The following is a 55008-nucleotide window of genomic DNA, read 5'->3' as shown; positions in this document are numbered from 1 at the left end:
ACCCAGGCCTTGACCAGCAGGTCACTGGAGGCCTTGGTCGCCGAATAGGGACTGGATGGCTTGTACGGCGTGGTTTCGGTGAAGCGCTGCGGATCATCCAGCTCCAAATCCCCATAGACCTCGTCGGTGGAGATGTGGTGCAGGCGCACGCCATGGTTGCGTACCGCTTCCAGGAGTTCAAAAGTCCCCAAGACATTTGAATTCACGAAACTGCGAGCATCATGCAAGGAATTGTCGTTGTGCGTCTCGGCCGCGAAGTGGACCACAGCATCATGCTGCGGCACCAGTTCGTTGACCAGGACGTAGTCGCAAATGTCGCCCACAACGAGGTTGAAGCGATTGCTGTCAAGGCCTTCCAGCGACTGCCGGTTTGCCGCGTAGGTCATCTTGTCCAGTACGGTGATTTCACTGTCGGAGTGCGCGATCATGTGGTGCACGAAGTTTGCCCCAATGAATCCTGCTCCCCCAGTTACAAGGATTCTTTTCATCTCACTAATGTAGCCAGAGGGCTACGCAGCGGGGCAGCATCCTAGCAATTCTCGAGTATGACTACTCTGACGCGACTACTTCACGTTTCATTAGGCTCGATAGCCATGAGGGGAATAATTCTAGCTGGGGGAACCGGGTCGCGTTTGCACCCAATCACGCGGGGAATATCCAAGCAGTTGGTGCCTGTCTACGATAAGCCGATGATCTACTACCCGCTGTCAACGCTGATGCTTGCCGGGATCCGTGAGATCCTGGTTATCACCACACCACAAGATGAACCGCAGTTCCGCAATCTGCTGGGCGACGGTTCGCAGTTCGGCATCGAGCTCACCTACACGGTCCAGCCCAAGCCCGAGGGCCTGGCCCAGGCATTCGTGCTTGGGGCCGAGCACATAGGCGACGAGTCAGTTGCCCTGGTGCTAGGCGATAACATCTTCCATGGTCCGGGATTCGGCACGCAGCTTGGCAGGTACTCGGATCAACCCGGGGCGACTATTTTCGGCTACTGGGTCAAGGATCCCAGCGCTTACGGAGTGGTCGAGTTCGACGAGTCAGGATGTGCCATCTCGCTGGAAGAAAAGCCGCTTGAACCCAAGAGCCATTTCGCAGTTCCCGGTTTGTATTTCTATGACAATTCCGTGGTCGAGAAGGCCCAGGATCTGCAGCCTTCGGCCCGCGGGGAACTGGAGATCACGGATATCAACCGGCTCTACTTGAACGATGGCGCTTTGAATGTCACCGTCTTGGCGCGCGGAACCGCCTGGCTGGATACCGGCACCTTCGATTCGCTCAATGACGCATCGAACTTCGTGCGCACCGTCGAGGCGCGCCAGGGCCTGAAGATCGGCTCGCCCGAAGAAGTCGCGTGGCGCCAAGGCTTCATCGATGACGGCCAGCTGCGGCACCTGTCTCTTGCCCTGGGCAAGAGCGGCTATGGTGACTACCTGCTGCAGCTGGCCGAGCAGGAACTGGTCGATCCGCATCATTCGAAGCTGGAATCGGCCACCCCGGCACTGCCCTGATCCATCGATCCATCCATCGTCTGCCGGGCGTCCAGTTCGGCAGATGTCCACTGCCGCGCACGGAATTCGCAGGCGGGCTGCGACCTATCTTGGCCGGTTGCAGCTCGAGGACGCTGCAACTCAGGAACGCGTGCCGTTCTCGTACCGCTCGGGAATGATCTTTTTGGAAGCATACTTGGAATATGGCGGATCCCAGCCCTGGTAGACGCTGATTCCGGCTTCGAGGAATGCGGTCATCGTCTCACGCAGCGGCCGATGCCAAGAGGTCGGTGATGCGGCCTGTCCTGTGAAGGGCAGTTCATCGGTGTATTGGACCCGCTGGAAATAGTCTTTGCCAGGGTGATTCCACGGGTACTGGATCGGATGGTTCAGCGACAGTAAGAGCCTGCCGCCAGGCTTGAGTACGCGCCGTATTTCTGCCAGCGGCCCTGTCCAGTTCTCCAAGTAGTGCAAGACCAGCGAGGCGATTGCGTCGTCGAAGGAATTCGTCTCGTAGGGCAGTTTCTACCCCAGGTCCGTGACCCGCAGATCAGCACCATACTGGAGCCGAACACGCGTCAAGTCGATTATCACCAGAACCGCAACAGTTGTCGAGGAACCGCCGCCAGGCGACATGACCGGCCATCTGGAGTATTTGCCGGCCGGTCGTAAAAGACAGTGAGAAGGGTCGGCTCGTTCTCGTCCGAAAGAGCCCGCGCAAAGTCCTCGTAGGTGGTTCCAGCGGTCTCTGTTCACCTCTTTTTAATTTCCTTTTTAGGCGACTTATTAGAGCTTTTTCAGGACCCCACGGTATCCGTTTTCCACGAGAAACTTCGCGTTCTCAGCCTTTCCAGCCAACAAATTGATCGTCCTCATCGTTTTATTAATCTTCAGTGTTGACGAAAGTGAAATCCATCCGATACGCTGTCGCCATATCACTCGCCCGGATTTTGGGGGTCCGGCAAAACTTGGGGAAAGCCAGTTGGTCGTGGGGATCAATTGGCTGTAATTTAGGCACTCGTTTATGGAAAACGAGCGTCAAATTCTACGCACCAGTCTGCGTTCTTCAGGTTTAGCATCCCCAATGTCCTCGGATATTGGGGAATTCTTGTGTTTGGCAGACCTGTTGGGGACAGAGTTGCACGACGGAACAACGGTCGTACAGGTAAAAAGTCCTTGCTCGAGGGAGCAAAAAAACATTGCACTTCGCAAAGCGCCTTTTCCAGCGTTGCAATTAGCGCCGGAATTGTCTTCTCTCTGGCATTCGCCGGAACTTTTGTGCCAGCTTCCGCTACTTCGGTGAGCGAATCTTCAGCGGAAGTAAAACTCGCCCCGTCGGCGGCTGAAACCGATTCGGCGGCCACTCTTGTTTCCGCGACGCCCACGAGCCCGGCACCCTCTTCGACTGAAACTTCCGCTGCTGCGGCTTCTTCCGAAACCCCAGCTCCAAAAGCGAAAGCGTCCAAGCCGCCGGTTGAAACCAAGCCAGCGGTAACGCAGTCGCCGAAGGCCGCGCCGGAAACTGAATCCGAGGCGCCGGTTGTTCAAACGCCACGAGCCGAGGAATCGGCAAGCGAAGAGGAAAAAGCCTCCGAGGCACCTACTAGCGCTCCAGCGTCGATAAGCGCGCCAGCAACTGCGCAGTCCTCGGCACCTGCCGAGCAGTCGCCTACCGAAACTGCCAAGAAGCCATCGGAATCACCATTACCGACAGCCTCGCCCAGAGAGGCTGACAACAAACTGCTCGCACCGATGGCATTAGGGGACGTCTGCAGTGCCGCCCAGGCATCAACTCAGATTCTTGGGGGATTTGAGCTTGATGGCAACCTGTGCGCCAACGACGCGGCCCTGGACGATTGGACCACCGTTTTGACGCAACCATCGGGCAACGATGGTTTCGACGACAGTACACAGTTCACCCGTGGTGCCAGCGAAAGGAGCTGGCCGTGGGGTGCGAACCAAGTCAACGGTACGGGCCAAGCCTCCGGCCAGGCAGATATAGGCCGCAACTACGCCTATTCGACAACCAGTGATGGACATGTCTTCGCCTTCTTGGGATTCGAGCGAGGGACAAGCACCGGCACCATCCGCTACATCGTTGAGCTCAACGCCGAGAAGAACGACCCCGTAGTGATTCCCACTCCGATTCGCAGCGACGGCGATCTTCGCCTGAGCATCGAGCAGGATGGCAATAATAATCTCATCTTCACCGGTGCCTACATGTGGAACGCGAGCACGGAAACGTGGGTGCAGCAGCAAACCCTGAGCGGTTTCGTTGGTGCGACGAATACCCAACCCATTACCGGCTTCGACGGAACCAGCACCATCCCGGTACGCGGCTTCGCGGAAATCGGCGTGGACCTGACTGCCCTGTTTGGAGAAGCTACCTGTACCGGCAATTACGGAACGCTGAATCTGCGTTCCTCCTCCTCGATTCCGGAAACATCCAACTTGGGTGACTGGATCGCCCCGATTTCCCTTGCCGTGCCGAGCACCTGCTCCAGCGTGCAGGTCGAAAAGAACTGGGTCATCGACGGCGAGGAATACGAAAACGGCCAGCAGCCCGATGGCATCGCCGCCACGCTGGAACTGACCGGCCAAACCTCGCCGCAGTTCGGTACCGGCTACGCCAAGTACAGCAATGGCACCGACTACGAGGCCAATGATGAAATCATCATCGGCGAGTCGGTGGCCCAGCTGCCCGCAGGGTGCACCAATGCCCCCTCGGGGGATCTGGGTGAACATGTATTGCAACCTGGACTGAACTCCTACACGGTGACCAACACCGTCACCTGCACCACCCTGACCTTGGAAAAGGAAGTCATCGGCGAGGCGGCGGCCACGGAATGGACGCTGTCAGCTGATGGCAGCTCAACGGATCTGTCCGGAGTGACCGGCAGCGAAGGCGTCACCGATGTCCCGGTAGCTGCCGGCCAATACGCCATCTCCGAAACCGGCCCGGAAAACTACCAGCTGACGGACCTGGCTTGCGAGGATGCGGCGGTTGGCGATGGCAACACCATCACCATCACTGCCGGCAGCAAAGCCACTTGCGTGCTCACCAACACCCAGGAAATTGACCTGACGGTCACCAAGACCTGGGTGGTCAACGGCACCGAGTATCCTCACGGCGAGCAGCCGGCAGGAGATGCGGAGCTGAGCATTGATGGACAAGCAGCTGAATTCGGGGCAACCAGTTCCGGGCATCTGATCGGGGACGAGGTGGCCATCGAGGAAACCCTCACCGGCACGCTCGCCGAGCTGTGCCAGGTGACCAGTTCAACCATTGACGGCGTCGAAGGGCTATCCGCCACCCACACCATGGCCGGGACTCCCTCGCCCAATGTGGTGGCAATCGTGAACACCGTGGAATGCGAACAGCTTTTGACGCTGGTCAAGGTGGTGGACAACGAGGACTTCAACGGAACCTCGACCACCGATGACTGGACGCTGAGCGCTTCGGGCACCGCGGGGAGCATCGAAGGAAAGACCGGAGAAACGGCCGTCACCGAAGCATCGGTGGGCGTGGGAACCTACCAATTGGCCGAGGAAGGCACCGCCGCAGGCTACGAACCAGGCACCTGGAGCTGCGTCGGCACCGGAAGCGGCGAAGGAGCGGCGATCACGCTGGAGCTTGGCCAGGAGGCCACCTGCACCATCGTGAACACGGCCCTTCCCGGATCGGCCAGCTGGACCAAGACCACCGTTGACGGCGACCTGCTTGCAGGTGCCGAATGGACCCTGACCGGACCGCTGGGCGATGCATCGGAAGCCATCGCGGTTACCGACTGCATGGCCGAAGGCTGCACCGGACCGGATATGGATCCAGCCAAGGGCAAATTTGCCTTGGCAAACCTGAAGCGGGGCAGCTATACGCTTCAGGAAACCACCGCTCCTCCGGGCTACGTCAAGGACGAGCAGATCCATGAGTTCGAGGTCACCGGCGACGCACTGCAGATCGAGCTTGCTGCCATTACCAATGAGCAGCAGGACGGTCCCGTGCTCCCACTGACCGGTGGCATCGGCCGAGATCAGATTTATCTGATTGGCGGCGCAATCCTGGTACTGGGGCTGGGCATCTGGGGTGCACAGGCCTTCCGTATCCGTCATAGCCGCAACCTCGGCTAGATTCAACCAATTCACCAATCACGCTGAACTTGGGTAGGCGTAAAAATCACTCGCACAAAAGGAGTAATCGTGTTCACGCAACGCAGACTCGGCAAGCTGATTGCCGGAGCAAGTGCCATGGCACTTGCTGGGATGGGGCTATTTGGGGTAGCCGCCGCATCCGCTGACGAAATTTCGGATATTACGCCGGGGACCCCCGGCAGCATCTCGGTCCACAAGTCTTCAGCGGACCCTGTTGAAGGCCTCAACAACGGCTCCCTGCTGGAACCGGACCCCGGCGCGGGCCTGGGCCTGGATGGCGTTGAATTCACCTTGCAGCAGGTGCTGTTCGACGGCGAGCCAATCGACTTGAGCGTGGCCGACGGCTGGGAACTGGCAGAAGCCCTGGCACCAGAATCCGCCGGAGGCGCATTGCCTGCAGGCTACACCCTGGCCGCCGGTGTCCCCCAGGTAACCGTGGGAGGTATCGCTACCTTCAACGGTTTGGACCTGGGACTGTACCTGGTCACCGAAACCGATTCGGGCGACAACCTGATCGATGCCGCGGCCGCACCGTTCTACGTGAGCATTCCTTATCCGAATGCCGACGGCACCTGGAACTACAACGTGCACGTCTATCCGAAGAACACGCTGAACACCATCGAGCAGACCAAGACCGTGGATGATACCGCCGTGTTCCTGGGCGATGAGGTCACTTGGACGCTGGTCACCGATGTCCCTGACTCGGATCTTCCCTACAAGTCCTACACCTTGACCGATAGCCTCTCGGGGAACCTCGATTTCATCTCCTGGGAGTCGGTATCGATTGGCACCGGGGAACTTGTTCCTTTTGATGACTACACCATCTCGGCCGACAATGCGGTGATCACCTTCACCGGGGCGGGCCTCGCCAAACTCGATGCGGCTGGAGCGACTACCGTGACGGCCGTATTGAAGACCAAGGTCAACTCCATCCCTGAAGGCGGAGTCATCGAGAACACCGCGACCGTGAACATCAATGGCACGGAAGCTGATGGCACCACCAACACCAACCTGGGCACCTTGCAGCTGGAAAAGAAGGCTGAAGGCGAGAACGGTGCACTGCTGGACGGCGCGGAATTCGAGCTCTATGGAACTGCACCTGATGCCGAGGGCGAACCCACCAGTTCGCCTCTGGCTACCGGAACCACGGTAGACGGGGTCGTCAAGTGGGAACTGCACCTGGGCATCGAGGACGACATGGAATCAAGCTACTGGGTCAAGGAAACCAAGGCGCCAGCCGGATACGTGCTTCCGGCTGATCCGTGGTCCGGCGAACTGGTTGTGACCAACGGCCAGATCCTGATCGAGACCATCACCAACCACAAGCCGACCGGTCCTGATCTGCCGCTCACCGGCGCCTCGGGCACCGTGCTGTTCACCATTGCAGGTCTTGGCCTGATGGCCGCCGCCGGTGGTGCGGTACTGGTGAAGCGACGCCGCTCGCGCACCCAGGGCTAACCCGAGTACTGCTTGATGCAGCACCAGGGTTGCCAGTAGATGGTGGGAGAACTAAGCATTGCTTGGGACTCCCACCATTTTCTTTCTGAACTTCCTGATTCCCAAGACTTCATAGGCAGAAATCATGAGCTCGACTCCCAGTTCCACGCTTTCCCCTCCCCCGCAGCACAGGAACCGCTGGCGCGTCCCGGTGTCCACGCTGGTGATCGCCGTCGTCTTCCTGGCCGGTACGCTCATGCTGCTGTACCCGCCGGCGGCGAGCTGGTTCTCGCAATACAACCAATCCAAGATCATCAAGGAAATCTCCAGCGACGTGTCCCACGAGGGCAGCTCCACGATTTCCCAGGAGCTGCAGCGGGCCCGGGAGTACAACGAGGAACTGGTTGGCGGCGGCTTGCTGGCTCCGGGCAGCAATATCCCTACCAGCAACGGATCGGTGCGGGAAGATACCGAGTACGATTCCCTGCTCAACGTCAACAGCGAGGGGCTCATCGGCCGGCTGCGTGTCCCGTCGGCGGACATCGACCTGCCGATCTATCACGGTACCGATGACCAGACCTTGCTCAAAGGCGTCGGGCACCTGCAAGGCACCGCACTGCCTGTGGGCGGGCAGTCCATGCATGCGGTGCTGACCGCTCACCGCGGGCTGCCTGAGGCCAACCTGTTCAACGATCTGCCCCAGGTGAAAATCGGCGATACCTTCAGCATCGAGGTCTTCAATGAGGTACTGACGTACCGGGTGGTTGAAACGCAGACGGTAGAGCCGGATGAAACGAAGGCGCTGGCCCCGCAATTCGACAAGGATCTGGCCACCCTGGTCACCTGCACTCCCCTAGGCATCAATACGCATCGCATGCTGGTCACCGGAGAACGCGTGCACCCTACCCCGCGTGCAGATCTGGAAGCCCTCGGCTCCGCTCCTGAGATCCCGGGCTTCCCCTGGTGGAGCGTCTGGCTCGGATCAGCGCTGCTGCTGCTGGGGACCTGGGTGTTTCTTGCAGGTCGCCCTCGTTCTGGCAGGAACATCGGCGGCTAACCCGCAGCGGCAGGTTTGCGCCTCGCCGGCTAGCGCGTCGAGCGCAGCGAGAAGAACAGGAAGCTCAAGAACGCGTCACGTTCGCGCAGCTCTTCTGGAATCACGCCTTCGGGCGCATCCTTGGCATACGGAGGCTCCCAGACACGTTCCACCGCGAACCCTGCGGAGATCAGCGCCGTCATGGTTTCATGCAAAGGCCGATGCCAATAGGTCAATTCGGCAGGCTTCCCCTTGAAAGTCACTTCGTCGGTGTACTGGGTGAGCTGGAAGTAGTCCTTGCCGCGGTGGTTGAACGGGTAGAGAATCGGGTGGTTCACCGACATGATGAGCCGGCCGCCGGGCTTGAGCACCCGGCGGACTTCTTCCAGTGCGTAGTCCCAGTCCGGCAAATAGTGGAACACCAAGGAAGCAATGGCATCGTCAAAACTGTTGTCGGCATACGGGAGCTTCTCCCCCAATGTCGCCACTTTCAGGTCGGCATCTTCGCCCAGCCGCTGGCGTGCCAGGTCCACCATTGCTCGGCTGGTGTCGAAGCCCGAGACGCTCGCTCCACGGCTCATGAGCTGTTCGGACAGAGGACCGGCGCCGCAGCCGATATCCAGGATGTTCCGGCCAGCAACCTCTCCTGCCAGTTCCAAGGTGGCCGGCCGCTCATAGTAGGCGTTCAGCATGCTGAATTCGTTCTCGTCAGCGTAGTCCTGGGCGAAATCGTCGTAGTTGCTTTCCTGTGGCACGGGCGCGCTCCTTTGCATGGTTTTGCCCGAGCCTAGCAAAGGCTTCAACTAATCATTGGGAAAACACTCGACTGATCGAGTAACGCTTTGACTGCATTAGCCGCAATCGATCACAATCGGGTCCAGCAATAGTTTCTATTCCCGTTCCAGATTAGAATCAGCACATGGGACCGATCAGTGCCCATGCTCGTTCGACTTTCCATGGGGAGAAATTGAATAGATTAGTTCAGCGTTCACTCGCTGTCATCGCTTCGGGAGCACTTGTATTCTCCGGTGTCTCCGCGGCCTCGGCCGCTCCGTTGCCCACCAGCATTTCATCTGCCAGCATCGGTGCTGCGAAGAAAAAGGCTCCTGCGGTAACGATCAAGAAAATTGGCACGAAGACTGTCAAGGGTTCAGCCAAGGCAACCATCAAGCCTAGCTATTCCAAGGCAAAGAACGTGAAGATCAAGTCGGCGTTGCTGAAGGTGGTCAAGGGCAAGAAGACCGTCGCCAGCAAGAAGAAGTCCGTCAAGCTCGCAGCGGGCACCTACAAGGTCACCACCACGGTCAAGTACCAGCTCAAGGGCAAGACCTCGACCATTCAGAAGACGCAGACCTTGCTGGTGAAGAAGGCGGCCGCCAAGCGTTCCGTGAAGATGAGCGGGAAGGCGAAGAACTGCCCTGCAGGCTACCCGGTGAAGGGCAACCGCACCGGCAGCCAGAAGGAGTGGAAGTACCATGTCAAGGGACAGCGCTTCTACAACATCACGAAGCCAGAAGAATGCTTCAAGACTGCAGCTGATGCGCGCAAGGCCGGCTACCGGGCTTCGAAGCTCTAAACCTGCCTGGCTGGTATCCGACCCAGCAAACTAAAAAATCGACCTCGGTTGCTTCCCATATGGGAAGGGCGGGTTCTAACGGTCGTCGCAACTCCTGATTGTTCAGGGTGTTGCGACGACCGTTAGAACCCGCCAAGCAACCGAGGTCGATTTATTTTGTTCAGCTTACGAAGCTACTTGTCAACTCGCAATTAGCGGGCTACCGAACCATCTACGTAGTCATCCGAGGATGCATCGGAGATCCAGGAGAACAGCGAGCGCAGTTCGCGGCCGGTGGTCTCGATTGGGTGGGCTTCGCCCTTGGCGCGCAGTTCCTTGAACTCCGGAGCGCCGGCCTTCTGGTCTTCCATGAAGCGGTTGGCGAAAGCACCGGACTGGATATCGGCCAGCACAGCCTTCATGTCTTCCTTCACCTCTGGGGTGATCACGCGTGGGCCGGAGACGTAGTCACCGTACTCAGCAGTGTCGGAGATCGACCAGCGCTGCTTGGCGATGCCGCCTTCCCACATCATCGTGACGAGAGACCAGCCAACATTACCGCAGATAGCGATTTCAAGATAAGAACAGCTGTGCAAGGTTTTGTCTTAGTCCATCGACATCCGGATAGATAGCTGCAGCGTCATAACCGAACCAAGTGTCGAGTTGTGCCCTAAGTGCTGGCTTTTCATTCGCCGGGATTCGAAGCGTATACGTAGATGCGAAGTTTCGAGACGTTGTCTTGTTTTCGACTCCAGGCTCATAAAATTTTAAATACAGAGAACCAGCCGACAGAAGGTCTGCCATTTTCCAATTTCGATTCTGAGGTGCGCCCACGATATGGAAAGAAGACTGAATTTGTTTTCCGCTAATGGGAACTCCATCGATCACAAAAACTGAATTTTGAGCCAGCATTCTACTGTCGTAAATCGGCGGGACCCAGAATCTGCGTAGGGAACCAGTCCCCCAGTCATTGGCGCGGCGCTCATCATCGGACTTCCAGTGGTGCCATTTGGGTTCATAACCTCCCCAATCCGAGTCCAATCGAATGTCCGCCTGTTCTGAGTTAACAACTGGACCTTTCAAAGCAAGACAAAATAAACGGGCATCGACTTCGTCCTGCGAACTATCCGAAACTGCAAACCACAATGCGATCAATGGGTTGAAACTGAAATCAATCAGTCGAGTGGGGCCACCCCGATGTTGAATACGGGCAAAGATTTCCATAGCACTTAGCGAATCGAGACGCCATCCTGTTCTCGACTGCCTCAAAATTTCCGATTCAGCATCTTGAAGATCATTTTCAGAAGGATATCGGTCTTTCAAGTCGATCTTTCGATCTCTTAGTTGGTCATGGACTTCAGCCGAAAACCGACCTCCGTATTTTTGATCCCTGAGGACACGGAAGAGCGAGCTGTGCAGGCCCCACTCGTGATTCGACTGGCCGCGCCATAGAAGCCGACTTTCGTGGACATCCTGAATCTTCTTCATGGAGTTCCAAAGATCCGAAATAGAGGTAACTTCTACTTCATATCCTTTGAAGATAGAAACGGGCGATTCATACTCTTCGGAATGGAGCCATCTAGGAGGCTGATTGCCTTTTCCCAAAACTTTCCCTTCAAAAAATGACAAGGTTCGAAATTGTCTCACATTTTGGAAGGCATTTCTCGGATAAGCAATTATTTATAGATGTACTAACGCGCAACGGGTTGCAGACACTAAAATCTCGCCTGCTAACTGACGCAATCGAACAAACGACCTAGGCGCAGCACCATCTGCTCAAAACACTTCTGATAGACATTTCCAAGCGTATCCTTCATCGTCTCAACACAGTCAGACATACAAACGCCACGCTCTTATTGCACGTGCTTGCAAAACAAATCGTTCGTAGCGGCACCTCAACGTTGGGCATCAAACTGCTCAAAAATTACTGCGACATTCCTCAACAAGGCTGTCTCCGACGAGAATTGCCACCGCTAATTTGAGGTTAAAAACCAGCGACACTCGAATTTGAGATCGAGTGTCACTGGCGTTTTTATTATCGCAGTACCAAACTTGGTGTAGATTAGCGGGCTACCGAACCATCGACGTAGTCATCCGAGGATGCATCAGAGATCCAGGAGAACAGCGAGCGCAGTTCGCGGCCGGTGGTCTCGATTGGGTGGGCTTCGCCCTTGGCGCGCAGTTCCTTGAACTCCGGAGCGCCAGCCTTCTGGTCTTCCATGAAGCGGTTGGCGAAAGCACCGGACTGGATATCGGCCAGCACAGCCTTCATGTTTTCCTTCACCTCTGGGGTGATCACGCGTGGGCCGGAAACGTAGTCGCCGTACTCAGCGGTGTCGGAGATCGACCAGCGCTGCTTGGCGATGCCGCCTTCCCACATCAGGTCGACGATCAGCTTCAGCTCGTGCAGCACCTCGAAGTAGGCGATTTCCGGCTTGTAGCCAGCTTCGGTCAGGACCTCGAAGCCGTACTGGACCAGCTGGGAGGTGCCACCGCAGAGCACAGCCTGCTCGCCGAACAGGTCGGTTTCGGTCTCTTCGGTGAAGGTGGTCTCGATAACGCCGGCACGGGTGCCGCCGATGCCTGCAGCGTAGGACAGTGCCAGTTCCTTGGCGCCGCCGGTGAAGTTCTGCTCCACGGCGATCAGGTCAGGGATGCCACGGCCGGCTTCGAATTCGCGGCGCACGGTGTGCCCTGGTGCCTTGGGAGCAACCAGTGCAACGTCGACGTTGGCTGGTGGCTGGATGAAGCCGAAGCGGATGTTGAAGCCGTGGCCGAAGAACAGCGCGTTGCCCTCTTCGAGGTGCTCGGCGATCGACTCGGTGTAGACCTGGGCCTGGACCTGGTCCGGGGTCAGGATCATGATGACATCTGCCCAAGCCGCTGCCTCGGCAACGGTAGCTACCTTAAGGCCTTCGGCCTCGGCCTTGGCACGGGACTTGGAGCCCTCAGCCAGGCCGACGATAACCTCGACGCCGGAGTCGCGCAGGCTCAATGCGTGGGCGTGGCCCTGGGAGCCGTAGCCAATGACAGCTACCTTCTTGCCCTGGATGATCGAGAGGTCTGCGTCGTCTTCGTAGTACAGATCAGCCACTGTAATTCTCCTTATTTGTGCTTCTGGTAAAGAAGTCTTGTGCTTAGGCACTGTTGCTTTCTTCTAAGCTAGGTGCCAAATACCTAAATTTGTAGTTCGTGTCTCTTGAAGTCGTTGTGCGCTTAGGCGGACAGAGTCTTCAGGGCACGGTCGCTCATCGACTTTGTTCCGCGTCCCACGGCCAGCGTTCCGGCCTGGACGATCTCGCGGATGCCGAATGGCTCAAGTACTGCCAGCAGTGCTTCGATCTTCGCCGCATTGCCGGTGGCCTCAACGACCAGCGAGTCCGTGGATACGTCGATCACCGATGCGCGGAACAGCTCCGCGGCCTGGGTGACCTGCAGTCGCGTCGCCGCATCGGCGCGCACCTTGATCATGATGTGGTCACGCTGCACCGAGGTTTCCGGCAGCAGTTCCACGATCTTGATGACGTTGACCAGCTTGTTCAGCTGCTTGGTGACCTGCTCCAGGGAATCCCCTTCGGCGTCCACCACCACGGTCATGCGGCTGATGCCGGCAATTTCCGTGGGGCCCACGGCCAGCGAGTGAATGTTGAAGGCACGGCGGGCGAAGAGGCTGGCGACGCGGGTGAGCACGCCGGGAACGTCTTCAACCAGTACCGAAAGCGTATGCTTTGCCATGTCCTAGTCCTCCTCTTCCCATTCAGGGGTCATGCCGCGGGCAATCTGGATCTGGTCGTTGCTGACTCCCGATGGGACCATTGGCCACACCATGGAGTCGGCCGAGACCACGAAGTCGATGACCACCGGACGGTCATTGATTTCCAATGCCTTCTGGATGGTCGCGTCGATATCCTCGTCGCGTTCGCAGCGCAGGCCCACGCAGCCGTAGGCGTCGGCCAGCTTCACAAAGTCCGGAATCCGGGCGGTTCCGTGGCCGGTGTTCAAATCGGTGTTGGAGTAGCGGCCATCGTAGAACAGCGTCTGCCACTGGCGGACCATGCCCAGCGACGAGTTGTTGATGATGGCAACCTTGATGGGGATCCGGTTGATCACGCAGGTAGCCAGTTCCTGGTTGGTCATCTGGAAGCAGCCGTCTCCGTCAATGGCCCAGACCACGCGGTCCGGCTGCGCCACCTTGGCGCCCATGGCGGCAGGAACCGAGTAGCCCATGGTGCCCAGGCCGGCGGAGTTCAGCCACGAGCGCGGGCGCTCGTACTTGACGAACTGCGCTGCCCACATCTGGTGCTGGCCCACGCCTGCCACGTAGACGCCTTCCGGACCGGTCAGCTCGCCGATGCGCCCGATGACATTCTGCGGAGCAGAGAGGCCGTCGTGGGTTTCGGTGTAGCCGATCGGGTAGGTTTCGCGCAGGCGGTTGAGCAGTCCCCACCAGCCGGCCAGGTCCTGCTGGGCTTCGTTCTCGAAGCGCGAGGCGCAGGCCTCGTGCAGCTGCGGGATGATTTCATCCAGCGAGCCGACGATCGGCACATCGGCCACGCGGTTCTTGGAGATTTCCGCAGGATCGATATCGGCGTGGATCACCTTCGCGTTCGGCGCGAAGGTGGAGAGCACGCCGGTGACGCGGTCATCGAAGCGGGCGCCGAGGGTAATGAGCAAATCCGACTGCTGCAGTGCCGTGACCGCCGAGACGGCACCGTGCATGCCTGGCATGCCCACGTGCTGTTCATGCGAGTCCGGGAAGGCACCGCGTGCGGTCAGCGTAGTGACCACCGGAGCGTTGATGAATTCCGCGAATTCCTTGAGCTGCTCATGGGCGTTGGCCTTGATCACGCCACCGCCAACATACAGCACCGGGCGGGTTGCCGAAGCGATGAGCTTGGCGGCTTCGCGCAGCTGCTTGTTGTGTCCGCGGGTGACCACGCGGTAGCCCGGCAGGTCGACCTTTGGCGGCCATGAGAAGGTCATGTCGCTCTGCTGGGCATCCTTGGTGATATCTACCAGCACCGGACCGGGACGGCCGGTCTGCGCCAGGTAGAAAGCGCTGGCCAGCGTGCGCGGAATGTCTTCCGCGTTGGTGACCAGGAAAGCGTGCTTGGTAATCGGCATCGTGATGCCGACAATGTCTGCTTCCTGGAATGCGTCAGAGCCAATAAAAGCGCTATTGACCTGACCGGTGATTGCCACCATTGGTACCGAGTCCATATTGGCATCGGCCAGTGCGGTGACGAGGTTGGTTGCGCCTGGTCCGGAAGTAGCGATGCATACGCCCACTTCCCCGCTCACCATGGCGTAACCCTGTGCGGCATGGCCGGCACCCTGTTCGTGGCGGACCAAGATGTGGTTAATCTTGGTCGAATCCATCAGTGGATCATAGGTGGGAAGGATGGCCCCACCTGGTAATCCGAAGACGTCTTTGACGCCCAGTTCTTCCAGCGAGCGGACGATGGCTTGTGAGCCCGTCATCTGTGTGGGAGCAACGATATTATTCGGACCCTGTACCGGGTTCGAAGCCTCCACGACGGAAGAGACAGCGGCGGCGGCATCCTTGGTTCGATTGATTGACTTCGCAACCGACGCCGGATTGGCGGGTGTTGAGTTGCTCATCGGGATCCTTTCCATATCTATCTCTTCGTTTGCGCATAAAAAACGCCCCGCGGCCGTCACTACTGACGAAAGGGGGCTTGCGCGTTACCGACGTACTGTCCGTGGTGTTGGACAGTGTCTCAGGCTCCGCGCCTGATAACTAGTAGTACATCGGTGTTTGTTTGCATGCCTCTAGTTTTCTCCACCTCACGGCAAAGAGCAACTAGACACCCTGTTTATCTCATTATATGAGATGGATGTCCAAGTCTTGGACGCGACACCGCAAACAAGACTTGGTTTTTCGCTTCATAGGCACCAAAAGCGCCTGTCGAAACGGGATTAGCTGGAGACAAGCACCAACTGCCGGGAATGCGCATCGCTCGCGCTGCGCACCCTTGCTCCAAGGAAGTCCCCTGCCATGCAGTTGGTTTCGCTTGCAGCGTTGAGCCGGGAGAGGCATGAATTCCGTCGATGGCCACACGGGCGCATGGCTTGGCGACTCAATCAGCATCCTGGCTCATTAATCCCATTCTAGAAGTCAATATGACCAATCAGATAACCCATGACGTGCCGATGACACATTTCGATAAATGTTGCGACTGGTCAAATTGTCCAAAGTTATCGGTAGAGTATTGGTTATGGACAAGCGCCCAGACGAAAATCCAACCCAGCAGGTAAAGGCCCGCCTCCATGAGGCCTTCGACTCGCAGATCCCCAACTTCGCCAGCTACAATCTCGTGGCGGGCACCGGCATCGCCGGCTCCGGAGGGCTCAAGGTCATTGGATATCGGCGCCAACCAGCGGAACTGATTATTGCGCCAGTGAATGCCAGCAGCTTGGAAGCATCCGAGGATGCGATCAACATCAACAATACGAATGTGAACCAGCTCGCCGAGCTCAGCGATGGCGGCTACGAAATCGCGATCTCTTCGGGCCGGGTGTTCCGCTTCAGCATTCCCGAAGCGCCGAGCATCGACTTGCATGTCGATGATGCCATCAGCATTGGTGCCACCATTGACCAGAAATCAGATGCAGAGGACTTCGCTGATTTCATGGACCACTTCATGAACACCATCGAAGGCACCGAGAACTTCGTATAACCAGCAAGAGAATTCGCCATAGCAAAGGCCATCCCGCCAGCTAGCTCCATTACGAGCTACGCGGCGAGATGGCCTTTTCGCTTACAAAGCCCCGGGATGATTCCCGCGGTAGTCGGAGGCGAGCAGCTGCCCTTCGACGGTGAGGATCTCAACCCGGTCCAACTCGATTGATTCGTAGCCGACGGAGGTCATGACCCGCTCGGCATAGCCGGCAGCACTGCCCTCCGCGATCCAATCACTGCCCTCCACCACAATGGCGAGCACGCCCTGGACCGGAGAGAGCCACCCCACGGTGGCGTACTGGATGGAATCCTGGGCGAATGAATGGAAGCCTGCGGCGCCCTGGCCATTGAGGTACTGGAAGATCTTCTGATCCGCCCATTCCTGGCGCCCTTCGACTTCCTGGAGGTTGTCGGCATACTTCGGCAAGGCCGCGATCTGCTGGCTCACGCTAGGAGTTTGCGCGGATGCTTCGAACTGGAGCGGGGCACAGCTGGCCAGGGACGAAGCCAGCACCAGGCCACCGGCGACCACACTGACCCTGCCTAACGCATCGATGGCCACGCAGCGCCGCTGGATACCGGAAGAAATTACTTGAAGCACCATGCAATTGAGCATAGCCAATGCCCCGGACAATTCCACAGGAATCACCCAGCACGGATTCCACGCCGGCGGCGGGCCCGGAATCAGCCTTGCTCGGCCTGGTACAGGGACATCCCTGCAGCCTGCATCACCAGCCACGGGCTGAAAGCCCACGGGGTGGCGCGCAGGGCTTCACCGAGTTGTGCCGGATCCACCCAGCAGTAGTCCATGACTTCGTCCGGGTTCGCAGAGATCTCGCTGTCGATTATCGCGGTGAAGACCGGGCAGATTTCGTTTTCCACAATGCCCGAGGCATCCACGGCGCGATAGCGGAAGTCCGGCAGCGCCGATTCGATGCGGTTGACCTTGAAGCCGAGCTCATGGGCCGCGTGGCGCGTAATGGCTTCTTCGAAGCTCTCGCCGGGCTGGGGATGCCCGCAGAAGGAGTTCGTCCAGACCCCTGGCCAGGTCACCTTGGACAGGGCGCGACGCGTCACCAGCACCTGGCCGGCTTGATTCTGCACGTGGCAGGAGAATGCCTGGTGCAGCACGGTATCCGTGGTGTGAACCGATTCTTTCGGGCGCGTGCCAATAGGCTGGCCTTGATCCGAAAGCAAAATGACGTCCATTGAAATCCTTGAATCCCCATCCGGGTCTAGTTGGTGAAAAGTGCCGAAAAGATCAGGAGCATGGTCAGCAGGAAACCGCACAGGTAGTTGATCCACAAGAATCTCTTCCATCCTCGATTAACCGTACCCGAGCTTGCATCGCTGATTCCAAGATGGGGTAGGACGTTGAGCACATAGGGAAGGGCCAGCACCGCCGCCCATCGGCCAAGGCCCGACAGGCCCACCGCCACGAGCACTCCGGCCAGCAGGTAGGCAGCCAAGACTAGGTAGATGGTCGTGCGGGCCGACAAGGCGGTGGCGATCGAGGACAGCCCGCCTTGGCGATCGGGAACAATATCCTGGATTGCTCCCAGGGCATGGCTAGCCATCCCCCAGAGCAGGAACGCGCCGAAGACCAGCCACTGCTCGGCCTGCACGCTGGCGCCAGCCAGCACCCACCCGTAGACCGCCGGGGAGACGAAGTGCACTGCGCTGGTCAGCGAGTCCAGCCCGGGCCTTTCCTTGAAACGCAGCCGCGGTGCGGAGTAGGCCAGCACCGCAAGGATCGACACCGCCAGAACGAGGTTGGCTGCGCCATCCCCGGCCGCCACGAGCACCGCGAGGAACGGCGCGGCGCACAGGACGCAGGCGATGAGCAGCGACTTATGGCTCTGCCTGGACAGCAGCGCCCCCTCGATTCCTCCCTTGCGCGGATTGCGCAGGTCCGACTCGTAGTCGAAGACATCGTTCACGCCGTACATCAGCAGGTTGTAGGGGAAGAGGAAGAACACCGTGCCCAGGACCAAGCGCCAATCGATCCCGCCGCCGGCCAGCAGATAGGCGGCGGCAAACGGGTAGGCGGTATTCACCCAGGAGATGGGGCGTGAGCTCAATACGATTCCGCGGATCATGAAGCGTCCTTTCTGTGGCTGCGGGCACCGAGCAGCCACCACAGCCCGGGGAGCAGGAAGACCGCGCAGGCGGCGTAGAAGAAGTCTTCAATCGGGGCCAGGCCCAGATGCACCCCGGACAGCGTCCCGCTGCCGTAGCCGAACAGCCCGGCGTAGATCATCAGGTTGTCGAAGATCGCGGTGAGCACGAGCATCAGGGCCATGGCGGCGCCCAGCGGCTTGGCCACCGAGCGCAGACGCTGCTTGCTGGCGGCCAGCCCGGCGGCAAAGACGGCCATGGCCGCAAGAAGGAAGCAGAGGCTCAATTCAAGGAACATGCTTCTCCCCTAACGTGCGCTTGGACGCTTTACGGTTTCGGTTGCGCAGCATGCTGGCCAGCACCGGCAGTCCGGTGAAGGCAATCATGGCGCAATAGCACAAGAAGACCAGGAAGAAGACTTCTTCCACAGGGAACTGCTCGCCCACCATGATTCCGGTCATGAGCTCCGATTCCTTGTGCAGGAAGATGCCCTGCCTGATGGCCAGCACATCCCAGAGCACGAAGAATCCGGTGCCCAGCCCCAGGGCCAGGAGCCCGCGCACCGGGTGGCGGAAGATGAAGAGCTTTCCCTTCGCGTCCAGCAGCCCCATGCAGACCAGGAGTACCAGCAAGATGCCCAGGTAGATCATGCTCCTGCCTCCTGACGCACCGTGGTCGCGAAGTTTTCGTCCATGGGCCCCGCGGCCTTGATCCCGAGCACCGCTTTGGCAGCCAGTTCCCCGCTGATCAGGCACATCGGCACGCCGATTCCGGGGCGCACGGTGCTGCCGGCATAGTGCAGCCCGCCCACCTTGGCGCTGCGGTTGCCCGGACGCAGCATGGCGCTTTGCCCCAGGGTATGGGCCAGGCCCAGCGCACCGCCTTTGAAGGCGCCGTACTGCTGGAGGAAGTCCCCCGGGCCGATGCTCTGGCGCACTACGATCCGCTCGCGAAGATCCTTGATGCCAGCCCATGCGGCCAGCTGGTCGATGGCCGCGTCGGCCACCGCTTCCACCGCGGCATCTCCTGCCCCATCGGCTGCGCCGATCCCCCATTCGGGCATGGCCGGAGCCGGAACCAGGATGAACAGGTTCTCGCAGCCCTCCGGGGCCACCGAGGGGTCGGTGGCACTGGGCTTGCAGACATAGATGCTGGTTTCCGCCTCCAGCGTCCGCCCTTGGCGAATCCGCGAGAAATTCTCTTTCCAGTCGGTGGTGAACAGCAAGTTGTGGTGCTCCAGCTGCGGCAGCTTGCCGCTGATGCCCAGGCAGAGCAGCACCGCGCTGGGGCCAGGGTCTTTGCGCTGGAAGCTCTTGGCGGTGTGGGTCTGCAGCTCCTCGGGCAGCAAATGGCCTTCCAGGTGGCGCACATCGGCGGCTGCGATCACCTGGGTCGCCGGGGTGCGCTGCTGCCTGCCGTGCGCGTCGATCCAGCGCACCGCGCTGACCCGGGGATTTTTCCCTGTGCTGGTTTCTATGGCCGTTGCGGTGGCGCCCAAATGGATGGCCGCGCCGTGTTTCCGGGCCAGTTCAGCCATGGCATCGGCCACCGCAGCGAAGCCTCCCATCGGGTATTTCACCCCGTCGGTGAGGTCCAAGTGGCTCATCAGCTGGTAGAGCGCAGGGGTGCGGCTCGGGCTGGAGCCCAGGAACACCGCCGGGTATCCGAGCAGCTGGCGGATCTCGTTGCTCGAAAAGCGCCGGGCCACATGGCTTTCCAGGCTGGAGGCCAGCAGCTGGGCCAGTTGCGGGGTCCGGCGCAGGATCCGCGGATGCAGCAGGGAGGTGAGCGAACTGAAATCGTCATAGAGGAAATGCTCCAAGGCCAATTCATAACCCTCCTTCGCGGTGCGCAGGTACCGCTCCAAGGCTGGGCCGCTGCCCGGTTCCAGGGCTTCGAAGAGTCCGCTGGCCGCAGCGCCGGTTCCGACATCCACCGGTCCTTCGCGGCCCTGGAAGAAGGTGCGGTAGCCGGTGGACAGTTCGCGCAACTCCAGCTGTTCGCTGGCGCTGGTGCTCATGAGCTTGAACCAGTGCTCGAAGACCTCGGGCATCAGGTACCAGGAGGGGCCGGTGTCGAAGCGGAACCCGTCGCGCTCCAGGCGCCCGGAGCGACCGCCTGGGTGCGGCTGCTGCTCGATCAAGGTGACCTTGCAGCCTCGGGCGGCGAGCAACCCGGCGCTGGCCAGGCCGGAGAATCCGCCCCCGATGACTACGACTTCTCTTTGTGCGTGGTTCATCTGCTTGCTACTTCCATTCTTGGCTTGCGGCCGGTGGTGCCCCGGGTGCCCAGCAGCACGCGGGCGGCGATCAGCGCCTTGCGCGGGGCGGAGACCGAGATGCGGGTGCGCAGCAGCTGCGAGGCCGGGGCCTTGTCCAGCTGGGAGTTCAGTTCGCGGAACAGGTCATGGGCCAGGCGCACCGCCCGGGCAGCGGACGGGGCCAGGTAGGGCATGCCGGCACGGGCCTGGGCCAGGTCCTGCTCGATCTGCGCAACCAGCTTCGCCTTGCTTGGCTCATCGAATCCTGCCGGGTCCAGGCCGGGAAAGTAGCTGCGTCCCAAATCTTCGCTGTCTTCCGCCAGGTCGCGCAGGAAGTTGACCTTCTGGAAGGCCGCGCCCAGGCTGCGGGCGGCGTGCTTGGCGCGCTGCGCCTGGGCAGGCGTCAAGTCCGGCGCGGCGGGCATCGCCTGGAAGACCTGCAGGCACATCAGCCCGATGACTTCGGCCGAGCCGTAGATGTAGTCCTGCAAGCTGCGCTCATCATGCTGCCCGGTGCCCAGGTCCGCGCGCATTGAGGCGAAGAACGGGGCGGTGAGCTCGGCGTGGATGCCGGTGGCCCGGGCGGAAATGGTGAAAGCGTGGACCACCATGTTGGTGCTGTACCCGCGTTCCATGGCGCGCAGGGTTTCTGCTTCCAGCTCGTCCAGGCAGGCGGCGATGGCCTGGTTGTCCAGGCCGGCCTGGCAGGCCACCCCGTCCACGATTTCATCGGCCAGGCGCACCAGCGCATAGATATTGGCGATGTGCCGGGCGCTGGCGGCATCCAGCAGCCTGCAGGCCAGCGAGAACGAGGTGGAGTATTCGCCCAGCACCACCCTGGCGCTGCGCTGGGCGGTGCGCGAATAGTGCTCCAAGGCGGCGGTGCCTGCGGTGCTGTTTGGGGAATTGTCAGGTTTCATGGCGTTCAGCTGCTTCGATCCAGGATCAGGCCGGTGCATTCGCGCAGCAGCGTCCGGGCTTCCTCGGGCAGGTCCAGGAAGGCCGCGGAGCCGGTGGCCCGCGAGCACAGCTGCTGGGCCAGCTGCCGGGCGAAGCGCTCGGCCCCCTGCGCGGCTAGTTCCTGGCGGATCCGGCCGGCATCCACTGTTCCTTCGCGGAATCCGCCCAGCAGCTTGGCGAATTCGGGTTGCTCGCTGGCCAGGGCCAGCAAGATGGTGCTCTTGAATTCGCGCAAGTCCGATTCCACCGGCTTGCCGGTGCGTGCCGGGTCACCGAAGGTGCCCAGCACATCATCGATGATCTGGTAGGCCACCCCGAGCTGGCAGCCCACCGCACCGAGGGCCTCGGCCTGCCCGGGGTGCGCCCCGGCCAGCAGCGCTCCGGCCTGCAGCGGCAGCTGGAAGGAGTAGGCCGCGGTTTTCATCTGTTCCATGCGCAGCACCTGGCTGGTGGTGGCCGGAGCCGGGGCCAGCGAGTAGAGCAGGTCCTCGAGCTCTCCGGCCCCTGCCTGCTCGATGGCTTGGAAGAAGGCCTGCTGGACCCCGGCCTCGCTGTCGCTTCCGGCCGAGGCCCTGGCCGCAAGCTTGATCGCTTCGCTGATCAGCAGGTCCCCGGCGATGATTCCCACGGAATTGCCCGCATGCTCGGCATCGGCCCGGTTCCGGCCGCTGGCGATGGCGTGGTCGCGGTAGAGCGCCGAGATGGTCTTTTCCCCGCGGCGCACGAAGTCGCGGTCCACCACGTCGTCGTGGATCAGCAAGGCGGCGTGCAGCAGCTCGAAGGCGCAGCCCAGGTCGATGGCGCGGGCCTCATTGCGGCCGCCGAAGGCACGGTAGCCGAGCATTACCAGCCCCGGGCGCATCAGCTTGCCGGTAGCCAGCCGCTCGGAGATCCGGGACCAGAGCAGCGCGGTCTGCGCGGAGTAGGCGGCGCTGCGGTGCTGGGCCTGCGTGGCCAGCAGTTCCAGCCGATCGCTGATGGCGCGCCGGGTGGGTGCATCGATGAGCCCGCCTGAGGCTGGCGCGCCAGCCGCTGCGGCCTGCGGGGCCTGGTGTGTGGTGGTGTGCATTCTCATGGTTCCCTACTGAAAGGATGTGGTGGGGTTTGCTTGGTTCTCTTCGCTGCTCACGGTGTCCCGCGTTTCCAGCTCTCGCCGGGCTTCTTCGAGCAGGGCGCCCAGATTCCTGCGGGACGGCTCGTCCAGCTGCGCGTAGAACGTGTGCAGCTTGCGCAGCAGCACCTGCCCTGGCCCGGTGGACACCGGGAAATTGCTCCCCGGGGCCACCAGGGTGCGCCGCCGGTCCGCGGCATGGTGCCTTCTTTCAACCATCCCGCGGGCTTCGAGCCGGTCCAGGACCGAGGTGATTCCTGCCGATGACACTCCCAGTTCGCGGGCCAGTTCCCCGGAGCTGGGCGTTTGCATGGAACGCAGCAGGTTCACCGCACGCAAATCTGTATCGTTCAGGTCAAGGCTGTGGCGCAGGCGCGCTTCGCTCAGTGCATAGGACCGCTGGAGCTTGAGCAGCAACCGGAACACTTCCGAGGCAATCAGCGGACGTGAACAATCCATGATAACTTCTCTCGCGTAGTTGATATTTAGCTTTTCTAGATACATCATGGTTTAACTATCTCGTTTTGTCGACTCGGAGCGGGAAAATTTTCAACCGACATCAGGAGCACACGATGAGCAGTTCCACGGATTCCCCGAATTTTCCCTATCGATCCCCCGCGTCAGCAACATCCTGGGCACTGCCGGTGTTCACGGCGATTGCCCTGGTCCTGGCCATTGCCGTTTCATTCATCGGAAGCGGGGCCCTGGGCGGAACTCCGGTCCAGCAGGCAGCCGGCGGCTATCTGGGCGCTGACTCGACGCTGCTGGCCCCCGCGGGTCCGGCCTTCTCCATCTGGAGCGTGATCTACGCCGGGCTGGCCGTCTACGGCATCTTCCAGCTCACCCCCGCCGGACGCCGCTCGGCCTGGGCTGCCAAGCTGCGGATTCCCGCGCTGCTTTCCGCATTGCTGAACGCCGCATGGATTACCGTGGTCCAGCTGGGCTGGCTGGGGGCCAGCGTCGCGGTGATCTTCATCCTCGTCGCGTGCTTGGCCTGGATGCTGACCATCATGGTGGCAGGCACCCCGTCTTCGCGCACCGAATACTGGATCATGTGGCTGACCTTCGGCATCTACCTGGGCTGGGTCTGCGTAGCCAGCATCGCCAACACCTCCGCATGGCTGCTCTCCCTGGGCTTTGGCCAGGACGCCTCCTGGGCACCAGGAGCGGCAGTGGCACTGCTGGTGGTCGCAGCGGCCATCGGGCTGGGCACCACCGCCTACTCGGGCAGGATCTTCACCGCCTTGGCCATCGCCTGGGGCCTGGGCTGGATCGGCGTGAGCCGGCTGTCCGGAACCAACCAGTCTGAACTGGCCGGGTACGCCGCGCTGGGCTGCGCCGCGCTGCTCCTGCTCGGATCCATGGTGATCGCCTGGCGCAAGCGCGGTGTTCGAACTCCATGAGCCTGATAGCAGTGACCGGAGCAACCGGATATATCGGCGGACGGCTGGTGCCCCTGCTCTTGCGCAACGGGCACCAGGTCAGGGTTTTCACCCGTGACGCGCAGCGCCTGCGCGATACCCCATGGCGCAGCCAAGTCGAGATCGTCGAGGGCGACCTGCAAGATGAGCACGCAGTGGCCAAGCTCTGCAAGGACGCGGACCTGCTCTACTATCTGGTGCATTCGATGTCCGGGACCCGGGATTTCGCGGCTCAGGAAAAAGCGTGCGCGCAGGTCATGGCGCAGGTCGTACGCGAACAGGACGTCAGCCAGCTGGTCTACCTTTCCGGGTTGCATCCTGCAGGTGAACTCAGCGAGCATCTGGCTTCGCGCGTGGCCGTGGGGCAGATCCTGTCAGCGGCCGCCAGCACCCTGGTGCTCCAGGCGGGCCTGGTGATCGGCTCCGGCTCGGCCAGTTTCGAAATGGTCAGGCACCTGAGCGATGTGCTGCCGGTGATGCCGGCCCCGCGCTGGGTACTGAACCAGGTCCAGCCCATCGCCATCCGCGACACCTTGCACTACCTGGCGGCCTGCGCCGAGCTGGCGCAGCCCGCGCAGGGAACCTATGACATCGGCGGCCCCGGCACCTACAGCTACGCGCAGCTGATGAAGATCTACGCCCAGGTGGCCGGCCTGCGCGAACCGAAAGTCTGGCCGTTGCCGCTGCTGACCCCTCGGCTGGCTTCGCACTGGGTCAATCTGGTGACGCCGCTGCCGCACACCCTGGCTTCCGCGCTGGTGCAGTCGCTGCAGCATGATTGCGTCATGGGCTCGCGGGACATCGACAAGCTGATTGCCCCGCCGGCGCAGGGCTTGTGCGACTATCCGCGAGCGGTGCAGCTGGCACTGGAGAAGATGGATGCCGACGCGGTGCAAACCAGTTGGGCTACCGCCCAGCCGATTTCGGCACCCGCCGAACCGCTGCCCTCTGATCCTCAGTGGTCCGGGCGCAAGGCCTATACCGATATCCGCCGCATCAGCACCACGGCAACCGAGGCGCAGCTCTTCAGCGTGCTGCATCGGCTCGGCGGGGAATCACCGTATTTCGCCTTCCCCGCCCTGTGGAAGCTGCGCGGCTTGATGGACAAACTGGCAGGCGGCGTGGGGTCGCGGCGCGGACGCCGCTCGCACAGCACGCTGGCACTAGGAGATGTGGTGGATTGGTGGCGCGTGGAAGCCCTGGAGGAAAACAGCTTGCTGCGCTTGCGCGCGGAGATGCGTGCCCCGGGCCAGGCATGGCTGGATTACCGGATCGACAAGCGAGCTGACGGGCGCAGCGAACTGATCCAGCGAGCGGTGTTCTTCCCGCGGGGCTTGGCCGGACGCTGCTACTGGTGGGCGGTATACCCGTTCCATGGGGCCATTTTCCCGGCCACCATCAAGAACATTGTGCGCGATGCGGAAAAGCAGGCGGCTGGCTGAGGATCCAGCACGTCCCGGTACTAGTCCGCTTCGCCGGCAGTCGTTGAATCGAGGCTGCTTTCCAAGGCATCGGAGGTCCCGGCAAGGAACCGGATCACTACGTCCCGCTCCTCGGGGCTCATCGCGTTGGCCACTTCGAATCTCTTGGCATGGTGCCGCCCCACTTGCTCCCGTGCTGCCAGGTGGGTTTCCTCGGTGACCTCGACGCATTGCGAACGCCGGTCGGTTGGATGCCTGGTGCGCCGCACATGGCCGTGGGCTTCCAAGCGGTCAATCATCTTGGTGACCGATGCGCTGGAAATTCCCAGATACTGGCTCAGCGCACCCGGGGTGACGGATTGGCCCGCATGCTTGGCGGAGATCATCTTGCGGATCGCCCGCATGTCGGTTTCGTTCAGTTTCATGAACTGCTGGGAGCTGCGCATGATGCGGCGTTCGATCTGGCGCATCCGGCCCATTTCAGCCATGATGCGGTCGATTTGCTCCAGATTGGCAGGGGCTATGCCCGCCCGCTTGATCAGGTCCTGGCCAGGATCGGATTCAGAAAGCCCATACATGGTGGGCAGTTCCTTGGCTGCCATGGTGCCCCTCCTCCTCGGATCGCGGCCGCTTGCCTTATTTGGATCATACGCTTGGTCAACCGCTGCGGATGCATGCAAAAACCCTGCGGCCGATGGAATCAGACCGCAGGGTTCAGTTGGTGCGAGTAGAGAGACTTGAACTCTCACGTCCGAAGACACTGGAACCTAAATCCAGCGCGTCTACCAATTCCGCCATACTCGCTAGCGCTACACCGGAAACACTGTTTCCTCGAAGGCGACCTCATTTAGTGTAGCGGAAGTTCTGCCTGATATGAAATCAGCCAAACAAGGGGTCTACTTGGGATCAATGCCCAAGTCACGGCGCAGCTTGGCTACATGGCCGGTGGCGCGAACGTTGTACTGCGCCAGCGCGATTTTGCCCTCTTCATCGAGCACGATTGTGGAGCGGATCAGGCCCTCGTAGACCTTGCCGTAGTTCTTCTTTTCTCCCCAGGCGCCGTAGGCTTCAGCTACTGCGTGGTCCTCGTCGGAGAGCAGCGGGAAGTTCAGTTCTTCCTTGGCGACAAATTTTTCCAGCTTGGCGGTCTTGTCCGGGGAAATGCCCAGAACTGCGTACCCCAGGGACTGCAAGGATTCGAGTGAATCGCGGAAATCGCAGGCCTGCTTCGTGCAGCCCGGGGTGGATGCGGCTGGGTAGAAGTACACGATGGTCTTCTTGCCGCGGTAATCGGCCAAGGCAACAGACTTGCCAGCAGCGTCCTGCAAGGTGAAATCAGGGGCCTGGTCACCGATGGACAGACGGTTAGTCTTTTCGGAAGTACTCATGAGCTGATCCTCTTTTCTTTGCGGTATACAAAAAATCCGACCTGACGAATCAGATCGGATCTACTGTGCGCCCTCCGGGACTCGAACCCGGAACCTAATGATTAAGAGTCATTTGCTCTACCAATTGAGCTAAAAGCGCTTCCTCGCTCTGACTAGTTCTTTTTCAGAACTCGTCTTTGCGACGTAGACAATCATAGGCAGAAATGATGCAAAAGCAAAAATCGGCCAGTACCCGACCTGAGAACATAAAAGTCCAAGTCAGATTCATAATATCACATTTGTCCGGCTTGAAAGTAATCTAAAACACACATAGTTTTCCGATCCGGACCTCACTATCCACCGGCGGGGCAAATCCGGGATTTGCCACTCGCGGCCAGCACTCCCGCTCGGCTCCGGTCCGCACAGCACTCCGGGCGCACCTGCAGCAATGATTTCCACGAAACCGCAATGCGGCGTCGCCCGAAGGACCAGCCGCCAGCCGGTCAATTTCCCGCCAGTGGCCTCGAATCCTTTCCCCGATCCCCTCCCGGCTCCGGCGCGGGCCAGCCTACCGGCGACCGCAGGCCAAAGTGGTTCCGCGTCAAGCGCTGGCTGGCCCACCGGGACAAACAAAAAAGGCCAGACCGAAGCCTGACCTTTGTTTTGTGCGCCCTCCGGGACTCGAACCCGGAACCTAATGATTAAGAGTCATTTGCTCTACCAATTGAGCTAAAAGCGCGTATTTATTTATGAAAACAAGTTGTCTGGTGAACCGAACAAATTGTTCGTGCGCCCCCCGGGACTTGAACCCGGAACCTAATGATTAAGAGTCATTTGCTCTGCCAATTGAGCTAGAGGCGCCCGCTGCGATGTTCTAGAAGCTTTTCGGGCTTCGCGCTTTCGCAACGAGATAAAACTTTACCAGCAATTTCCCTCAGCGCAAATTCGGGGGCCAGTATTCTGCGGTGACCTTCATTACAGGACATGACTAGGGGTTACTACCAAAGCGCGGATGGGGTTTGTACAGTGTTTCCATGAGCACCCAACGAACGATTTCATTCCCGACACAAGATCTGATTGATGCGGTCGGTCCGATCCCGGAAAACCTCAAAGCTGTGCTCTGGGACCTGGAGAGCACCCCCGGAACTGCGCTGGAAGAAATCGACATTGCCATCCTTCCCTATATGTCGAATCCCCAGACGCTGAAGAACATCCGCAAGGCACCGAACGTCAAGATCGTCCAGACCCAGACCACCGGCTTCGACGGAATGGTTGGCCTGATTGGCGATCGCGCAAATATCAATACCGCGGCCGGCGTCCACGCGGCGGCTACCGCCGAGATGGCCATCGGCCTGGCCATCGCATCCCTGCGCGGCTACCCGCACGCGGTCCGAGACCAGCAACAAGGCCGATGGAATCCCCAGCAGTGGCCCGGCTTGGCTGATCGGACGGTGGCATTGGTTGGCGTGGGCGGCATCGGCGAAGAGATCCGCAAGCGCCTGGAGCCCTTCGAGGTCAATCTCATGCGCTTCGGCTCCACGGCCCGCACCGATGAGCATGGCGAGGTCTTCGCAACTTCGGATCTCGCAGCGCGCGCGGCGGAGATCGAAGTGCTGATCCTGATCGTGCCGCTCAACGATTCCACCCATCATCTGGTTGACGCTGATCTGCTGGCTAAGCTTCCCGACGGTGCAACCGTGGTCAACGTCGCGCGCGGCCCGGTGGTGGATACCGAGGCAATCGTGGCAGAAGTCGCTTCGGGCCGCTTGAATATGGCATCGGATGTATTCGATCCAGAACCCCTGCCGGCCGATCACCCATTGTGGCAGCACCCCAATGCCTTGGTCGTTCCCCACAACGGCGGCAACACCAAGGCGTTCTTCCCGCGCATGGTGAAGTTGCTCAAGAAGCAGGTGCAGGCCTGGGCCGCGGGCAACGACGGCGAGAACCTCGTGCACCGCAGCTAACAATTTAGCGACAGTTGACGGCTCCGGGAGTTTTGGCTCCCGGAGCCGTGGCCGTGGTGCGCTATCTTTGATAAATACCTTTGCGCACATTTACTTGCTTGTTCCCTGCGCGAAGCAGTACCGCCTGCCATAGGAAGATGAGTCATCCCAGTGCCCGAATTGCCATTGAAACTCGTATCACGACGCGCATTGCTGACCGGTACATTGGCGACTACCGCACTGGCACTGACCGCCTGCACCGGAAATTCGGGGCCCGCGTCCTCCGCTTCGCCCACAGCCTCGGCCAGTGCACCGCGCATTCCCCGGACCCTGCGCCTGGCAGCAGCCGCTCCCCCGGTCAAGCTCGATCCGGCCATCGTGGCGGATAACGAATCCTTCCGGATCACCCGCCAGGTGTACGAGACGCTGGTCGATATCGATCCCGATACCGGTGGCGCGGTAGCCGGCCTGGCCGAATCCTGGACCGAAAGCCCTGATGGCTTGCGCTACACCTTCACCCTGCGCGAAGGCGTGCTCTTCCACGACGGCACCGAATTGACAGCAGAAGCAGTTGTCGCCAACTTCAACCGCTGGGAAAGCTTGTCCCCGCAGCTGCGCGCTTCATCCAGCCAGGGCTTTGCCAATGTTTTCCACTTCGACAGCGATATCCCCAAGCTTCCAACCGCCAAGGAACTCGAAGAAGAGTTCAAGAGCGCTGCCGACGCCAGCGAAGAGGAACTGGCCACCCAGCAGCTACGCACCAAGCAGCTTGAAGAGCTGACCAAGAAGTTCGACACCAAGCTCTTCGAAGGGAAGTCCGCAGCCGGTTCCGCAAGCTATTTCGAATCCGTCAAGGCAACCGGCAAGTACCTGGTCGCCTTGAACCTGCGCCGCCGGCTGCCAGGGCTGATCGAAGCGCTGACCCTGCCGGGCATGGCCATTGCCGCGCCCAGCGCGTTGACCGGCGGCCCCGGGCAGAACCCGGCCGAGTCGCTCTCCACCCACCCGGTAGGTACCGGGCCATACACTTTTGTTTCCCATGAGGACAATGTGGTGCGCCTGGAGATCTTCAAGGACTATTGGAATCAACCGCGGCTATCCAATAACACCGCGCATCCCGAGGTTGCGCTGATCTCAGCTGTTCCTTCGCCCTACAACCGCGAAGGCGCACTGCTGGCCGATGAAATCGACGGCTTCGACATGGTCTCGGTGGACATCATGCGCACCCTGGTGCGCAATGCCAAGGTGGTTGTCCAGCGCGATCCCTTCTCCGTGCTCTACCTCGGCATGAACCAGCGCAATAAGTGGCTGGCCAAGCCGGAGTTCCGCTTGGCCATTGCGCACGCGGTCAACCGCAGCTCGCTGGCTGAGAAGCTGTTCCTGCAAGGGTCCAAGCACGCTTCGACCCTCTTGCCCTCTGCCTTGAGCATTCCGGCACCGGAAGATACGCCGAACCACGATGCGTCGAAGGCCAAGACCTTGCTGGCCGAGTTGGGTTACAAGGGCGAACAGATCGAGTTCGCCTACCCGCTGCAGGTTTCGCGCAACTACCTGCCGCTGCCTGAACGCACCTTCGCGCAGATCGCCGAGGACCTCGCCGCAGTGGGGATCCGCATCAAGCCGCGCCCGATTGCATGGACCGACGGCTACGTGCAGACCGTGCAGTCCAAGGACTTCGAGGGACTGCACCTGCTGGGCTTCTCCGGCGGCTACCGTTCGGCAGACGACTTCCTTTCCGGCATTTTGGCGGCCAAGGAGAATGAGTTCGGATACACCTCGACGTTACTTGACTCACAGATCATGCTAGCCCGTTCCATCCCTTCCGGGGAAGAACGGACCGCCGCCTATGCCGATATCCTCAAGACCCTGAACGCGGATCTGCCCGCGCTCCCACTGGTCTTTCCGATCTCTGCGCTGGCGTTTAACGGCAACGTCACCTTCTATCCTCCCTCGCCGATGCTCAATGAGTGCTACGCGGATGTGCAGATGGCAAACTCGCCGTCTATCTCAAGTTAGTGACCGTTAACCCAGTTAACGATTTCTAACCCCCGGGGATATAGGTCTACTCTGGGAGAGAGCAAAGTATCACTGTCGATGGAGATCCTCGTGCCTTCTGAAACGTCAACCGAATCTTTTGACGTAGTACTAATCGGTGCCGGCATCATGAGTGCCACCCTTGGCACCATGATCAACCAGCTGGAACCAACCTGGTCCATTGGTCTTTTCGAGAACCTGGACAAGGCCGGGCAGGAATCCTCCTCCCCTTGGAACAACGCAGGTACCGGCCACTCGGCACTGTGCGAACTGAACTACACCGCTGCCAAGGCTGACGGATCGGTCGATCCGGCCAAGGCCATTGGCATCAACGAGCAGTTCCAGGTTTCCCGCCAGTTCTACTCGTGGGCCGTCGAGAACAACCGCGTTGCCGACAACAGCTTCATCAACGCCCTGCCGCATATGTCCTTCGTCATCGGCGAGGACCACTCCAAGTACCTGCAGACCCGCTACGAGGCACTGAAGCCCAATGCGTTGTTCGAGGAACTGGAAATCACCAACGACCTGGACACCATCAACCAGTGGACCCCGCTGGTGGCCAAGGGCCGCGATGCCTCGCAGAAGGTTGCCGCATCCCGCGTTGTCTCCGGTACCGATGTCGACTTCGGCCGCCTAACCCGCGACCTGACCGACTCGCTGGGCGCCGCTGGCGCCTCGGTGAACTACGGCCACAAGGTCAAGGGCATCAAGCGTTCGGGCGCCGGCTGGGAATTGAGCGTCAAGGACAACGCTTCGGGCGCAGTCAAGAACGTCAAGGCCAAGTTCGTGTTCGTCGGTGCCGGCGGTGGCGCACTGCCACTGCTGCAGAAGGCTGGCATCGACGAGATCAAGGGCTTCGGCGGCTTCCCGGTCTCCGGTCAGTTCCTGCGCTGCACCGATGAGACCGTCATCAACCAGCACCACGCCAAGGTCTACGGCCAGGCTTCGGTGGGCGCTCCTCCAATGTCGGTACCGCACCTGGATACCCGCTTTGTCGACGGCAAGCGCTCGCTGATGTTCGGCCCCTACGCCGGCTTCTCGATGAACTTCCTGAAGTCCACCGGCCAGCTGGATCTCCCGTTGTCCCTGCGTCCGCACAACATCATCCCGATGCTGGCAGTCGGCAAGGACAACCTGGATCTGACCACTTACCTGATCAAGGAAGTTCTCAAGTCCCGCTCCAAGAAGGACGAGGCGCTGGCCGAGTACTTCCCGGATGCAGATGGTTCCAAGTGGGAGCTGATCACCGCTGGCCAGCGCGTGCAGGTCATCAAGAAGGATGCCAAGAAGGGCGGCGTGCTGCAGTTCGGCACCGAGGTCATCACCTCCTCGGACGGCTCGATCTCCGGCCTGCTCGGCGCTTCGCCAGGCGCTTCGACCGCTACCCCGATCATGGTCGGGCTGCTGTCGCGCTGCTTCCCCAAGCAGTTCGCAGGCTGGGAGTCGAAGCTCAAGGACATGATTCCTTCCTACGGCCAGAAGCTGAACGAGAACCCAGCACTCTACGCGGAGGTCAAGGCAGCCACCGACAAGTCCCTGGGACTGTAGGCACCAAGCACAACGAGAACCGCCCACCAGCATTGGTGGGCGGTTCTCGCGTATCCGGGCGCTGGTCGGGCTATTGCCGATCCAGCGGCTCGCCGTAGGGGTAGTCCACCCAGGCACCAGCGCCAAGGTCGGGGCAATGGCGTTCGGCGCCGTGGCGCGTGCACGAGGCATCGGCGGGATACCGGTGCCCTTGCAGCAATTTATCGGCCTCGGCCCAGCCCAGGCCGGAGACTTCCCGCCCGTCGGCGTAGCGCAGGGCGTAGCTGAAATAGCGGTACCGGATCCTGATTAGCCGCCGGATCCCTTGCTGCGCGGTGGCTTGCACCGCAATCGGCATCTGCAGACTCATGTCCCCAGTATTCCATGCGGCCACCAGCCACCGCCTTCCCTTAAGAATCGGGCAGGCGCTCCAGCACCACTGCGCGCGCCGCGGCATCGGCAGCATTGGCACGTGCGGGCGGGGCTGCCCCAGGCCGCTTCGGGGTAATCCATTGGGATGATTTTGCGTGCTTTACATCTCCCGGTGACTGTTGAGCAATGGCAACCAACTAAAGTTGAGATCAGCCCTTCCCACTGCGACACAGCTAGGACCACACCCGCATGCAGCGCTTGGCCATCTTGTCATTGAAAAACCGGGCGCTCATTGCGCTCATCACGGTTTTCGCCGCCGTCTTCGGCGTGATTTCCATGGGATCGCTCAAGCAGGAGCTGATCCCCGCCCTGGAATTCCCCCAGATCTCGGTCATGGCAACCCAAATGGGCTCCAGCCCCGAGGTGATCGACGAGCAGGTGGCCGAGCCGCTGGAAACCGCTTTGCAGGCAGTTGAGGGCCTGGAATCCTCCACCGCTACCTCGCAGACCGGCTTCACCCGCATCTCGCTGACCTTCGAATACGGCACGGACATGGATCGTGCCCGGACCCAGGTGGAACGGGCCATTGCCAATTCCAAGGCCCAGCTTCCCGAGGATGTCGAGCCCACCGCCTTCGCCGGCTCCATCGCGGACTTCCCGGTCCTGGCCCTGGCCGTCTCCTCGGACCAGTCGCTGGAAGAGCTCAACGACGACGTGGAGCGCCTGACCCTTCCCAAGCTGCAGAAGATCGAGGGGGTCCGCGAGGCCTCGGTCTCCGGTGGCGCCTCCCAGCACATTGCGGTGATCCCGAAAGACGACCAGATGCGCGATGCCGGCTTGGCCGTCACGGATCTGAAGGACGGCATCGAGAACGCCGGCTCCCCCATGCCCATTGGCAACATGGACGTCGATGGCCTGGAACTGCCGGTCATTGCCGGCTCCACCCCCGACAGCTTGGAGGCCATCAAGGATATCCCGCTGGTCACCGATGGCGGTCCGGTGCTGCTCAAGGACGTCGCCGAGGTCTCGGTCAAGGCCGATGAGGCTACCAGCATTACCCGCACCAACGGCGAGGAGACCCTGTCCATCCAGGTCACCAAGACTCCCGATGGAGACACGGTAGCCATTTCGCACGCGGTCACCGCAATGCTTGCCGAGCTGGAGTCCGAGCTGGGCCACAAGGCCACCTTGACCACGATCTTCGACCAGGCGCCCTTCATCGAGGACTCGATCAAGCACCTGGCGCTGGAAGGCGCCCTGGGCCTGGGCTTCGCGGTGATCATCATCTTGGTGTTCCTGTTCTCGGTACGCTCCACCCTGGTCACCGCGATCTCCATTCCGCTGTCCCTGATGGCCACCTTCATCGGGATGAATGCCTTCGGATACACGCTGAACATGCTCACCTTGGGCGCCTTGACCATTTCCATTGGCCGCGTGGTGGATGACTCGATTGTGGTGATCGAGAACATCAAGCGCCACCTGTCCCATGGCGAATCCAAGGCGCAGTCGATCCTGCTGGCGGTCAAGGAAGTGGCCGGCGCCATTACCGCGGCGACCCTGACCACCGTGGCGGTCTTCTTGCCGATCGCCCTGGTGGGCGGCATGGCCGGCGAACTGTTCAGCCCGTTCGCGCTGACCATGACCATCGCACTGCTGGCGTCGCTGCTGGTATCGCTGACCATTGTTCCGGTACTGGCGTACTGGTTCCTGCCGCACCGCCCGGGCAGCGGCGAAACCCATACTGTGCATGTGGCCGAAGACAAGTCGTGGTTGCAGCGTGCCTACATTCCGGTGCTGGAGGGGACCCAGAAGCACCCGGTCATCACCTTGCTGGCCTCGGTGCTGGTCCTTGCCGGCACCGTGGCCATGACCCCGCTGCTGAACACCAATCTGCTGGGTTCCACCGGCGAGAACTCCATTTCCATCACCGCCAAGATGCCTTCGGGCACCTCCATGGAAACCACCGAAAAGCAAGCGGCAAAGATCGAGACCGGGCTCGCTGATATCGAGGGAATCGAAGATGTCCAGCTGACCGTGGGCACCGCCAGCGGCATGGCTGCCATGTTCTCCTCCGGCTCGGATACCGCAAGCTTCACCGTGATCACCGATGCCGATGCCGACCAGGAAGCGCTGACGAACACGGTGCGCGAGCAGGTGGAAGGCCTGGACCTGGCCGAGGACCTGGACCTGAGCTTCGGCTCGAACTCCTCGGCCATGATGTCCAGCGATGTCACCATCGAGATCAAGGCCCCGGACGAGGGGATCCTGCGCGAGGCGACCTCCACGATGCGCGAAGCACTGGAAGGTACCGCGAACGTCACCGAAATCTCCGATAACCTCTCTGCCGAACGCGAGCAGGTGTCCATCGATATCGATGCGCAGAAGGCTGCCGAGGCGGGATTGACCGAGACTCAGCTCGCTGGCATGGTCGCTTCGCAGGTCTCCCCTGTTCCGGCAGGCACCTTGCGCCTGGACTACACCGACATGACGGTGCAGATCGGCGAGGGGATGGATCTGGACAGCCTGGAGAAGCTGCGCGAGCTGCAGATCCCTACCGCCACCGGCATCAGGGAACTGCAGGATCTGGCCACCGTTGAGCGTGCCAAGGTGGTCCAGCAGGTCACCACCTCCAACGGCGAACGTATCGCTACGGTCACCCTTGCTCCCGTGGAGAACATGCTCGGAGAGGTGTCCAAGGACGTCGCCGCGAGCCTGGACTCGGTGCAGCTGCCCGAGGGCGCCACCGCGGAGATCGGCGGCGCGGCAACCGAGCAGGCCGAGTCCTTCAACCAGCTGTATCTGGCGCTGCTGGCGGCCATCGCGATTGTCTACGTGATCATGGTGGCCACCTTCAAGTCGCTGATCCAGCCGCTGATCCTGCTGGTCTCGATTCCCTTCGCGGCGACCGGCGCTATCGGCCTGCTGCTGATCTCGGGGATCCCGCTGGGCTTGCCTTCGCTGATCGGCATGCTGATGCTGGTGGGCATCGTGGTGACCAACGCGATTGTGCTGATCGACCTGATCAACCAGTACCGCCAGGACAGCGCCGAACGTCCGGCCATGTCCCTGGAGGATGCCATCATGCACGGCGCCCGCCAGCGCCTGCGCCCGATCCTGATGACCGCTCTGGCTACCATCTTCGCGCTGGTGCCGATGGGCCTGGGCCTGACCGGCCAGTCCGGATTCATCTCCCAGCCGCTGGCCGTGGTGGTGATCGGTGGCCTGGTCTCTTCCACCGTGCTCACCCTGATCCTGGTGCCGGTGCTCTACCGCTTGGTCGAGTCTCGCAAGGAGAAGAACGCCAAGGCCCGCCGCGCGCGCAAGCATTCGGCGCAGCAGCATACCGCTGCCCAGGACCTGTCCCGGGCTATGGATAGCGCCAGCGCCAAGATCGTTCCGGGCGCCGCGCCAGAAGCCGCGGCCGCGGAGGCCTCGAAGACCGCAGATGCCGGGAAGAGCCCCGCGGCTGCCCCCGCGCCTGCCGCAGCAGCTGGCCAGGTCGTCAACCCGTTGACCGGCCAGATCCCGGTCTCGCGCAAGGAACGCCGGGCCTTCGAAGAGCTGATGAAGCAGGCACCGCCAAAGCCCAACGACTAGGCTTTGGCGACGCTATGACTCGGGCCTGCAACCACCTTCGTGGTTGCAGGCCCGAGTCCGTTTGCGCGCTGTCCGCGACCGCTGGCCCTAGACCAGCCGCAGCTCCGTCAGGCAGGTTGCGCTGGACTGCCCGGCGGTAGACACCGTGGTCTTGGCGCTCTTCCCCTGGTAGGTGAATTCAAGGTCCAGCGTGATTCCCCGCGGAACCCAGAGGCCGATGAATCCGTTGTCGAAGGTTTCCATGCCCTGGTCCACCAGCACCTCGCCGGTCTCGGCGTTCACGGCCTTGACCTCCATCTGCCTGCCTTGCAGCTGCCCAAGGCAGGTGGTGAGGCTATGGAAATGGCAGCTGTGCGTCTGGTCCACATAGGGCGCGGCCGAAAGATAGTACTGGCCTTCCGGCAGCGGCAGGTTCGCGGTGCGTCCCGACGCATCGGCCAGCACCAGTTGCGTTGGCTGCACCATGGCGGTGAAGTTCTCCGGCCGCTGCTCCTGCGGCAAGCGATCGAGCCGGTCGATGGCCTGCTTGGCGTCGAGTCCTTCCAGTCCCAGCTCGGCGAGGAACTGACCGGTGTCCTCGGCTGCAACCACCGTTGGCTCGGGCTGCGCGACGGGTGCCGCAGCGGTGCTGCATCCGGCCAGCACGGCCAGCGCGAGCAGCGAACCGGCGCCCCTGGCCGCAATGCGGGCACGGTAGCTCTTGCCGCCGGCAAATTTCTCGGACATGGCCACTCCCAACCTTCCTGTCTCCAATTCCGGGCTACAGCGTCTCAAGCAGCTGCTTCATCTCATTGATTTCCCTGGTCTGGGAATCAACGATCTGCTGGGCCAGGTCGAGGGCCGCCGGGTAGCTTCCCTCGCTGATCTCGGTCTTGGACATCTCCACGGCGCCTTCGTGGTGCATGATCATCTGCTCGAGAAAGAGCCGGGCAGCGTCGGAGCCGGTCGCGTCTTCCAGCGCCTTGATGCCCTCCTCCGGGACCATCCCGTCGCCGTGGTCCATGCCCCCGTGATCCATCCCGCCGGGCATATTCCACTCGGAAAGCCAGCGGTCCATGCGTTCGATCTCCGGGCCTTGCGCAGCCTGGATCCTTTCGGCCAGGGATGCCACCTCGGCGGGAATCCCGGATTTGCCCAGCAGGATGCCGGACATCTCGATCGCCTGTTCGTGGTGCACCTTCATGCCCGCGGCGAAGGCCATATCGGCGTCGTTGGCCGATGCGGACTGGTCCATGGAATGCCCGGAATGCGAACCGGAGGCCGAGGCGCTGGGCGCCTCGGTGCTTGATGGTTCCCCTGCGCATCCGGCGAGGGCGAGCGTTGCACCCAGTACGAGGGCGCTGGAAATGAGGGTCTGCTTGTTCATGGTGATTCTCCTGGTGGATCTGGAACGTGAGCGGCGCCCGCCTGCGGCGGCGCCGGAACTAGCTGGAGGCCAGTGCATCGACCGGCCAAGTTCTCACGTTCGGCAGATCCCCAACGCAACCAGATCGGGTTTATCCGGTGCGATCCCCCGCAGTTCCGGTGCCGCGCAAAGGGTCCGCGGGAACACCGACCGGAGAACGGCTACGGTCTGCGGCGGCCGCAGGAACAGCAGCATGGCCAGCAGCGCCAAGACGCAACCTGCGGCGGCCATCTCATGGCCCATCGGGCAGTCGGTGCAGCCCTGTTCCCCGCCGCCCGCATCGGCTGGCGGAGCATGGTGCGCGGGCTGGGTGTGAGCCGGATGCGCCTGCGCGACCGGGGCTGGGGCCGGGGATTGCGCCGAGACTCCATGATGCATCACATGCATCGAGAACAAGCCGAAAAGCACCGCACTGATCAGCAGCAGCGAGCGGACTACCGCCAGGCGGGGGCAGGTGCGCCCTCCGGCCTTCGCCTGGTAGTTGCCGATGCTCATGGCTCCCAGCTTAGCGACGCCACCGCAAGGGCGCGAAACATGACCCCATCAGCCGGCGGGACAAGATCCCTGCTGGTGCTCCGACACGTCGCTTTCCGCGATTCCAGTGCCGGTCCGGCTCCAATTCCAAATCCGATTCCAAGCCCCCGTTCTGCGCTCCGCGCAGCGCCGTGCCTGGCGAATCAATAATTTAAGTTGCGCACAATTGAATTGCGTGCAATCATTATTCCATGGCAATAGTTGACGACATGGTGTGCTTCTCCCTCTACTCGGCCAGCCGGGCCACCACCCGCGCATATACCGAGCTGCTCGCCCCTTGGCAGCTGACTTACACCCAGTACCTGGTGCTCGTTGCACTGTGGTCCGAAGGCGATAAGCCGGTGCGCGAAATCGGCGAGATGCTCCAGCTGGACTCCGGGACCCTGTCCCCGCTGCTGCGCCGGCTGGAACAGAAGGACTTCATCGAACGCCAACGCGATGACAAGGACAGCCGCGTCGTCAACGTCCGCCTGACCCCCGCTGGCGTATCCCTGCGCAAAGAACTGGCGCATATCCCGGCGCAGATCGCCTGCGGCACCGGGTTGCCGGATATGGAAAGCGCCAAAGCGCTGCTGGCATCCCTGCACCGCATCACCGCCTCCATGCAGCAAATCCCCGCTCCCGACCAACCCTCCGGAAAATAGCTACCAGATTTCCCCCTCATCGAAAGGCAGTTTCATGGAAACCCTGTACACCGCTGAATCCCTGTCCACCGGCCAAGGCCGCGAAGGCCGCGTCCAGACCCCGGACGGCAAGCTCGATCTGGCCCTGGCCTCCCCGGCAGAGCTGGGCGGCTCGGGAGCCGGCACCAACCCGGAACAGCTGTTCGCAGCGGGCTACGCCGCCTGCTTCCACTCGGCATTGAATATGGTGGCGCGCGGCCGCAAGGTCAAGATCGAGGACTCCAGCGTCGGCGGCCGAGTCCACCTGAACCGCGACGGAGAGAACGGGTTCAAGCTCTCGGTTGAGCTGGAAGTCATCATTCCCGGCATGGAACCTGCGCTGGCCCAGGAACTGGCCGACGCGGCCCACCAGGTCTGCCCCTACTCCAATGCCACCCGCGGCAACATCGATGTCCTTGTCAGCGTCAGCGATGACTAGGTCTCCCGCGGCGAAGCCCCTGGGATTTGCCCGGCACGGCGCAAGGATTGCGCTCGGGGCATTCCTGGTCTTCGCCGGGGTCAGCCACCTGACCTTTGCCCGCGAGGAATTCCGCGCCCAGGTCCCGGACTTCGTCCCGCTGGATCCGGACCTGACGGTCATCCTTTCCGGTGTCGCCGAAATCGGCCTGGGACTTTCCTTGCTGGCGCTGCTCAAGAAGCGGGTCGCCGTAGGCTGGATCGCCGCGCTCTTCTTCGTCGCGGTGTTCCCCGGCAATCTCGCCCAGTGGCAGGAGGGACGCGACGCGTTCGGCCTGGACACCGACGGGAAACGGCTTGCCCGGCTCTTCTTCCAGCCAGCGCTGGTAGCGCTCGCCCTATGGAGCACCGCCGCATGGCGGGACCGGGCCCAGCTTCGGTCCAAGGCCTAGCAACTTCAGCCACGTGCGCACAGCGGGGTATCGGGCATCATGCCCGATACCCCGCTGTGCGCTGCCTGCGGCTAGGCGTCGCGCCGCTTCAGCGAAACATATCCGGCTCCTAGCAGGGCCACGGCCCAGCCTGCCAGCACCAGCAGCGCCGCTGCCGGCCCATAGGGTTCGGTGGCGCCGGTGGCCATGAACGTCGCCGCATTGCTGGGCAGGTAGTCGGCCACCGTCTGCACCCATGAGAAGGGAATCAGCTGCAGGATCTGCGGCAGCCCGATCACCAGCATGATCGCCGAGACGATCGCCCCGGCCGAATTCCGGCACAGCAACCCGAGCCCGAGCACCATCAAGCTCAGCAGCGCCAGGTAGATTCCGGCGCCCACGCAGGCCGAAACCAGATCGGAGAAGGTGAAGGTACCATACGGCCCCGCGCTGAGCGCTGCCGGGATGGTGCCCACGCCGATCAACGCCACCCCGGCAGCGAAACCGAGCCCGGAGAGCAGCAGCGACTTCGCTGCCAGCAGCAGCCCGCGGCGCGGTACCGCTTGCAAGGAGGTGGTGATGGTGCCGCTGGAGTACTCGCTGGTGATGTGCAGGGCCGCGGCGGCAGCGAAAAACAGCTGGCCGAATTGCAGGGTTGCGAAAACCATCAGCGGGGCGGGCATCGCCGTGTCGAAGCCATTGTCCCCGCTGGCTTTCGCACTGGCACCCAGCAGCCACCCCAGGGCGATGGAAAACGCGATTCCCAAGGCATAAAGCCAGAGCAGCGAACGCAGCCCGAAGAATTTAGCGGCCTCGGCGCGGGCCGCCGGCAGCAGCCCTGCGCCCGGGTATCCGGATGCGGACTCTTTGATCTGCAGCGTGCTCATTTGCTTCCCGCTCCCCTAGCTGATTCGGCGGAGTACTCCACCATGCCATGCGTCAATTGGTTGTAGGCGTTTTCCAGCGATCCGTGGGCAACGCTCAGTTCATGCAGCTCGATGCCATGGGCGAAGGCCAGCGCGCCGACATTTTCCAGCGGCAGGCCGACGATCTCCAGCCGGTCCTCGCCAGCGTTCAGCTCGATGCCCGGTTGCTGCAGGAGCCCGGCGAGCGCCGCGAGCTGCGGCGAGCGCACCGTAATGACCTGCTGGGTGAATTGCCTGATCAGCTCCCTGGTGGGGGCTTGGGCGATCAGCTCTCCACGGCCGATCAGGATCAGCTGGTCCGCGACCTGCTGCACCTCGCTCATCAGGTGGCTGGAGACGAAGACGGTCCCGCCGCGATCCGCCCGGGCGCGCAGCAGCTGCCTGATCCAGACGATCCCTTCGGCGTCCAGCCCGTTCATCGGCTCGTCCAGGACCAGGATCTCGGGGTCGCCCAGCAGCGCTGCGGCGATGCCCAGGCGCTGGCGCATGCCCAGGGAGAATCCGCCGATCCGCTGGGTGCCCACGGACTGCAGCCCGACGTCGGCCAGTACCTCATCCACCCGGGTTGCCGGGATCCAGTTGCTTTGCGCCAGGGATGCGAGGAAGGTGCGCGGGGTGTGCCCCGGGTGCCCCGCCGTGCCGCAGATGTGCGCTCCGAGAACCTGCAGCGGGTAGCGCAGCTGCGCGTAGGGAACCGAATTGACCAGTGCCCGCCCGCTGCTTGGCGCGTCCAGTCCGAGGATCATCCGCATGGTGGTCGATTTGCCGGCCCCGTTGGGTCCGAGGAATCCGGTCACCTGCCCGGGTTCTATGGTGGCGGTCAGCGCATTGACGGCGCGGGTGGCGCCGAAGTCCTTGCTCAGCGCTTCAAGTGCGATCATGGTGTGCTCCTTTGGTTCTGCGCTCAACCCTAGGATTCGCCCGGGCTGCCGCGCACCGGCTGGAAGTCGGCCATCGCGCGGCCCCGAACCCCTACCTTGGTCGGTGTCTGGCTGCGTCGATTCTGCGTAGCATGTTGATCATGACTACCTCGTGGAAGCAGCCGGTCCTGTTGCTGCTGCTGGCACTGTGCGCCTATCTGGTTCCCATCTCCACGAACGGGGCTTGGGTTGTGCTCGCTCCCCTGGCCGCGGCCTGCAGCTACCTGGCCGGACGGCATGTGTCCGCGCTGGCCCATGGATTGCTGGCCCTCGGGGCAGGGACGCTGGCCGCCGGGGTGACGCTGGCATGGTCCTCGCACCTGAGCCTGCTGGCCTTCGCACTGAATATCCTTACCGGCCTGGTGCTTTTCGCGTTGCTGCCCTGGTGGGCGGGCCGGGCGCGGCGCAATGCGGTGCTGTTCCGCAGCCAGGAGCGCCGGCATGTGGTGGTGCAAGCCGAGCTGCGGGAAAGGGCGCGCATTGCCGAAGCCATGCATGACCAGCTGGGCCATGATCTGGCGCTGCTGGCGCTGTCCACCGGCGGGCTGCAGGTGTCCTTGGAACAGGGCAGGCCGGCCTACGAACTGGCAAAGCGGATCCGCGAGCAGGCCGATGAGTCCATCGAGCATCTGCACCAGATCATCGGGGTGCTGCACGAGGACGGCGAACAAGCGCCGCTGGGCCCGGCAGGTTCATCGCTGGAGCAGCTGGTCGAACAGGCCCGGGCCAAGGGCATGACGATCAATTTCTCCCGGAAGGGCCCCTCGCCCCAGGCCCCCGGATCCATCCGGTGGGCCGCGGTGCTGCGCCAGGTGGCCCAGGAGGCGTTGACCAATGCGGCGAAGTACGCGCCGCACGCCGAGGTGGACCTCGATCTCGATACGCGCTCGGAGCAGGCGGTGCTAAGCATTTCCAATCCGCTGCATGGCCCCCTGCTTCCCAGCCGGGTTGGGGCCACTGGGATAGCTTCGCTGCGCGGCACCCTCGAAGCCGCCGGAGGCTCGCTGGCGGTGCACCGCACCAAGGAGCGTTTCGAACTGCGCGCTTCCATTGCCCAGGCATCCCCGTACCCGGCGCCTGCCGGGGTGCATCCGCCGGTGAAGCGCACGAGCACCTCGATGCTGGTGCTGATGCCGGTCCTCGCCGTCACGGTGATTGCCGCGGCCCTGCTGCTGTTGCAGCATGCCACCTACCAGGCCACCGCCCTGCACCCCTCGGACTTCCAGAAGCTCTCGGTGGGCATGGACGCACGGCAGGTTGCTTCGCTGGTCCACGCCCCGGGCCTGGATGAGCCGCTTCCCGTGATCGACGAGCCGGCACGGCCAGGGGATGCGCAGTGCCGCTACTATGCGGCCCGGACCGGGCTGCTGGATCTGGGCAGCGAGATGTTCCGCCTGTGCTTCACCGAAAACGTACTGGTTTCCACCGACCACCTCTACCCCGCCGGCTAGCCAAAGGAACTGCAGATGAGCATGGATACGCCCGTCAGCGTCCTGCTGGTGGATGACGATGCGCTGATCCGCGCCGGACTGCGCGCAATCCTGTCCAGCGACCCGGGCATCCTCATTGCCGGGGAAGCGGAGAACGGTGTGCGCGCCATCGAGCTGGCCGCGCGCCTGGACCCCTCGGTGATCCTGATGGATATCCGCATGCCGCAACTCGACGGACTGGGAGCCATGGAAGCCATCCTGGGCCAGGCTCCGGAATCCAAGGTGCTGGTCCTGACCACCTTCGGCGAGGAGGAATACATCGACCGGGCCATGTCCGGCGGAGCCTGCGGATTCATGCTCAAGAGCTCGGGACCCGAGGAACTGCTCGGCGCCATCCATGCGGTGGCTGAAGGCGCCGCGGCGCTCTCCCCGCGCATTGCCCGGAGGGTGATCGATAAGGTGCGCGGGATCGACACCGCCGCGCAGGCCCGGGCCCGGTCCCTGGTCCACGGCTTGACCGTGCGCGAACGCGAGGTCCTGGCGCTGGTGGGCCAGAGCCTGTCCAATGCGGAGATTGCCGCCCGGCTGGTGCTCACCGAGGCGACAGTCAAGGGGCATATGACCGCAATCCTGCTCAAGCTCGGTGCGCGCAACCGCGTGGAGGCCGCCCTGATTGCCTATCAGGGCGGAATCGTCACTCCACGGCGCCGGTAACCCCGTGGTTGGAGTTCGCATCGAGTTTGCGGATCCAGCGAGAGCCTTCGCCTTCCGCGGCGGCCTCGTCTCCGGGGTTGACCAGCGAGCAATTCTTGATCGACAGGCATCCGCAGCCGATGCATCCATCCAGCGAATCCCGCAGCGATTCGAGCTGGAGCATGCGGCGATCGATGATCTGCTTCCAATGCGTGCTGAGCTGTTCCCATTCACTCTGCCGCGGCACCCGGTCTTCGGGCAGCTCGCCCAACGTGCCGGCGATTTCAGCCAGGGTCAGGCCCACGCGCTGGCCAGCAGCGATAATCGCCAGCCTGCGCAGCGTGTGCTTGGGGAACACGCGCATGTTCCCGTTGGTCCGCGTGGAGAAAATCAGGTTCCGCGACTCGTAGTACCTGATCGCGGCCACTGATACTCCCGCGCGCCGAGCGAGATCCCCGATGCCTAATTGGCTTTTCCTTGTTGGAACTGCGGAGTGGCTGGAGGATGTCATATGAGAAATTATTCAGGTCCGGCCGCTTGACCTCAAGTTAGCTGGAGCCTGTTGGCTGTCGTATGAACTTCTACGAAAGGCCAACTCATGAACGCAACCCAGATTCCGCCATGCACCATCCTGCTCGCTCGCATCCAGGAGCAGCAATCCGGTACGGATACCGGATCCGCGCTGACCGCGCGCCAGCTGCGACGGGCTTTGCGCCAGTTGCGCAAGCACAGGCGCAATTGCCGGTGCGCGCCAGGGCAGCCCTCTTTGGAACCGGCCCACGAGCAAGGCAACTTGTTCTGGGGTGCAGGTTTCATCCCCACCCGCCGTTGACTCATTGCTCATTGACTCATTGCCCATTGACTCATTGCACGTTGCCGGCAGTGCGGCGGGCACCCGCCGGACGGTGCACCCCAGGAAGAAAGATCTCCGAGGAGCCCGGGAATATTTGACGCATCAACTTGTTATTACATGCATACGCATATAAATTGGTGGCAGGACATAACGCTTGCACCAGGAAAACAGGAGTGGACATGCAATTCGGAGTATTCTCAGTCAGCGACATCACCCGCGACCCAACTACCGGCCGCATCTCTACCGAAAAAGAGCGCATCGACGCATCGGTGGCGATCGCCAAGAAGGTCGAAGAAATCGGCATGGACGTCTACGCCATCGGCGAGCACCACAACCGCCCGTTCTTCTCCTCCTCCCCTACCACCACGCTGGCCTACATTGCCGCCCAGACCGAGCGCATCATCCTTTCCACCACGACCACGCTGATCACCACCAATGACCCGGTGAAGATCGCCGAGGACTTCGCCATGCTCCAGCACCTGGCAGATGGCCGAGTGGACCTGGTTCTGGGCCGCGGCAACACAGGGCCGGTCTACCCATGGTTCGGCAAGAACATGCAGGACTCGGTCAACCTGACCGTGGAGAACTACCACCTGCTGCGCCGCCTGTGGGATGAGGACGTGGTGAACTGGGAAGGCACGTTCCGCACCCCGCTGCAGAACTTCACCTCGACCCCGCGCCCGCTCGATGACGTGGCACCATTCGTCTGGCACGGATCAATCCGCACCCCGCAGGTAGCAGAAATCGCCGCCTACTACGGTGACGGCTTCTTCGCCAACAACATCTTCTGGCCAAAGGAGCACTACCAGCAGCTGATCAACCTGTACCGCGAGCGCTACGAGCACTATGGGCACGGACGCGCCGACCAGGCCGTGGTTGGCCTGGGCGGCCAGTTCTACATGGCCAAGGATTCCCAGCAGGCAGTCAAGGAATTCCGCCCGTACTTCGATAACGCCCCGGTCTACGGCCATGGCCCGTCGTTGGAAGACTTCACCTCCCAGACCCCGCTGACCGTTGGCTCCCCGCAGCAGGTGCTGGAGAAGACGCTGTCCTTCCAGGAGTACTTCGGCAGCTACCAGCGACAGCTGTTCCTCATCGACCATGCCGGCCTGCCGCTGAAGACCGTGCTGAACCAGCTGGACCTGTTCGGCGAGTACGTACTGCCTGAACTGCGCAAGGAAATGGATTCCCGGGCACCGAATGACCTTACCCCGGCTCCTACCCATGCGGGATTGGTTGCTGCTCGCGACGCTAAACTGGAAGCTGAGCAAGCAAACACCAAGGAGCCTGTAGCAAGTGACCGGGACCAGTAATCCAGCAGCCTCATTGAAGGTCGCCACCGATGCCTGGGAGGCTCTTTTCCGGGCACAGGTGGCGGTCATGCGCCAGATCACCGCAATGCCGGAGTTCGGCAAGCTGTCCATGCGCGAGTACGACGTGCTGTTCAACTTGCGCACCTGCCCCGGTGGCAAAAGCCGGATGGTAGACCTGAACAAGCAGTTGCTGATTTCGCAGCCCAGCCTCAGCCGCATGGTCACCCGATTGGAAGACCAGGGGCTGGTAGTTCGCGAGGCCGACCCGGATGACCACCGTGCCATGCAGCTCTCGCTGACCGAGGCAGGCCGCAAGCTCCAGCAGGAAATCGGAAGGGAGCACGTCAAGCATCTGCACAATTTGCTGGGCACCGCACTGACCGAAGAAGAATTCCATGAGTTGGAACGCTTGAGCACCAAACTGCGTGAAGCGGTGCAGTAGCTTTTGCCCCCAGCCCGGAAGGACATGCCATAGGCAGCTCCTTCCGGGCTCCCGGGCATTCCATGGGATTAAATTGATTCAGCATCAACTGTTCAATCACGGCGCACAGAAGGCAGAACACTCTTGAAGGACGAAAAGCTATTCAGCTTGGAAGAAGCTGCCAGCACCCTTGGCGTAGAAACCAAGGAGTTGCGCAGCTATCTGCGCCAGCATCGTCCCAAGGGCGCCATCCAGAAGCCGCCTCAGCCAGGTGGCAACTGGCATGTCTCCGCCGCTTTGCAGACCCAACTTCAGTTCGCCGGCGCGCCGGGGCTGGAAATTTCCCTCACGCCCATTGACGACCAGGTCATTGAATCCCTGGACTGGTCGCCGTGGGACTCCTTTGAAGCCACCGCCGACTCGGCGCCAGTGGCCCCGGGCGTCTACATGTTCCGCCGCGCGGGCGCCTCGGACCATGAGCCAATCTACGTGGGCCAGGCTGGCGAACGCAGCGGCAAGGGACTTCGCGGAAGACTGAAGATCTATTCCAGCGGCCAGGGCGCGACCTCCGGCATGGGCAAGTACGCTTTTGACGAAGGACTAGCGGATCCCCAGTGGCTACGGGACCTGGCAATCGAGGCGGACCGCGGTGAATCCCGCTCAATCCAGCAAGTAGCACGCCTGGCCATTGACCGCTTGAATCTTGAAGGCCGGTGGGTCACCTGCATCCACCGCAAGGCGGCCCTGCTCCTGGAAGCAGCGCTGATCCGGAAATACCACTTGTCGCTGTGGAATGTTGCCGGTGCGCCAAAAGACGTGGAGAGCTAGGCGTCTGGGTGCATTGTCCCGAACCTGGGCTTGATTCTGCCTCCGGGCAGGTTCATTGTAGGAGTAGCCACTCTCCCGCCGGCATGTAGGTTGAATCGAGGCATTTGCCATGGGCTCGGTAGTTTGCGATGTCACCGTCTCCCTGGACGGATTCTGCGCTGGACCTAATCAGAGCATGGATAACCCGCTGGGCGAGGGAGCCGAAGCCCTGCACCGCTGGCAGTTTGAGCGCCTCGACGAGAACCAGGCGGAAATATCCGCTATTACCCAGGCCTCGGCTTTCATCATGGGGAGCAAGATGTTCGGCCCTCCAGCCGGTGAGGAAAACGCCGACTGGATCGGGTGGTGGGGAGAGACCCCTCCGTACCATGCCCCGGTCTTCGTGCTCAGCCACCATCCGAAGCCGATGCTCTGCCTGGAGGGCGGGACCAGCTTCCAATTCGTCCCCGATGGGATCGAGGAAGCCCTCGCCGAAGCCCAGGAAGCGGCGGGAGAGAATCCAGTGGCCATCGCCGGTGGAGCAAACACCATTGTGCAGTTCTTGCGAGCCGGCCTCATTGACGAGCTGCGGCTGCATATCGCGCCCATCCGCCTCGGGCATGGCGAACCGATCAGCGTTGAAGATATAGAAACGCATATGGACCGCGTGTCACGGCGCGAAACGACGCTTGCCACGCACGTCTACTACCAGTGCCGCCGCTAGCTGCCGATCCCGGCTATTTGTAGAACCCCTCGCGGAGGTTGATCCCGTATTCCAGCCACGCCTTCATCGCGGCCAGCATCCCGGTCCAGCCCTCGCAATTCCCAAAGGCAGCCTTGGCTCCTTCGGACGTCGCCACCCAGCTGGCCTCGCTGATGGTCACCTTGGTTCGGGTGCTGTCTTCCAGTGAAGCGAATTCGAACGTCACGGTATTCATGCCATCGGCAGCAGTGGATTGCTGGCCGCCCCATTGCAGGACAATACGCTTTGGCTCTTCCACTTCCACGATCTTGACCGGGAACGGGCCGGGGAAATCATGGAAGTCCCAGGTCACGGTGGCACCGTTTTCCATGTGCCCGGATGCTCCGCCGGTAGTGAAGTAATGGGAAAGCTGTTCTGGATCAGCCACAGCTTCGTATACTTGCCTGATCGATTTGGAAATGATTCCCGACACGGTGAAGGACAGTTCGCGAAGCTCTTCATGTGGTTCCATAAGACAGGTTTACGCCCGAAGAGCACTAGTGACAATAGATATGGGAAAATTCCCAGCGAAAATTAGCGTTTAGACACCAAACGGCTTGGCATAGCGGTAGTTGCCGCGCGGCAGGCGGTTATCGTCGAAGACCCGCACCATGAAGTGCTCGCCCCATGAGGTGCGCGTAGGCAGGATCCCGCGACCTTGCGCCGCTTCGTAGCCGAAGCGGCGGTAGTAGCCAGGGGCGCCCAGCAGAACGATACCGCTGATGCTTTCTTGCTCGGCCCTGTCATGAATTTCTTGCATCAGGATCGACCCGACACCTTGGTGCTGGTATTCCGGGGCGACAGCTAGCGGGCCAAGTCCCAGCAAGGGTTCCCCATTCACTTCTCCCCATGTAGCGATGACGTGCCCAATGACCGTTGTGTCATCCAGGGCAACGATTGAGAAACGGTTATCGTACTGGTCGCAGTCGAATAGACGCTGCAGCAGTCCGACTTCCTCAGGCTCAACCATCGGATCGATGCCGGAGAACGCAGCATGGGTTATTGCATACACCGCAGCTCGGTCATCGAAGACTTCTGGACGGATACGCATGCACGCAAACCTACCAAATCTCGCCGAGCTAGAAAAATTGGCCCTTCGTGTTCTTCCACCAACTTGACTCCAGGAACGGGGCATTTTCCTGGCGGCTGGCGTGAGGATTGCGACTTCTTGCAAGCAAAGTTCAGCGAGCATTTTCCCAGGCCGCGCTCCTTGCGGCACGCCTGGCCGACTGGAAAACCCAGTTGCGAAGACCCTGCGGCCATGGCCCCGGGAAAACTTGCGGTGCCTCAAGTGGGAGGCCGTTTATCCATAGCCGCACCGCCAGCAGCCACTGGTTGCCGGCACCTGGCGCCAAGGGCGGAATTGCCCCGCTAGTTGATTCAAAAGATGGGCCCAACGAGACCATTCCTTCTCTAACGTTTGCAGTAACGTCTTGAACGAGTCATGGATAGATGATGGAATGATGGTCGCATCGCTTGTCACCTCTATCGGAGAGTTCCATGAAACTGCCTCGGGCGTTCAAGACTTCAATGGCTGCCGTCCTGTCGGCCGCACTGCTTGCAACAGTGCTTCCGGCAACCCCGGCACTAGCCGCAGCCCCTGCCCCAGCAACTTCAGCGGTACAGGCTCAGGCACTGGCAGTTAATAGCGGACTGCAGATTGCCGCCAAGAAAATCCAGCGCAATCCGAGCAAGGATGACGTCTTCGTCAACAAGAAGTACCCGCTCAGTCCCGTTAAGTACGCACCGAAGACGGTAGCGGTCAAGGGCACCAACGTCCGGCTGAAGTCCTCGGCGGCCAAGGCCTACACCAAGATGGCCAAGGCAGCTGCGAAGGACGGTGTCAAGATCCGGGCTGTCAGCGGTTATCGTTCATACAACCGCCAGGCTGAGCTGTTCAACTACTACACCCGCATCTATGGCAAGAGCTACGCTTCACGCATCTCCGCTGTACCGGGCACCAGCGAGCACCAAACTGGCCTGGCCATTGACGTGGGAAATGCCAACGGCGCTTGCGGTTTGCAGGCCTGCTTCGCCAACACTCCCGTGGGCAAGTGGGTCGGCAAGAACGCACACAAATACGGCTTCATCATGCGATACCAGAAGGGCCAGGAATCCGTTACGGGCTACTCCTACGAGCCGTGGCACTTCCGCTACCTGGGTACCTCCTTGGCCAAGAGCGTGAAGAACTCTGGCGCCAAGAGCCTCGAAGCCTACTATGGGGTTTCAGGCAAGAAAGCCAAGAGCACTCCCAAGCAGACCAAGGGCACAGCGCGGACCACCGCGAATCTGAATATGCGCACCGGGGCAGGCGCCGGGAACCGACTATTGCTGACCATCCCGAAAGGCAAGAGCGTCCAACTGACCGGATCCAAGAAGTCCGGTTGGTACCAGGTTCGCTACAGCTCGAAAACCGGTTGGGTATCGGGCAAGTATCTGAAGAACATCTCGATGCCGGCAGCACCGAAGAAGGATTCGAAGAAGAGCTCGCCTCAGAAGAGCACCAGCAATGCCAAGTCTGCCAAGACCACTGCGAACTTGAATATGCGTGCCGGGGCAGGCACCAGCCATCGCGTCGTGCTGACTATTCCGAATGGCAAGAAGCTCGCCATTCGCGGCGCAAAGAAGTCCGGCTGGTACCCGGTGAAGTACGCAGGGAAGAATGGCTGGGTCTCGGGCACCTACCTGAGCAATTTCTCCTCCACCGGGACTGCACCGAAGACCACCAAGCCCAAGAGCTCAAAGTCCTCGTCCAAGAAGACCATCGCGAACCTGAACATGCGCAGTGGCGCGGGAACAGGCAAGCGTGTCATCCTCACTATTCCCAAAGGAAAGACGGTGACCATCCGCGGCTCGAAGAAGTCCGGCTGGTACCCGGTGAAGTATGCCGGGAAGAACGGCTGGGTCTCCGGCACGTACTTGCGCTAGGGCACCGGCATCGGCTGGCTGCAATCCTGCTTCCAAGAACTTTTCTGTTCCGGGAAGCAGGATTTTCAGTTTAAGAGCCCGGAGACGCAGGAAACTACAGCCGAGGCCACCTGGCTGATCTCATTTTCTTTTGCGGTGCGCGTGAACGAAAGACGGACAGCAGTATGGGCCAGTTCTTCTTCATAGCCCATCGCAGTGAGTACCGCCGAAGGATCGGTCGAGCCTGCTGCGCAAGCAGAACCTGAAGAGCATAGGACTCCCCTGCGGGCCAATTCAATCAGCACAGTTTCGCCTGCGGTCTTCGGGAAAACGAAGGAGACTATGCCTCCAACGCGATGGTCCGGATCCCCTGTCAGCTGGACGCTGCCCGGATGCTTGGCATTGAGTTCCTTGAGAATCCGTTCAACCAGGTAAGGGCCAAAGCTTTCGCCCAGTCCTGATTCGCGCTGTGCGGTCGCTGCCTGCAATGCCGCGGCTATGCCCACGGCAGCGGCCGGGTTCTCGGTTCCCGAACGCATTCCGCCCTGCTGTCCGCCACCGTGCAGCAGCGGCACAAAGCGATGCTTAGCGGACAGGTACAGTGCTCCGCTGCCTTTGAGGCTGCCGAGCTTGTGCCCGGAAATGCTCAATGCGTCCACAGCGGCGCACAACGGCTTGAGATCGATCCAGCCGGCGCCCTGCACGGCGTCCGTATGCATGATCGCCCCAGCGTTGCGGGCCAGCTGGGCAACCTGCACAACCGGTTGAATGGTGCCCACTTCATTGTTCACTGCCATCACCGAAACCACGGCAACAGCTGCATCGATCAGCTGGCCGGCCGCATCCAGATCGACCAGCCCCGTGGCCGATACCGGGATGATGCGGTGTTCGAATCCGTGGAATTCAACAAGATACTTGCAGGCTTCCAGTACCGCTGGATGCTCAATGGAACTGGAGACCACAACGCGTCCGCGGGGGTTGGCCAAGGCCGCCCCGATCACGGCAGCATTGGCCCCCTCGGTGCCGCCGGAAGTGAAATAGACTTCCTCAGCTGCCACGCCCAGCTGGCTAGCCACCTGGGTTCTTGCCCAGTCGTTAGCCCGCTTGGCCTGCTGGCCTGCTTCATGCAATGATGCCGGATTGCCGAAATCTTTGGTCAGCAACGGATTGAGCATGTCGAGTACGTCTTGGCGAGGCGGCGCAGTGGATGCGGCATCCATGTAGATCATGCAATAACCATATCCAGTCCAAGGTCAATCGCTTTCACCGAGTGCGTGATGGCCCCCGAGGAAATGACATCAACACCAGCTTCAGCGACAGCCACGACTGTTGCGGCGTTGATATTTCCGCTGGCTTCGACCACCGCTTGCCCGTTGATCAGTTCAATGGCTGCGGGAATGTCCGCCGGATCGAAGTTATCCAGCATGATGATATCCACGCCGGCGGCGAGCACTGCTGGAATCTGCGCGATCGAATCCACTTCAACTTCCATCGACGTGGTGTGCCCCAGCCGCGCACGTACGGATTTCAAAGCCGCCGTAAGCTGCTCTCCGTTATCCAGCAAAGCCAGGTGGTTGTCCTTGGCCATGAAAGCATCCGACAGGTTGTCCCGGTGGTTGACTCCCCCACCGCAGCGCACTGCGTAGCGTTCAAGGACGCGTAGGCCTGGCGTAGTTTTCCGGGTATCGACAATGCGGGCTTTGGTATGCGCAACCAGGCCGACGAGCTCAGCGGTCGCCGTGGCGATGGCACTCATGCGCTGCAGGAGATTGAGCCCCACGCGTTCAGCGGTCAGCAAGCTCGCCGCCGGCCCGGAGACCTTGAGCAAGCTGTCACCGGCGGCAAACGTGTCTCCGTCGGCAATCAGCTGCTCTACCTCAAGCTGCAGATCCACTAGCTGCATTGTCCGGGTGAATACCGCACCTCCGGAGAGTACGCCTGGCTGGCGGGCCTGCACCACAGCAGTCGCTGTCGCACCTTCGGGAACGATGGTCAGCGCGGTGATGTCGCCGCGCGGATTGTCCTCGGCGAGCGCCAGCTCGATGATGCGGTCCATGGCGGCGTTCGGTACCGGATGGGTCGAAGTGTTCACGCGTTCAATTCCTTGCTCAAAAGATTTTCATTGTCCAGCTCGCTTGGGTGCAGTGCCCAGCCATAGCGCACACCCTCATCTGGCTGACTGCTGGTGAATTCCGTTGAATCCAAGCGATGGTGCGCACCCAGGCTTTTGTTGCGTGCCATGGAACCTGCGGCGATGATCCGTGCGGCGATCCACAGGTTGCGCAGTTCCGATTGCTCGCGCGCCGTGGCAGCTACAGGCGCGCTCGTTGCTAGCAGCTGGACCATTTCTTCGAGCTGCACGCCGGTGCGGTAGACGCCAAGTTTGCTGCTGGCTGCCGTTTGCAACTGTTCAAGATCCAGGGGTGCTTGTGGAGTTGGCGCGCTGATCGCACGGACCACCAACCCGCTGATATCGCACCGGGTGTCGGAAGCTTCGCCGGCCATGGCGGCAACGGCGTTCCGCGCAAAAACCATGGCCTCCAGCAAAGAATTGCTGGCTAGGCGGTTGGCACCGTGAACTGTCGTGTTGGCGCATTCGCCAGCCGCATAAAGACCGGGGACAGAGGTTCGTCCTGACGTGTCGGTGTAGATCCCGCCCATGAAGTAGTGCTGGGCCGCTACCACCGGAATCAGGTCATGAGCCATGTCCAGGCCGGCGCCGCCCACGGTGCAATTCGCGAGCTTGGCGGTGATGGATGGGAAACGGCGAGCGAGGAATCCCGCGCCGCGCGTTTCTTCCACGGCCCGCGCATCAAGGTACACCTGGTGCCCGGCTTGGATCTGCTCATGGATGCTTCGGGCCACGACATCACGAGGTGCCAGCTCAGCATCCGGGTGAATTCCAGGCATGAACCGCTGCCCTGCGTCATTGACCAGGATGGCGCCCTCGCCACGGACGGCTTCCGAAACCATCCCGGCTTCGGGATATCGGGCCGGGTCAACCAGCGTTGGGTGGAACTGGACGAATTCGGCATCCGCGATGACAGCACCTGCCCGGGCGGCCAGTCCCAGGCCGTCGGCGGTTGCTCCTCGGGGATTGGTGGTCGCTGAGTACAACTGGCCCAGTCCGCCGGTAGCCAGCAGCACTGCGCTGGACGAGAGCAGCTGCATTGCATCGTGGCGCAAGTAGTGCACCCCTGAGACCCTTCCGTCCTGCAGCTGCAGTTCGGTGGCAAGCGCGTCCTCGATAATACTGAGCTTCTTGGCAGTCTCCAGCTGGCGCACGGCACCAACCAGGGATTGCACCAGTGAAGCGCCGGTGGCATCCCCGTTGATATGCAGAATCCGGTGCGCGCTGTGCGCGGCTTCAAGGCCAAGCTGGTAGGCACCGTCTGCATCGCGGTCAAAGGCCACTGCATAGGATTCCAAAGCCTGCACTAGCTCGTCGCCTGAGGTACACAGGTGTTCCACCGGGCCCACGCCGCAGTGGCCAGCGCCAGCTTTGAGCGTGTCGGCAACGTGTTTGGACACGGAGTCGCCTTGGGCCATGGATGCTCCGGTAACAGCTGATAGCCCGCCCTGCGCGAGCTCGGAGTTCGAGTCCCCCAGGTTGCCTTTGGTCAGCAATACCGGCTGGATGCCCAGCTCTACGGCTTGCAAGGCAGCGCACAGGCCGGCCACACCGGAGCCGACGATCACCAGCATCTTCGGTTCTTGTTGCCCCTGGCTCATGGCTTGGCAGCTAGCATGCGCTCCAGGGCGATCTTTGCATCCCCCTGCTGTTCCTTCGGCACGGAAATCTGGTTGACCACTCGTCCGGCAACCAGCTCTTCGAGCACCCAGGCAAGGTAGCCCGGGTGGATTCGGTACATCGTGGAGCACGGGCAGATCACCGGGTCCAGGCAGAAGATGTTGTGCTGCGGGTACTGGGCAGCCAAGCGGTTGACCATATTGATTTCGGTGCCGATGGCAAAAGCGGTTGGCTCGGTAGCAGCGGCAATAGCCTTTTGGATGTAGTCGGTAGAGCCTGCTTCATCTGCCGC

General features: G+C 61.5%; 55 protein-coding genes, 4 tRNA genes and 2 pseudogenes (2 of these 61 only partly in view). 23 read left to right on the top strand and 38 right to left on the bottom strand.

All coding sequences use genetic code 11. The features are described 5' to 3' along the window. Positions 1 to 488 carry the 5' portion of a dTDP-glucose 4,6-dehydratase gene (rfbB, locus tag ACIOTL_RS15605; RefSeq protein WP_400343452.1) on the bottom strand. 529 nt of this gene lie to the left of the window's left edge, so the window shows 488 of its 1017 coding nt (coding positions 1-488); it begins with the start codon at positions 486 to 488; the stop codon falls past the left edge of the window. 105 nt (positions 489 to 593) lie between these two features. Between rfbB and rfbA the strand changes: the two genes are divergently transcribed. Continuing rightward, positions 594 to 1511 (top strand): glucose-1-phosphate thymidylyltransferase RfbA, encoded by a 918-nt coding sequence (gene rfbA, locus ACIOTL_RS15600; RefSeq protein ID WP_400343451.1) that lies wholly within the window; start codon positions 594 to 596, stop codon positions 1509 to 1511. A 120-nt stretch (positions 1512 to 1631) separates the two neighbouring features. Here the strand turns inward: rfbA and ACIOTL_RS15595 are convergent, their stop codons facing one another. Together ACIOTL_RS15595 and ACIOTL_RS15590 are read right to left on the bottom strand one after the other, a co-directional pair. Further along, positions 1632 to 1955 (bottom strand): hypothetical protein, encoded by a 324-nt coding sequence (locus ACIOTL_RS15595; RefSeq protein WP_400343449.1) that lies wholly within the window; start codon positions 1953 to 1955, stop codon positions 1632 to 1634. Between the two features lie 557 nt (positions 1956 to 2512). After that, positions 2513 to 2956: a hypothetical protein gene (locus ACIOTL_RS15590; protein ID WP_400343446.1), complete on the bottom strand. Its 444-nt coding sequence runs from the start codon at positions 2954 to 2956 to the stop codon at positions 2513 to 2515. A gap of 286 nt (positions 2957 to 3242) precedes the next feature. On the opposite strand from ACIOTL_RS15590, the gene ACIOTL_RS15585 reads away from it, so the two are divergent. The 3 genes from ACIOTL_RS15585 (at position 3243) to ACIOTL_RS15575 (ending at position 8133) form a co-directional block, all read left to right on the top strand. Continuing rightward, on the top strand, positions 3243 to 5618 hold the full coding sequence (locus tag ACIOTL_RS15585; protein WP_400343444.1) for a SpaA isopeptide-forming pilin-related protein: 2376 nt from the start codon (positions 3243 to 3245) through the stop codon (positions 5616 to 5618). 69 nt (positions 5619 to 5687) lie between these two features. After that, positions 5688 to 7097 (top strand): SpaH/EbpB family LPXTG-anchored major pilin, encoded by a 1410-nt coding sequence (locus ACIOTL_RS15580; RefSeq protein ID WP_400343441.1) that lies wholly within the window; start codon positions 5688 to 5690, stop codon positions 7095 to 7097. Between the two features lie 124 nt (positions 7098 to 7221). Beyond that, a complete protein-coding gene (locus tag ACIOTL_RS15575; RefSeq protein ID WP_400343439.1) occupies positions 7222 to 8133 on the top strand; it encodes a class C sortase in 912 nt (303 codons plus the stop codon). A 29-nt stretch (positions 8134 to 8162) separates the two neighbouring features. On the opposite strand, the gene ACIOTL_RS15570 is transcribed toward ACIOTL_RS15575, so the two are convergent. Further along, complete coding sequence (locus tag ACIOTL_RS15570) at positions 8163 to 8867, bottom strand: class I SAM-dependent methyltransferase (protein WP_400343436.1); 705 nt, start codon at positions 8865 to 8867, stop codon at positions 8163 to 8165. A 164-nt stretch (positions 8868 to 9031) separates the two neighbouring features. On the opposite strand from ACIOTL_RS15570, the gene ACIOTL_RS15565 reads away from it, so the two are divergent. After that, positions 9032 to 9688 carry a hypothetical protein gene (locus tag ACIOTL_RS15565; protein WP_400343434.1) on the top strand — a complete coding sequence of 219 codons (657 nt, stop codon included), beginning with the start codon at positions 9032 to 9034 and terminating at the stop codon, positions 9686 to 9688. A gap of 191 nt (positions 9689 to 9879) precedes the next feature. Here the strand turns inward: ACIOTL_RS15565 and ACIOTL_RS15560 are convergent. The 5 genes and pseudogenes from ACIOTL_RS15560 to ACIOTL_RS15540 all read right to left on the bottom strand — a co-directional run. Then, a pseudogene (locus ACIOTL_RS15560) lies at positions 9880 to 10209 on the bottom strand (ketol-acid reductoisomerase); the annotation flags it as partial. A 31-nt stretch (positions 10210 to 10240) separates the two neighbouring features. Beyond that, on the bottom strand, positions 10241 to 11296 hold the full coding sequence (locus tag ACIOTL_RS15555; protein WP_400343431.1) for an FRG domain-containing protein: 1056 nt from the start codon (positions 11294 to 11296) through the stop codon (positions 10241 to 10243). A gap of 433 nt (positions 11297 to 11729) precedes the next feature. Further along, positions 11730 to 12761 (bottom strand): ketol-acid reductoisomerase, encoded by a 1032-nt coding sequence (gene ilvC / locus ACIOTL_RS15550; protein WP_013348730.1) that lies wholly within the window; start codon positions 12759 to 12761, stop codon positions 11730 to 11732. 122 nt (positions 12762 to 12883) lie between these two features. Continuing rightward, positions 12884 to 13402 carry an acetolactate synthase small subunit gene (ilvN, locus tag ACIOTL_RS15545; protein ID WP_105658085.1) on the bottom strand — a complete coding sequence of 173 codons (519 nt, stop codon included), beginning with the start codon at positions 13400 to 13402 and terminating at the stop codon, positions 12884 to 12886. Positions 13403 to 13405: 3 nt separating this feature from the next. Further along, a complete protein-coding gene (locus ACIOTL_RS15540) occupies positions 13406 to 15289 on the bottom strand; it encodes an acetolactate synthase large subunit (RefSeq protein ID WP_105658084.1) in 1884 nt (627 codons plus the stop codon). A gap of 617 nt (positions 15290 to 15906) precedes the next feature. Here ACIOTL_RS15540 and ACIOTL_RS15535 point away from each other — a divergent pair. After that, positions 15907 to 16368 (top strand): hypothetical protein, encoded by a 462-nt coding sequence (locus ACIOTL_RS15535; RefSeq protein WP_105658083.1) that lies wholly within the window; start codon positions 15907 to 15909, stop codon positions 16366 to 16368. 81 nt (positions 16369 to 16449) lie between these two features. On the opposite strand, the gene ACIOTL_RS15530 is transcribed toward ACIOTL_RS15535, so the two are convergent. From ACIOTL_RS15530 to ACIOTL_RS15485, 10 genes and pseudogenes are all read right to left on the bottom strand, one after another. After that, the gene (locus tag ACIOTL_RS15530; RefSeq protein ID WP_400343428.1) at positions 16450 to 16974 is read right to left on the bottom strand and encodes a hypothetical protein; all 525 of its coding nucleotides are present in this window, start codon (positions 16972 to 16974) and stop codon (positions 16450 to 16452) included. Positions 16975 to 17054: 80 nt separating this feature from the next. Beyond that, positions 17055 to 17579 (bottom strand): isopentenyl-diphosphate Delta-isomerase, encoded by a 525-nt coding sequence (idi, locus tag ACIOTL_RS15525; RefSeq protein ID WP_400343425.1) that lies wholly within the window; start codon positions 17577 to 17579, stop codon positions 17055 to 17057. A 26-nt stretch (positions 17580 to 17605) separates the two neighbouring features. Then, complete coding sequence (locus ACIOTL_RS15520; RefSeq protein ID WP_400343422.1) at positions 17606 to 18469, bottom strand: prenyltransferase; 864 nt, start codon at positions 18467 to 18469, stop codon at positions 17606 to 17608. After that, positions 18466 to 18786, bottom strand: a complete 321-nt coding sequence (locus tag ACIOTL_RS15515; protein WP_332489243.1) for a lycopene cyclase domain-containing protein — start codon at positions 18784 to 18786, stop codon at positions 18466 to 18468. The genes ACIOTL_RS15520 and ACIOTL_RS15515 overlap by 4 nt, the downstream gene beginning before the upstream one ends. Beyond that, positions 18776 to 19138: a lycopene cyclase domain-containing protein gene (locus ACIOTL_RS15510; protein WP_400343420.1), complete on the bottom strand. Its 363-nt coding sequence runs from the start codon at positions 19136 to 19138 to the stop codon at positions 18776 to 18778. The genes ACIOTL_RS15515 and ACIOTL_RS15510 overlap by 11 nt, the downstream gene beginning before the upstream one ends. Further along, complete coding sequence (crtI, locus tag ACIOTL_RS15505) at positions 19135 to 20661, bottom strand: phytoene desaturase family protein (RefSeq protein ID WP_400343512.1); 1527 nt, start codon at positions 20659 to 20661, stop codon at positions 19135 to 19137. Before crtI ends, ACIOTL_RS15510 begins: the two co-directional genes overlap by 4 nt. A gap of 3 nt (positions 20662 to 20664) precedes the next feature. Beyond that, a pseudogene (locus tag ACIOTL_RS15500) lies at positions 20665 to 20733 on the bottom strand (hypothetical protein); the annotation flags it as partial. Further along, positions 20724 to 21668 (bottom strand): phytoene/squalene synthase family protein, encoded by a 945-nt coding sequence (locus tag ACIOTL_RS15495; RefSeq protein WP_400343417.1) that lies wholly within the window; start codon positions 21666 to 21668, stop codon positions 20724 to 20726. The pseudogene ACIOTL_RS15500 and the gene ACIOTL_RS15495, both read right to left, overlap by 10 nt. A 5-nt stretch (positions 21669 to 21673) precedes the next feature. Further along, positions 21674 to 22777 carry a polyprenyl synthetase family protein gene (locus tag ACIOTL_RS15490; RefSeq protein ID WP_332727841.1) on the bottom strand — a complete coding sequence of 368 codons (1104 nt, stop codon included), beginning with the start codon at positions 22775 to 22777 and terminating at the stop codon, positions 21674 to 21676. A 12-nt stretch (positions 22778 to 22789) separates the two neighbouring features. After that, positions 22790 to 23278, bottom strand: a complete 489-nt coding sequence (locus tag ACIOTL_RS15485) for a MarR family transcriptional regulator (RefSeq protein ID WP_332595355.1) — start codon at positions 23276 to 23278, stop codon at positions 22790 to 22792. A 113-nt stretch (positions 23279 to 23391) separates the two neighbouring features. Between ACIOTL_RS15485 and ACIOTL_RS15480 the strand changes: the two genes are divergently transcribed. After that, positions 23392 to 24222 carry a tryptophan-rich sensory protein gene (locus tag ACIOTL_RS15480; RefSeq protein ID WP_400343415.1) on the top strand — a complete coding sequence of 277 codons (831 nt, stop codon included), beginning with the start codon at positions 23392 to 23394 and terminating at the stop codon, positions 24220 to 24222. Further along, positions 24219 to 25682 (top strand): SDR family oxidoreductase, encoded by a 1464-nt coding sequence (locus ACIOTL_RS15475; protein ID WP_400343412.1) that lies wholly within the window; start codon positions 24219 to 24221, stop codon positions 25680 to 25682. The genes ACIOTL_RS15480 and ACIOTL_RS15475 overlap by 4 nt, the downstream gene beginning before the upstream one ends. Before the next feature lie 20 nt (positions 25683 to 25702). Here the strand turns inward: ACIOTL_RS15475 and ACIOTL_RS15470 are convergent, their stop codons facing one another. From ACIOTL_RS15470 to ACIOTL_RS15445, 6 genes are all read right to left on the bottom strand, one after another. Next, positions 25703 to 26263 carry a MarR family winged helix-turn-helix transcriptional regulator gene (locus tag ACIOTL_RS15470; protein ID WP_105658071.1) on the bottom strand — a complete coding sequence of 187 codons (561 nt, stop codon included), beginning with the start codon at positions 26261 to 26263 and terminating at the stop codon, positions 25703 to 25705. A 117-nt stretch (positions 26264 to 26380) separates the two neighbouring features. Continuing rightward, positions 26381 to 26465, bottom strand: a tRNA-Leu gene (locus tag ACIOTL_RS15465). A gap of 92 nt (positions 26466 to 26557) precedes the next feature. Then, a complete protein-coding gene (gene bcp / locus ACIOTL_RS15460) occupies positions 26558 to 27049 on the bottom strand; it encodes a thioredoxin-dependent thiol peroxidase (protein WP_133834698.1) in 492 nt (163 codons plus the stop codon). Positions 27050 to 27115: 66 nt separating this feature from the next. Further along, positions 27116 to 27188, bottom strand: a tRNA-Lys gene (locus ACIOTL_RS15455). Positions 27189 to 27694: 506 nt separating this feature from the next. Continuing rightward, positions 27695 to 27767: transfer RNA gene (locus tag ACIOTL_RS15450), tRNA-Lys, on the bottom strand. 49 nt (positions 27768 to 27816) lie between these two features. Further along, positions 27817 to 27889, bottom strand: a tRNA-Lys gene (locus ACIOTL_RS15445). A 173-nt stretch (positions 27890 to 28062) separates the two neighbouring features. Between ACIOTL_RS15445 and ACIOTL_RS15440 the strand changes: the two genes are divergently transcribed. The 3 genes from ACIOTL_RS15440 (at position 28063) to ACIOTL_RS15430 (ending at position 32556) form a co-directional block, all read left to right on the top strand. Beyond that, positions 28063 to 28995, top strand: coding sequence for a 2-hydroxyacid dehydrogenase (locus ACIOTL_RS15440; RefSeq protein WP_400343408.1), 933 nt, complete (start codon positions 28063 to 28065; stop codon positions 28993 to 28995). A 150-nt stretch (positions 28996 to 29145) separates the two neighbouring features. Next, positions 29146 to 30990 carry an ABC transporter substrate-binding protein gene (locus ACIOTL_RS15435; RefSeq protein ID WP_400343405.1) on the top strand — a complete coding sequence of 615 codons (1845 nt, stop codon included), beginning with the start codon at positions 29146 to 29148 and terminating at the stop codon, positions 30988 to 30990. Between the two features lie 72 nt (positions 30991 to 31062). Further along, the gene (locus tag ACIOTL_RS15430; RefSeq protein WP_400290994.1) at positions 31063 to 32556 is read left to right on the top strand and encodes a malate:quinone oxidoreductase; all 1494 of its coding nucleotides are present in this window, start codon (positions 31063 to 31065) and stop codon (positions 32554 to 32556) included. Between the two features lie 70 nt (positions 32557 to 32626). Here ACIOTL_RS15430 and ACIOTL_RS15425 read toward each other — a convergent pair whose 3' ends face one another. Beyond that, on the bottom strand, positions 32627 to 32905 hold the full coding sequence (locus ACIOTL_RS15425) for a hypothetical protein (RefSeq protein ID WP_400343403.1): 279 nt from the start codon (positions 32903 to 32905) through the stop codon (positions 32627 to 32629). A 251-nt stretch (positions 32906 to 33156) separates the two neighbouring features. Between ACIOTL_RS15425 and ACIOTL_RS15420 the strand changes: the two genes are divergently transcribed. Continuing rightward, on the top strand, positions 33157 to 36504 hold the full coding sequence (locus tag ACIOTL_RS15420) for an efflux RND transporter permease subunit (RefSeq protein ID WP_400343401.1): 3348 nt from the start codon (positions 33157 to 33159) through the stop codon (positions 36502 to 36504). Positions 36505 to 36591: 87 nt separating this feature from the next. Here ACIOTL_RS15420 and ACIOTL_RS15415 read toward each other — a convergent pair whose 3' ends face one another. From ACIOTL_RS15415 to ACIOTL_RS15405, 3 genes are all read right to left on the bottom strand, one after another. After that, positions 36592 to 37230 (bottom strand): CueP family metal-binding protein, encoded by a 639-nt coding sequence (locus tag ACIOTL_RS15415; protein WP_400343398.1) that lies wholly within the window; start codon positions 37228 to 37230, stop codon positions 36592 to 36594. A gap of 34 nt (positions 37231 to 37264) precedes the next feature. Next, the gene (locus tag ACIOTL_RS15410) at positions 37265 to 37870 is read right to left on the bottom strand and encodes a DUF305 domain-containing protein (RefSeq protein ID WP_400343395.1); all 606 of its coding nucleotides are present in this window, start codon (positions 37868 to 37870) and stop codon (positions 37265 to 37267) included. Positions 37871 to 37963: 93 nt separating this feature from the next. Beyond that, positions 37964 to 38404: a DUF6153 family protein gene (locus tag ACIOTL_RS15405; RefSeq protein ID WP_400343392.1), complete on the bottom strand. Its 441-nt coding sequence runs from the start codon at positions 38402 to 38404 to the stop codon at positions 37964 to 37966. Positions 38405 to 38634: 230 nt separating this feature from the next. On the opposite strand from ACIOTL_RS15405, the gene ACIOTL_RS15400 reads away from it, so the two are divergent. From ACIOTL_RS15400 to ACIOTL_RS15390, 3 genes are read left to right on the top strand one after another with little or no spacing between them, the layout of a single operon-like run. Beyond that, on the top strand, positions 38635 to 39087 hold the full coding sequence (locus ACIOTL_RS15400; RefSeq protein WP_400290915.1) for a MarR family winged helix-turn-helix transcriptional regulator: 453 nt from the start codon (positions 38635 to 38637) through the stop codon (positions 39085 to 39087). A 34-nt stretch (positions 39088 to 39121) separates the two neighbouring features. Then, on the top strand, positions 39122 to 39544 hold the full coding sequence (locus ACIOTL_RS15395) for an organic hydroperoxide resistance protein (protein ID WP_105658061.1): 423 nt from the start codon (positions 39122 to 39124) through the stop codon (positions 39542 to 39544). Continuing rightward, on the top strand, positions 39537 to 39974 hold the full coding sequence (locus ACIOTL_RS15390; protein WP_332728521.1) for a DoxX family membrane protein: 438 nt from the start codon (positions 39537 to 39539) through the stop codon (positions 39972 to 39974). The genes ACIOTL_RS15395 and ACIOTL_RS15390 overlap by 8 nt, the downstream gene beginning before the upstream one ends. A gap of 71 nt (positions 39975 to 40045) precedes the next feature. On the opposite strand, the gene ACIOTL_RS15385 is transcribed toward ACIOTL_RS15390, so the two are convergent. After that, positions 40046 to 40840: a hypothetical protein gene (locus ACIOTL_RS15385; protein WP_400343388.1), complete on the bottom strand. Its 795-nt coding sequence runs from the start codon at positions 40838 to 40840 to the stop codon at positions 40046 to 40048. Then, on the bottom strand, positions 40837 to 41760 hold the full coding sequence (locus ACIOTL_RS15380; RefSeq protein ID WP_400343386.1) for an ATP-binding cassette domain-containing protein: 924 nt from the start codon (positions 41758 to 41760) through the stop codon (positions 40837 to 40839). The genes ACIOTL_RS15385 and ACIOTL_RS15380 overlap by 4 nt, the downstream gene beginning before the upstream one ends. A 140-nt stretch (positions 41761 to 41900) precedes the next feature. Between ACIOTL_RS15380 and ACIOTL_RS15375 the strand changes: the two genes are divergently transcribed. After that, on the top strand, positions 41901 to 43250 hold the full coding sequence (locus ACIOTL_RS15375; RefSeq protein ID WP_400343384.1) for a sensor histidine kinase: 1350 nt from the start codon (positions 41901 to 41903) through the stop codon (positions 43248 to 43250). A gap of 15 nt (positions 43251 to 43265) precedes the next feature. Further along, positions 43266 to 43943, top strand: coding sequence for a response regulator (locus tag ACIOTL_RS15370; protein WP_400343381.1), 678 nt, complete (start codon positions 43266 to 43268; stop codon positions 43941 to 43943). On the opposite strand, the gene soxR is transcribed toward ACIOTL_RS15370, so the two are convergent. Continuing rightward, complete coding sequence (soxR, locus tag ACIOTL_RS15365) at positions 43924 to 44433, bottom strand: redox-sensitive transcriptional activator SoxR (protein ID WP_400343379.1); 510 nt, start codon at positions 44431 to 44433, stop codon at positions 43924 to 43926. The two genes, ACIOTL_RS15370 and soxR, sit on opposite strands and share 20 nt — an antisense overlap. Before the next feature lie 87 nt (positions 44434 to 44520). Here soxR and ACIOTL_RS15360 point away from each other — a divergent pair, with 87 nt between their 5' ends. From ACIOTL_RS15360 to ACIOTL_RS15340, 5 genes are all read left to right on the top strand, one after another. Then, a complete protein-coding gene (locus ACIOTL_RS15360; protein ID WP_105658054.1) occupies positions 44521 to 44754 on the top strand; it encodes a hypothetical protein in 234 nt (77 codons plus the stop codon). 200 nt (positions 44755 to 44954) lie between these two features. Then, on the top strand, positions 44955 to 46088 hold the full coding sequence (locus ACIOTL_RS15355; RefSeq protein ID WP_400343375.1) for an LLM class flavin-dependent oxidoreductase: 1134 nt from the start codon (positions 44955 to 44957) through the stop codon (positions 46086 to 46088). Then, positions 46072 to 46530, top strand: coding sequence for a MarR family winged helix-turn-helix transcriptional regulator (locus ACIOTL_RS15350; protein WP_105658053.1), 459 nt, complete (start codon positions 46072 to 46074; stop codon positions 46528 to 46530). Before ACIOTL_RS15355 ends, ACIOTL_RS15350 begins: the two co-directional genes overlap by 17 nt. Positions 46531 to 46653: 123 nt before the next feature. Continuing rightward, positions 46654 to 47337 carry a hypothetical protein gene (locus ACIOTL_RS15345; protein ID WP_105661090.1) on the top strand — a complete coding sequence of 228 codons (684 nt, stop codon included), beginning with the start codon at positions 46654 to 46656 and terminating at the stop codon, positions 47335 to 47337. A 109-nt stretch (positions 47338 to 47446) separates the two neighbouring features. After that, positions 47447 to 48040: a dihydrofolate reductase family protein gene (locus ACIOTL_RS15340; RefSeq protein ID WP_400343372.1), complete on the top strand. Its 594-nt coding sequence runs from the start codon at positions 47447 to 47449 to the stop codon at positions 48038 to 48040. Between the two features lie 13 nt (positions 48041 to 48053). Here the strand turns inward: ACIOTL_RS15340 and ACIOTL_RS15335 are convergent, their stop codons facing one another. Together ACIOTL_RS15335 and ACIOTL_RS15330 are read right to left on the bottom strand one after the other, a co-directional pair. Further along, a complete protein-coding gene (locus tag ACIOTL_RS15335; protein WP_105658050.1) occupies positions 48054 to 48530 on the bottom strand; it encodes an SRPBCC domain-containing protein in 477 nt (158 codons plus the stop codon). 69 nt (positions 48531 to 48599) lie between these two features. After that, the gene (locus ACIOTL_RS15330) at positions 48600 to 49109 is read right to left on the bottom strand and encodes a GNAT family N-acetyltransferase (RefSeq protein WP_400343371.1); all 510 of its coding nucleotides are present in this window, start codon (positions 49107 to 49109) and stop codon (positions 48600 to 48602) included. A gap of 449 nt (positions 49110 to 49558) precedes the next feature. Between ACIOTL_RS15330 and ACIOTL_RS15325 the strand changes: the two genes are divergently transcribed. Further along, positions 49559 to 50986 carry a D-alanyl-D-alanine carboxypeptidase family protein gene (locus ACIOTL_RS15325; RefSeq protein ID WP_400343369.1) on the top strand — a complete coding sequence of 476 codons (1428 nt, stop codon included), beginning with the start codon at positions 49559 to 49561 and terminating at the stop codon, positions 50984 to 50986. A 65-nt stretch (positions 50987 to 51051) separates the two neighbouring features. Here the strand turns inward: ACIOTL_RS15325 and ACIOTL_RS15320 are convergent, their stop codons facing one another. The 4 genes in view from ACIOTL_RS15320 to nadA are tightly spaced (each overlapping or abutting the next) and all read right to left on the bottom strand, a layout consistent with a single transcriptional unit that may run on beyond the window. Next, entirely contained in the window at positions 51052 to 52194 is a 1143-nt protein-coding gene (locus ACIOTL_RS15320) for a cysteine desulfurase family protein (protein ID WP_400343367.1), read from the bottom strand. Further along, positions 52191 to 53057: a carboxylating nicotinate-nucleotide diphosphorylase gene (nadC, locus tag ACIOTL_RS15315; protein WP_400343365.1), complete on the bottom strand. Its 867-nt coding sequence runs from the start codon at positions 53055 to 53057 to the stop codon at positions 52191 to 52193. Before nadC ends, ACIOTL_RS15320 begins: the two co-directional genes overlap by 4 nt. After that, positions 53054 to 54697: an L-aspartate oxidase gene (locus tag ACIOTL_RS15310; RefSeq protein ID WP_400343363.1), complete on the bottom strand. Its 1644-nt coding sequence runs from the start codon at positions 54695 to 54697 to the stop codon at positions 53054 to 53056. Before ACIOTL_RS15310 ends, nadC begins: the two co-directional genes overlap by 4 nt. Next, positions 54694 to 55008: the final stretch of a quinolinate synthase NadA gene (nadA, locus tag ACIOTL_RS15305; RefSeq protein WP_400343362.1), read on the bottom strand. The gene runs 969 nt beyond the window's last position; only the last 315 of its 1284 coding nucleotides appear in the window; the start codon falls outside the window, past its right edge — the gene reads right to left on this strand; it ends in the stop codon at positions 54694 to 54696. Before nadA ends, ACIOTL_RS15310 begins: the two co-directional genes overlap by 4 nt.

This window comes from Glutamicibacter sp. NPDC087673, assembly GCF_044743255.1.
In the GTDB taxonomy this organism is placed as follows: domain Bacteria; phylum Actinomycetota; class Actinomycetes; order Actinomycetales; family Micrococcaceae; genus Glutamicibacter.
The sequence above is the reverse complement of the archived record's forward strand: the minus strand, read 5'-3'. Positions and strand labels throughout refer to the sequence as shown.

What these genes read in the sequence shown, in the direction of transcription:
- ACIOTL_RS15415 (WP_400343398.1), bottom strand. Translation starts at nt 37,230, where the DNA reads ATGTCCGAGAAATTTGCCGGCGGCAAGAGCTACCGTGCCCGCATTGCG.
- ACIOTL_RS15470 (WP_105658071.1), bottom strand. Translation starts at nt 26,263, where the DNA reads ATGGCAGCCAAGGAACTGCCCACCATGTATGGGCTTTCTGAATCCGAT.
- ACIOTL_RS15420 (WP_400343401.1), top strand. Translation starts at nt 33,157, where the DNA reads ATGCAGCGCTTGGCCATCTTGTCATTGAAAAACCGGGCGCTCATTGCG.
- ACIOTL_RS15390 (WP_332728521.1), top strand. Translation starts at nt 39,537, where the DNA reads ATGACTAGGTCTCCCGCGGCGAAGCCCCTGGGATTTGCCCGGCACGGC.
- ACIOTL_RS15485 (WP_332595355.1), bottom strand. Translation starts at nt 23,278, where the DNA reads ATGGATTGTTCACGTCCGCTGATTGCCTCGGAAGTGTTCCGGTTGCTG.
- ACIOTL_RS15370 (WP_400343381.1), top strand. Translation starts at nt 43,266, where the DNA reads ATGAGCATGGATACGCCCGTCAGCGTCCTGCTGGTGGATGACGATGCG.
- ACIOTL_RS15360 (WP_105658054.1), top strand. Translation starts at nt 44,521, where the DNA reads ATGAACGCAACCCAGATTCCGCCATGCACCATCCTGCTCGCTCGCATC.
- ACIOTL_RS15440 (WP_400343408.1), top strand. Translation starts at nt 28,063, where the DNA reads ATGAGCACCCAACGAACGATTTCATTCCCGACACAAGATCTGATTGAT.
- ACIOTL_RS15410 (WP_400343395.1), bottom strand. Translation starts at nt 37,870, where the DNA reads ATGAACAAGCAGACCCTCATTTCCAGCGCCCTCGTACTGGGTGCAACG.
- ACIOTL_RS15380 (WP_400343386.1), bottom strand. Translation starts at nt 41,760, where the DNA reads ATGATCGCACTTGAAGCGCTGAGCAAGGACTTCGGCGCCACCCGCGCC.
- ACIOTL_RS15510 (WP_400343420.1), bottom strand. Translation starts at nt 19,138, where the DNA reads ATGATCTACCTGGGCATCTTGCTGGTACTCCTGGTCTGCATGGGGCTG.
- ACIOTL_RS15395 (WP_105658061.1), top strand. Translation starts at nt 39,122, where the DNA reads ATGGAAACCCTGTACACCGCTGAATCCCTGTCCACCGGCCAAGGCCGC.
- ACIOTL_RS15480 (WP_400343415.1), top strand. Translation starts at nt 23,392, where the DNA reads ATGAGCAGTTCCACGGATTCCCCGAATTTTCCCTATCGATCCCCCGCG.
- idi (WP_400343425.1), bottom strand. Translation starts at nt 17,579, where the DNA reads ATGGACGTCATTTTGCTTTCGGATCAAGGCCAGCCTATTGGCACGCGC.
- ACIOTL_RS15355 (WP_400343375.1), top strand. Translation starts at nt 44,955, where the DNA reads ATGCAATTCGGAGTATTCTCAGTCAGCGACATCACCCGCGACCCAACT.
- ACIOTL_RS15310 (WP_400343363.1), bottom strand. Translation starts at nt 54,697, where the DNA reads ATGAGCCAGGGGCAACAAGAACCGAAGATGCTGGTGATCGTCGGCTCC.
- ACIOTL_RS15490 (WP_332727841.1), bottom strand. Translation starts at nt 22,777, where the DNA reads ATGCACACCACCACACACCAGGCCCCGCAGGCCGCAGCGGCTGGCGCG.
- bcp (WP_133834698.1), bottom strand. Translation starts at nt 27,049, where the DNA reads ATGAGTACTTCCGAAAAGACTAACCGTCTGTCCATCGGTGACCAGGCC.
- ACIOTL_RS15340 (WP_400343372.1), top strand. Translation starts at nt 47,447, where the DNA reads ATGGGCTCGGTAGTTTGCGATGTCACCGTCTCCCTGGACGGATTCTGC.
- ACIOTL_RS15320 (WP_400343367.1), bottom strand. Translation starts at nt 52,194, where the DNA reads ATGATCTACATGGATGCCGCATCCACTGCGCCGCCTCGCCAAGACGTA.
- soxR (WP_400343379.1), bottom strand. Translation starts at nt 44,433, where the DNA reads ATGACATCCTCCAGCCACTCCGCAGTTCCAACAAGGAAAAGCCAATTA.
- ACIOTL_RS15585 (WP_400343444.1), top strand. Translation starts at nt 3,243, where the DNA reads ATGGCATTAGGGGACGTCTGCAGTGCCGCCCAGGCATCAACTCAGATT.
- ACIOTL_RS15335 (WP_105658050.1), bottom strand. Translation starts at nt 48,530, where the DNA reads ATGGAACCACATGAAGAGCTTCGCGAACTGTCCTTCACCGTGTCGGGA.
- ACIOTL_RS15475 (WP_400343412.1), top strand. Translation starts at nt 24,219, where the DNA reads ATGAGCCTGATAGCAGTGACCGGAGCAACCGGATATATCGGCGGACGG.
- ACIOTL_RS15385 (WP_400343388.1), bottom strand. Translation starts at nt 40,840, where the DNA reads ATGAGCACGCTGCAGATCAAAGAGTCCGCATCCGGATACCCGGGCGCA.
- ilvN (WP_105658085.1), bottom strand. Translation starts at nt 13,402, where the DNA reads ATGGCAAAGCATACGCTTTCGGTACTGGTTGAAGACGTTCCCGGCGTG.
- ACIOTL_RS15375 (WP_400343384.1), top strand. Translation starts at nt 41,901, where the DNA reads ATGACTACCTCGTGGAAGCAGCCGGTCCTGTTGCTGCTGCTGGCACTG.
- ACIOTL_RS15425 (WP_400343403.1), bottom strand. Translation starts at nt 32,905, where the DNA reads ATGAGTCTGCAGATGCCGATTGCGGTGCAAGCCACCGCGCAGCAAGGG.
- rfbA (WP_400343451.1), top strand. Translation starts at nt 594, where the DNA reads ATGAGGGGAATAATTCTAGCTGGGGGAACCGGGTCGCGTTTGCACCCA.
- ACIOTL_RS15495 (WP_400343417.1), bottom strand. Translation starts at nt 21,668, where the DNA reads ATGAAACCTGACAATTCCCCAAACAGCACCGCAGGCACCGCCGCCTTG.
- ACIOTL_RS15325 (WP_400343369.1), top strand. Translation starts at nt 49,559, where the DNA reads ATGAAACTGCCTCGGGCGTTCAAGACTTCAATGGCTGCCGTCCTGTCG.
- ACIOTL_RS15515 (WP_332489243.1), bottom strand. Translation starts at nt 18,786, where the DNA reads ATGTTCCTTGAATTGAGCCTCTGCTTCCTTCTTGCGGCCATGGCCGTC.
- ACIOTL_RS15540 (WP_105658084.1), bottom strand. Translation starts at nt 15,289, where the DNA reads ATGAGCAACTCAACACCCGCCAATCCGGCGTCGGTTGCGAAGTCAATC.
- ACIOTL_RS15330 (WP_400343371.1), bottom strand. Translation starts at nt 49,109, where the DNA reads ATGCGTATCCGTCCAGAAGTCTTCGATGACCGAGCTGCGGTGTATGCA.
- ACIOTL_RS15520 (WP_400343422.1), bottom strand. Translation starts at nt 18,469, where the DNA reads ATGATCCGCGGAATCGTATTGAGCTCACGCCCCATCTCCTGGGTGAAT.
- ACIOTL_RS15575 (WP_400343439.1), top strand. Translation starts at nt 7,222, where the DNA reads ATGAGCTCGACTCCCAGTTCCACGCTTTCCCCTCCCCCGCAGCACAGG.
- ACIOTL_RS15400 (WP_400290915.1), top strand. Translation starts at nt 38,635, where the DNA reads ATGGCAATAGTTGACGACATGGTGTGCTTCTCCCTCTACTCGGCCAGC.
- ACIOTL_RS15405 (WP_400343392.1), bottom strand. Translation starts at nt 38,404, where the DNA reads ATGAGCATCGGCAACTACCAGGCGAAGGCCGGAGGGCGCACCTGCCCC.
- ACIOTL_RS15535 (WP_105658083.1), top strand. Translation starts at nt 15,907, where the DNA reads ATGGACAAGCGCCCAGACGAAAATCCAACCCAGCAGGTAAAGGCCCGC.
- ACIOTL_RS15565 (WP_400343434.1), top strand. Translation starts at nt 9,032, where the DNA reads ATGGGACCGATCAGTGCCCATGCTCGTTCGACTTTCCATGGGGAGAAA.
- ACIOTL_RS15530 (WP_400343428.1), bottom strand. Translation starts at nt 16,974, where the DNA reads ATGGTGCTTCAAGTAATTTCTTCCGGTATCCAGCGGCGCTGCGTGGCC.